60 protein-coding genes and 1 pseudogene (1 of these 61 cut by a window edge) are annotated in these 54,913 nt (G+C 66.5%); 24 read left to right on the forward strand and 37 right to left on the reverse strand.

The window, feature by feature from the left end; genetic code table 11:
* The first annotated feature begins 182 nt into the window (after positions 1-182).
* On the forward strand, positions 183-1,541 hold the full coding sequence (locus Q4G50_RS06345) for an HNH endonuclease signature motif containing protein (protein ID WP_303376813.1): 1,359 nt from the start codon (positions 183-185) through the stop codon (positions 1,539-1,541).
* On the opposite strand, the gene Q4G50_RS06350 is transcribed toward Q4G50_RS06345, so the two are convergent.
* The 5 genes from Q4G50_RS06350 to Q4G50_RS06370 form a co-directional block, all read right to left on the reverse strand.
* On the reverse strand, positions 1,531-2,490 hold the full coding sequence (locus tag Q4G50_RS06350; RefSeq protein WP_303376814.1) for a 4-(cytidine 5'-diphospho)-2-C-methyl-D-erythritol kinase: 960 nt from the start codon (positions 2,488-2,490) through the stop codon (positions 1,531-1,533). The genes Q4G50_RS06345 and Q4G50_RS06350 overlap by 11 nt on opposite strands.
* Positions 2,487-3,347 (reverse strand): 16S rRNA (adenine(1518)-N(6)/adenine(1519)-N(6))-dimethyltransferase RsmA, encoded by an 861-nt coding sequence (gene rsmA, locus Q4G50_RS06355; RefSeq protein WP_303376815.1) that lies wholly within the window; start codon positions 3,345-3,347, stop codon positions 2,487-2,489. Before rsmA ends, Q4G50_RS06350 begins: the two co-directional genes overlap by 4 nt.
* A gap of 24 nt (positions 3,348-3,371) precedes the next feature.
* Positions 3,372-3,905: a type 1 glutamine amidotransferase domain-containing protein gene (locus Q4G50_RS06360; protein WP_303376816.1), complete on the reverse strand. Its 534-nt coding sequence runs from the start codon at positions 3,903-3,905 to the stop codon at positions 3,372-3,374.
* Positions 3,906-3,965: 60 nt separating this feature from the next.
* Positions 3,966-5,108 (reverse strand): resuscitation-promoting factor, encoded by a 1,143-nt coding sequence (locus Q4G50_RS06365; RefSeq protein WP_303376817.1) that lies wholly within the window; start codon positions 5,106-5,108, stop codon positions 3,966-3,968.
* A 206-nt stretch (positions 5,109-5,314) separates the two neighbouring features.
* Positions 5,315-6,154, reverse strand: a complete 840-nt coding sequence (locus tag Q4G50_RS06370) for a TatD family hydrolase (protein WP_303376818.1) — start codon at positions 6,152-6,154, stop codon at positions 5,315-5,317.
* Positions 6,155-6,172: 18 nt separating this feature from the next.
* On the opposite strand from Q4G50_RS06370, the gene Q4G50_RS06375 reads away from it, so the two are divergent.
* Complete coding sequence (locus tag Q4G50_RS06375) at positions 6,173-6,805, forward strand: cyclase family protein (protein WP_303376819.1); 633 nt, start codon at positions 6,173-6,175, stop codon at positions 6,803-6,805.
* On the opposite strand, the gene Q4G50_RS06380 is transcribed toward Q4G50_RS06375, so the two are convergent.
* From Q4G50_RS06380 to rsmI, 6 genes and pseudogenes are all read right to left on the reverse strand, one after another.
* Positions 6,802-7,170, reverse strand: a complete 369-nt coding sequence (locus Q4G50_RS06380) for a hypothetical protein (RefSeq protein WP_303376820.1) — start codon at positions 7,168-7,170, stop codon at positions 6,802-6,804. The two genes, Q4G50_RS06375 and Q4G50_RS06380, sit on opposite strands and share 4 nt — an antisense overlap.
* Positions 7,171-7,219: 49 nt before the next feature.
* Positions 7,220-9,286: an ATP-dependent DNA helicase RecQ gene (locus Q4G50_RS06385; RefSeq protein WP_303376821.1), complete on the reverse strand. Its 2,067-nt coding sequence runs from the start codon at positions 9,284-9,286 to the stop codon at positions 7,220-7,222.
* A gap of 29 nt (positions 9,287-9,315) precedes the next feature.
* The gene (locus tag Q4G50_RS06390; protein WP_303376822.1) at positions 9,316-10,533 is read right to left on the reverse strand and encodes an MFS transporter; all 1,218 of its coding nucleotides are present in this window, start codon (positions 10,531-10,533) and stop codon (positions 9,316-9,318) included.
* Between the two features lie 22 nt (positions 10,534-10,555).
* Positions 10,556-12,385, reverse strand: coding sequence for a methionine--tRNA ligase (metG, locus tag Q4G50_RS06395; RefSeq protein ID WP_303376823.1), 1,830 nt, complete (start codon positions 12,383-12,385; stop codon positions 10,556-10,558).
* A 10-nt stretch (positions 12,386-12,395) separates the two neighbouring features.
* Positions 12,396-14,161: pseudogene (locus Q4G50_RS06400) on the reverse strand (BCCT family transporter).
* 162 nt (positions 14,162-14,323) lie between these two features.
* Complete coding sequence (gene rsmI, locus Q4G50_RS06405; RefSeq protein ID WP_303376824.1) at positions 14,324-15,172, reverse strand: 16S rRNA (cytidine(1402)-2'-O)-methyltransferase; 849 nt, start codon at positions 15,170-15,172, stop codon at positions 14,324-14,326.
* Positions 15,173-15,196: 24 nt separating this feature from the next.
* On the opposite strand from rsmI, the gene Q4G50_RS06410 reads away from it, so the two are divergent.
* Positions 15,197-16,765 (forward strand): dolichyl-phosphate-mannose--protein mannosyltransferase, encoded by a 1,569-nt coding sequence (locus Q4G50_RS06410; protein ID WP_303376825.1) that lies wholly within the window; start codon positions 15,197-15,199, stop codon positions 16,763-16,765.
* A 115-nt stretch (positions 16,766-16,880) separates the two neighbouring features.
* Here Q4G50_RS06410 and Q4G50_RS06415 read toward each other — a convergent pair whose 3' ends face one another.
* Positions 16,881-17,582 (reverse strand): zf-HC2 domain-containing protein, encoded by a 702-nt coding sequence (locus Q4G50_RS06415; protein ID WP_303376826.1) that lies wholly within the window; start codon positions 17,580-17,582, stop codon positions 16,881-16,883.
* A complete protein-coding gene (locus Q4G50_RS06420; protein WP_303376827.1) occupies positions 17,579-17,983 on the reverse strand; it encodes a DoxX family protein in 405 nt (134 codons plus the stop codon). The genes Q4G50_RS06415 and Q4G50_RS06420 overlap by 4 nt, the downstream gene beginning before the upstream one ends.
* A gap of 17 nt (positions 17,984-18,000) precedes the next feature.
* On the opposite strand from Q4G50_RS06420, the gene Q4G50_RS06425 reads away from it, so the two are divergent.
* On the forward strand, positions 18,001-18,447 hold the full coding sequence (locus tag Q4G50_RS06425; RefSeq protein ID WP_303376828.1) for a methylated-DNA--[protein]-cysteine S-methyltransferase: 447 nt from the start codon (positions 18,001-18,003) through the stop codon (positions 18,445-18,447).
* A gap of 24 nt (positions 18,448-18,471) precedes the next feature.
* The gene (locus tag Q4G50_RS06430) at positions 18,472-19,068 is read left to right on the forward strand and encodes a DNA-3-methyladenine glycosylase I (RefSeq protein WP_303376829.1); all 597 of its coding nucleotides are present in this window, start codon (positions 18,472-18,474) and stop codon (positions 19,066-19,068) included.
* Here Q4G50_RS06430 and Q4G50_RS06435 read toward each other — a convergent pair.
* Both Q4G50_RS06435 and Q4G50_RS06440 read right to left on the reverse strand, forming a co-directional pair.
* A complete protein-coding gene (locus Q4G50_RS06435; RefSeq protein ID WP_303376830.1) occupies positions 19,065-19,202 on the reverse strand; it encodes a hypothetical protein in 138 nt (45 codons plus the stop codon). The two genes, Q4G50_RS06430 and Q4G50_RS06435, sit on opposite strands and share 4 nt — an antisense overlap.
* 64 nt (positions 19,203-19,266) lie before the next feature.
* A complete protein-coding gene (locus Q4G50_RS06440; protein WP_303376831.1) occupies positions 19,267-19,569 on the reverse strand; it encodes a hypothetical protein in 303 nt (100 codons plus the stop codon).
* Between the two features lie 236 nt (positions 19,570-19,805).
* Here Q4G50_RS06440 and Q4G50_RS06450 point away from each other — a divergent pair, with 236 nt between their 5' ends.
* Positions 19,806-20,039: a hypothetical protein gene (locus Q4G50_RS06450; RefSeq protein WP_303376832.1), complete on the forward strand. Its 234-nt coding sequence runs from the start codon at positions 19,806-19,808 to the stop codon at positions 20,037-20,039.
* A gap of 85 nt (positions 20,040-20,124) precedes the next feature.
* Here the strand turns inward: Q4G50_RS06450 and glpR are convergent, their stop codons facing one another.
* The 4 genes from glpR to Q4G50_RS06470 form a co-directional block, all read right to left on the reverse strand.
* Entirely contained in the window at positions 20,125-21,222 is a 1,098-nt protein-coding gene (gene glpR / locus Q4G50_RS06455) for a gephyrin-like molybdotransferase receptor GlpR (protein WP_303376833.1), read from the reverse strand.
* A gap of 93 nt (positions 21,223-21,315) precedes the next feature.
* Entirely contained in the window at positions 21,316-22,008 is a 693-nt protein-coding gene (locus Q4G50_RS06460; RefSeq protein WP_303376834.1) for a GNAT family N-acetyltransferase, read from the reverse strand.
* A gap of 4 nt (positions 22,009-22,012) precedes the next feature.
* Positions 22,013-23,287, reverse strand: a complete 1,275-nt coding sequence (gene glp, locus Q4G50_RS06465; RefSeq protein ID WP_303376835.1) for a gephyrin-like molybdotransferase Glp — start codon at positions 23,285-23,287, stop codon at positions 22,013-22,015.
* 19 nt (positions 23,288-23,306) lie between these two features.
* Complete coding sequence (locus Q4G50_RS06470; RefSeq protein WP_303376836.1) at positions 23,307-24,257, reverse strand: UTP--glucose-1-phosphate uridylyltransferase; 951 nt, start codon at positions 24,255-24,257, stop codon at positions 23,307-23,309.
* Between the two features lie 38 nt (positions 24,258-24,295).
* On the opposite strand from Q4G50_RS06470, the gene Q4G50_RS06475 reads away from it, so the two are divergent.
* The 3 genes from Q4G50_RS06475 to mscL all read left to right on the forward strand — a co-directional run bounded on the left by Q4G50_RS06475 (position 24,296) and on the right by mscL (position 26,031).
* Positions 24,296-24,889 (forward strand): 5-formyltetrahydrofolate cyclo-ligase, encoded by a 594-nt coding sequence (locus Q4G50_RS06475; RefSeq protein WP_303376837.1) that lies wholly within the window; start codon positions 24,296-24,298, stop codon positions 24,887-24,889.
* 49 nt (positions 24,890-24,938) lie between these two features.
* Positions 24,939-25,571, forward strand: a complete 633-nt coding sequence (locus Q4G50_RS06480) for an SAF domain-containing protein (protein ID WP_303376838.1) — start codon at positions 24,939-24,941, stop codon at positions 25,569-25,571.
* A 64-nt stretch (positions 25,572-25,635) separates the two neighbouring features.
* Positions 25,636-26,031 carry a large conductance mechanosensitive channel protein MscL gene (mscL, locus tag Q4G50_RS06485; protein ID WP_303376839.1) on the forward strand — a complete coding sequence of 132 codons (396 nt, stop codon included), beginning with the start codon at positions 25,636-25,638 and terminating at the stop codon, positions 26,029-26,031.
* Here mscL and Q4G50_RS06490 read toward each other — a convergent pair.
* The 8 genes from Q4G50_RS06490 to Q4G50_RS06525 form a co-directional block, all read right to left on the reverse strand.
* Positions 26,028-26,228: a hypothetical protein gene (locus tag Q4G50_RS06490; RefSeq protein WP_303376840.1), complete on the reverse strand. Its 201-nt coding sequence runs from the start codon at positions 26,226-26,228 to the stop codon at positions 26,028-26,030. The genes mscL and Q4G50_RS06490 overlap by 4 nt on opposite strands.
* Positions 26,221-26,805 carry a molybdenum cofactor biosynthesis protein B gene (locus Q4G50_RS06495; protein WP_303376876.1) on the reverse strand — a complete coding sequence of 195 codons (585 nt, stop codon included), beginning with the start codon at positions 26,803-26,805 and terminating at the stop codon, positions 26,221-26,223. The genes Q4G50_RS06490 and Q4G50_RS06495 overlap by 8 nt, the downstream gene beginning before the upstream one ends.
* Before the next feature lie 35 nt (positions 26,806-26,840).
* Positions 26,841-28,043, reverse strand: a complete 1,203-nt coding sequence (locus Q4G50_RS06500) for a S1C family serine protease (RefSeq protein ID WP_303376841.1) — start codon at positions 28,041-28,043, stop codon at positions 26,841-26,843.
* Positions 28,044-28,095: 52 nt separating this feature from the next.
* Positions 28,096-29,550 carry a HAMP domain-containing sensor histidine kinase gene (locus Q4G50_RS06505; protein WP_303376842.1) on the reverse strand — a complete coding sequence of 485 codons (1,455 nt, stop codon included), beginning with the start codon at positions 29,548-29,550 and terminating at the stop codon, positions 28,096-28,098.
* Complete coding sequence (locus Q4G50_RS06510) at positions 29,547-30,242, reverse strand: response regulator transcription factor (protein ID WP_303376843.1); 696 nt, start codon at positions 30,240-30,242, stop codon at positions 29,547-29,549. Before Q4G50_RS06510 ends, Q4G50_RS06505 begins: the two co-directional genes overlap by 4 nt.
* Positions 30,243-30,335: 93 nt before the next feature.
* Positions 30,336-30,509, reverse strand: a complete 174-nt coding sequence (gene rpmF / locus Q4G50_RS06515; RefSeq protein ID WP_085550106.1) for a 50S ribosomal protein L32 — start codon at positions 30,507-30,509, stop codon at positions 30,336-30,338.
* 15 nt (positions 30,510-30,524) lie between these two features.
* Positions 30,525-30,791, reverse strand: coding sequence for a type B 50S ribosomal protein L31 (locus tag Q4G50_RS06520; RefSeq protein ID WP_085550107.1), 267 nt, complete (start codon positions 30,789-30,791; stop codon positions 30,525-30,527).
* A 128-nt stretch (positions 30,792-30,919) separates the two neighbouring features.
* On the reverse strand, positions 30,920-31,774 hold the full coding sequence (locus Q4G50_RS06525) for a CPBP family intramembrane glutamic endopeptidase (protein WP_303376844.1): 855 nt from the start codon (positions 31,772-31,774) through the stop codon (positions 30,920-30,922).
* Positions 31,775-31,886: 112 nt separating this feature from the next.
* Between Q4G50_RS06525 and Q4G50_RS06530 the strand changes: the two genes are divergently transcribed.
* From Q4G50_RS06530 to Q4G50_RS06565, 8 genes are all read left to right on the forward strand, one after another.
* Positions 31,887-32,981 (forward strand): sensor histidine kinase, encoded by a 1,095-nt coding sequence (locus Q4G50_RS06530; protein ID WP_303376845.1) that lies wholly within the window; start codon positions 31,887-31,889, stop codon positions 32,979-32,981.
* Positions 32,978-33,604, forward strand: a complete 627-nt coding sequence (locus Q4G50_RS06535) for a response regulator transcription factor (RefSeq protein ID WP_303376846.1) — start codon at positions 32,978-32,980, stop codon at positions 33,602-33,604. Before Q4G50_RS06530 ends, Q4G50_RS06535 begins: the two co-directional genes overlap by 4 nt.
* Before the next feature lie 195 nt (positions 33,605-33,799).
* Positions 33,800-34,036 (forward strand): 50S ribosomal protein L28, encoded by a 237-nt coding sequence (rpmB, locus tag Q4G50_RS06540; RefSeq protein ID WP_303376847.1) that lies wholly within the window; start codon positions 33,800-33,802, stop codon positions 34,034-34,036.
* Positions 34,037-34,039: 3 nt separating this feature from the next.
* Complete coding sequence (gene rpmG, locus Q4G50_RS06545; protein WP_040085297.1) at positions 34,040-34,204, forward strand: 50S ribosomal protein L33; 165 nt, start codon at positions 34,040-34,042, stop codon at positions 34,202-34,204.
* Between the two features lie 3 nt (positions 34,205-34,207).
* Positions 34,208-34,513, forward strand: coding sequence for a 30S ribosomal protein S14 (rpsN, locus tag Q4G50_RS06550; RefSeq protein WP_303376848.1), 306 nt, complete (start codon positions 34,208-34,210; stop codon positions 34,511-34,513).
* A 12-nt stretch (positions 34,514-34,525) separates the two neighbouring features.
* Complete coding sequence (rpsR, locus tag Q4G50_RS06555; RefSeq protein ID WP_303376849.1) at positions 34,526-34,774, forward strand: 30S ribosomal protein S18; 249 nt, start codon at positions 34,526-34,528, stop codon at positions 34,772-34,774.
* A gap of 141 nt (positions 34,775-34,915) precedes the next feature.
* A complete protein-coding gene (locus tag Q4G50_RS06560; protein WP_303376850.1) occupies positions 34,916-35,800 on the forward strand; it encodes a putative nucleotidyltransferase substrate binding domain-containing protein in 885 nt (294 codons plus the stop codon).
* A 47-nt stretch (positions 35,801-35,847) separates the two neighbouring features.
* Positions 35,848-36,507, forward strand: coding sequence for a TetR/AcrR family transcriptional regulator (locus Q4G50_RS06565; RefSeq protein ID WP_303376851.1), 660 nt, complete (start codon positions 35,848-35,850; stop codon positions 36,505-36,507).
* A gap of 71 nt (positions 36,508-36,578) precedes the next feature.
* Here the strand turns inward: Q4G50_RS06565 and Q4G50_RS06570 are convergent, their stop codons facing one another.
* Positions 36,579-37,379, reverse strand: a complete 801-nt coding sequence (locus tag Q4G50_RS06570; RefSeq protein WP_303376852.1) for a CoA ester lyase — start codon at positions 37,377-37,379, stop codon at positions 36,579-36,581.
* A gap of 75 nt (positions 37,380-37,454) precedes the next feature.
* On the opposite strand from Q4G50_RS06570, the gene Q4G50_RS06575 reads away from it, so the two are divergent.
* Positions 37,455-38,339 carry an RDD family protein gene (locus tag Q4G50_RS06575; RefSeq protein ID WP_303376853.1) on the forward strand — a complete coding sequence of 295 codons (885 nt, stop codon included), beginning with the start codon at positions 37,455-37,457 and terminating at the stop codon, positions 38,337-38,339.
* On the opposite strand, the gene Q4G50_RS06580 is transcribed toward Q4G50_RS06575, so the two are convergent.
* The 5 genes from Q4G50_RS06580 to Q4G50_RS06600 form a co-directional block, all read right to left on the reverse strand.
* The gene (locus Q4G50_RS06580; RefSeq protein WP_303376854.1) at positions 38,329-38,997 is read right to left on the reverse strand and encodes a hypothetical protein; all 669 of its coding nucleotides are present in this window, start codon (positions 38,995-38,997) and stop codon (positions 38,329-38,331) included. The two genes, Q4G50_RS06575 and Q4G50_RS06580, sit on opposite strands and share 11 nt — an antisense overlap.
* Before the next feature lie 30 nt (positions 38,998-39,027).
* Positions 39,028-40,491 (reverse strand): serine/threonine-protein kinase, encoded by a 1,464-nt coding sequence (locus tag Q4G50_RS06585; protein ID WP_303376855.1) that lies wholly within the window; start codon positions 40,489-40,491, stop codon positions 39,028-39,030.
* A gap of 102 nt (positions 40,492-40,593) precedes the next feature.
* Positions 40,594-41,250: a DNA-binding response regulator gene (locus Q4G50_RS06590; RefSeq protein WP_303376856.1), complete on the reverse strand. Its 657-nt coding sequence runs from the start codon at positions 41,248-41,250 to the stop codon at positions 40,594-40,596.
* 16 nt (positions 41,251-41,266) lie between these two features.
* On the reverse strand, positions 41,267-42,100 hold the full coding sequence (locus Q4G50_RS06595; protein WP_303376857.1) for a hypothetical protein: 834 nt from the start codon (positions 42,098-42,100) through the stop codon (positions 41,267-41,269).
* Positions 42,097-42,738 carry a hypothetical protein gene (locus tag Q4G50_RS06600; RefSeq protein ID WP_303376858.1) on the reverse strand — a complete coding sequence of 214 codons (642 nt, stop codon included), beginning with the start codon at positions 42,736-42,738 and terminating at the stop codon, positions 42,097-42,099. Before Q4G50_RS06600 ends, Q4G50_RS06595 begins: the two co-directional genes overlap by 4 nt.
* Positions 42,739-42,934: 196 nt before the next feature.
* Here Q4G50_RS06600 and Q4G50_RS06605 point away from each other — a divergent pair, with 196 nt between their 5' ends.
* Positions 42,935-43,540, forward strand: a complete 606-nt coding sequence (locus Q4G50_RS06605; protein WP_303376859.1) for a hypothetical protein — start codon at positions 42,935-42,937, stop codon at positions 43,538-43,540.
* A gap of 67 nt (positions 43,541-43,607) precedes the next feature.
* Here the strand turns inward: Q4G50_RS06605 and purH are convergent, their stop codons facing one another.
* The 3 genes from purH to Q4G50_RS06620 are packed head-to-tail and all read right to left on the reverse strand — an operon-like array spanning position 43,608 to position 47,233.
* Positions 43,608-45,179: a bifunctional phosphoribosylaminoimidazolecarboxamide formyltransferase/IMP cyclohydrolase gene (purH, locus tag Q4G50_RS06610; protein ID WP_303376860.1), complete on the reverse strand. Its 1,572-nt coding sequence runs from the start codon at positions 45,177-45,179 to the stop codon at positions 43,608-43,610.
* Positions 45,172-45,771, reverse strand: coding sequence for a phosphoribosylglycinamide formyltransferase (gene purN / locus Q4G50_RS06615; RefSeq protein WP_303376861.1), 600 nt, complete (start codon positions 45,769-45,771; stop codon positions 45,172-45,174). Before purN ends, purH begins: the two co-directional genes overlap by 8 nt.
* 10 nt (positions 45,772-45,781) lie before the next feature.
* A complete protein-coding gene (locus Q4G50_RS06620; protein ID WP_303376862.1) occupies positions 45,782-47,233 on the reverse strand; it encodes a DUF6350 family protein in 1,452 nt (483 codons plus the stop codon).
* Between the two features lie 229 nt (positions 47,234-47,462).
* On the opposite strand from Q4G50_RS06620, the gene Q4G50_RS06625 reads away from it, so the two are divergent.
* The 5 genes from Q4G50_RS06625 (at position 47,463) to Q4G50_RS06645 (ending at position 53,169) form a co-directional block, all read left to right on the forward strand.
* On the forward strand, positions 47,463-48,209 hold the full coding sequence (locus tag Q4G50_RS06625) for a M23 family metallopeptidase (RefSeq protein WP_303376863.1): 747 nt from the start codon (positions 47,463-47,465) through the stop codon (positions 48,207-48,209).
* A 143-nt stretch (positions 48,210-48,352) separates the two neighbouring features.
* Entirely contained in the window at positions 48,353-48,880 is a 528-nt protein-coding gene (locus Q4G50_RS06630) for a PadR family transcriptional regulator (protein WP_303376864.1), read from the forward strand.
* Position 48,881: 1 nt separating this feature from the next.
* Positions 48,882-49,583 carry an ABC transporter ATP-binding protein gene (locus Q4G50_RS06635; RefSeq protein ID WP_303376865.1) on the forward strand — a complete coding sequence of 234 codons (702 nt, stop codon included), beginning with the start codon at positions 48,882-48,884 and terminating at the stop codon, positions 49,581-49,583.
* Positions 49,580-52,177, forward strand: a complete 2,598-nt coding sequence (locus Q4G50_RS06640) for an FtsX-like permease family protein (protein WP_303376866.1) — start codon at positions 49,580-49,582, stop codon at positions 52,175-52,177. The genes Q4G50_RS06635 and Q4G50_RS06640 overlap by 4 nt, the downstream gene beginning before the upstream one ends.
* A 197-nt stretch (positions 52,178-52,374) precedes the next feature.
* Positions 52,375-53,169 carry a M23 family metallopeptidase gene (locus tag Q4G50_RS06645; protein ID WP_303376867.1) on the forward strand — a complete coding sequence of 265 codons (795 nt, stop codon included), beginning with the start codon at positions 52,375-52,377 and terminating at the stop codon, positions 53,167-53,169.
* Here the strand turns inward: Q4G50_RS06645 and pcrA are convergent.
* Positions 53,166-54,913: the 3' portion of a DNA helicase PcrA gene (gene pcrA, locus Q4G50_RS06650; protein ID WP_303376868.1), read on the reverse strand. The gene runs 553 nt beyond the window's last position; only the last 1,748 of its 2,301 coding nucleotides appear in the window; the start codon falls outside the window, past its right edge; it ends in the stop codon at positions 53,166-53,168. The two genes, Q4G50_RS06645 and pcrA, sit on opposite strands and share 4 nt — an antisense overlap.

The raw sequence follows: 54,913 nt of genomic DNA on the forward strand, positions 1-54,913 counted from the left end.
AGGGGCATGATCACTAGCTTCCCCTGAAGTCGAACACGAGTCTAGGATAGTCCGCAGCTGCGGACTATCCTTTACTTACTTTTAGGCCATTTTTGCAGCTCATCGCACATGTCGGGAGCGAGTGCTAGGGTGCGGTTAATCGAACATTCCAGCGACTCCTTGGGGGAGACATGCTCGCTACAATGACCGACCTGACCGATACCGCCCTGGCCGCCGACATCAACCAGTCCCATCTCAGCCTCACCCATTTCAAGGCCCGTTTCATTCTCGCCGTCACGGAGTTCGACGAACGCGATCTCGCGCGCGATCACGGGGCCCCGAGCACCGTTGTCTGGATGCAGCGGAAGTTCGGCCTCAAGCGATCCACTGGCTTCGAGTATCTGGGGGTCGGCCGTAAGCTGCGGAAGTTCCCGCGCCTGGCGCAGGCGTTTCTCGACGCCGAGTTCTCTTACTCCATTGTGCGGCTTCTGCTGCGCTATCTCACCGAGGACAACGAGGAAGAGCTGTTGGAGCTCGCCGCCGGCCACACCTACGCAGAGCTGGCGGCCAAGCTGGCGGGGCGCGATCAGCCGGATGCGAAACCGCGGCTGAACAAGATCTCGGTGGTCACCGACCCGGAGACTGGTGAGGTGCGGATTTGGGGCGTGCTGGATGCGCAGCGCGGCGCTGAGCTGAAGGCGGCCCTGAAGATCTCTGAGCTGGCCAACCTCATCGACATTGACAATGTGGATGAGGAGGTGCTCAATGATCCGGCAGCTGTTGAGAAGCTTATCGACGACGCCCGCACCCCGCAGGATCCCGAGACCCCGGCCCCGGCACAGAAGCGGCCCAACCGTACGCGTTTCGGTACCCACCTGTCGGTGACGGTGTTCACCGCCTTCATGGGGTTGGTACACATGGTGCGCAGCCACCCGATCCGGCGGGTGCGGGCCCCGGGTGCGGAGGTCAACGTGCTGTTCACGCAGGATGACCGGGCCTACATACCCGGGCATCACGGCGGGCTCCCCGGCCAGCTGATGAGACAGGTGCTCAACGGGGCGGTGCGCTATCACCTGCTGGACTCCCGGGGATTGACGTTGAAGGTGACGCGGGCAGCGCGCTTGGCCACGGAGGCACAGATCAAGGCGCTGTTGGCCGTCTGGGAGTACCGATGCGCGGGCCCGGGATGTGACCACTCGAGTTTCCTGGAGTTCCACCACATCCAGGACTACGCCAAGGGCGGCCTCACCGCCCTGTCCAATCTCATTCCCTTGTGCTCGGGGTGTCATGCCTTGGTCTCGGCGGGCCTGATGACCATCTTTGTGGACACTGACCCGGTGTTCCTGCGCTTCCGCTTGCCGGGCGGCGAGTCGTACACCTCCGAAAACCGCAGCCTGGTGATGAAGGACGTGGCGCTCGGCGAGTGGGCCGACAAGTACCTCAACGGTCCGGTGCCGCACGGCGACGAGGACCAGCTCCAGGTCTGGGAGCACGAGGACAGCTTCGCCGATCTGGAGGACGAGAAGTCCGCAGCTGCGGACTCCACCGAGGTCAACGGATGAGGTGCGCACCCTTCGCGGGACCGTGGGCGATGGTTCCGGAGTAAGCACCATCGGCAAGGAGGTCATCGAGGAGGTCCCGGGCGTGCAGCTCTGTCTCGCACAGGAAGGCCACGGTCGGACCCGAGCCGGACACCATCCCGGCCAGCGCACCGCCCGCCAATCCGTCCTGGCGCATGCGTTCCACGTCCGGGCGCAGCCGTCGGGCGGGAGCCTCCAGGTCATTGTGCAGGTGAGCAGCCAGCTCCCGCGGATTACCTGTCACCAATGCCTGGGACAAGCCTTCGGTGCCCATCACTGGGCCGTCAATGACGCCCTGCTCACGGAGGGTGTCGAGCTCCACGAAGACGCGGGGCGTCGATAAGCCTTCCTTAAAGAAGACGAGCACCCAGTGATACGTGCCGCGCGAGAGCATCGGGGCGAGTTGCTCGCCACGGCCGGTGCCGAGCATCGTCCCGCCCTGCAGCGTGAAGGGAACATCGGAACCGAGCTCCGCAGCCAGCTCCAGCAAAGTCTCCTGCGATGCGGCCAGGTACCGCTCCGAAAGTAGGGCGTGCGTGGCCACCAGCGCAGCCGCCGCATCCGCGGAACCGCCGGCCATGCCGCCCGCCGTGGGAATGCCCTTGTGGATGTGGATGTGCACCGGCGGGCACTCCCCCATGCCATGCTGCGTGCGGTAATGCTCCACGAGCTTATCGACGCCCCGCCAGGCCAAGTTCGTTGCATCCGTCGGGACGGATGTCGCGTCCATGCCTGTCGCGGTGAGGCCGGTGACGATGCTGCCTCCTGTGATCCAGTCGGCGTCGGTGTCCACCTCCAGGGTGACCGTGTCGGAGAGGTCGAGGGACTGGAAGACAGAGACCAGGTCATGGAAACCGTCGGGCCGCAGATCACCGACGCCCAGGTGCAGGTTGACTTTGGCGTGGGCGCGGGCAGCGATGCTGCGGCTCATGGTGTCACCCCCGCGAGGCGGACGAAATCGGTGACGTCGAGCTTTTCACCGCGCAGCTGCGGGTCAATGTCGGCGGCGCGCAGAGCCTCCTCGGCCGTTGCACCGGAACCGTAATGCCCGGAAAGTGCGGCGCGGAGGGTTTTGCGACGTTGGGCGAAGGCGGCGTCGATAAGCGGCCAAACCTTTGCGCGGGACTCATCGTTGATCGGCCATGGCTCGGTGCCGGGGGCGAAACGGTCAATGCGGACCAGGCCGGACTCGATGTTGGGCGCCGGCCAGAACACGTGCTTACCGATCGTGCCTGCCCGACGCACCTGGCCATAAAAGGAGGCTTTGACGCTGGGCACGCCGTAGATCTTCGAGCCCGGCTGCGCGGCCAGGCGATCGGCGACCTCCGCCTGCACCATGACGAGCACGCGGCGGATGGAAGGAAATGTGGCCAGCAGGTGCAACAGGACCGGAACGGAGACGTTATAGGGCAGGTTAGCGACCAGCGCGGTCGGCTCCCCCAGATCCGCCGGCTCCACCTTGAGGGCATCCTTGAGGATCACCTGCAGGCGATCGGCGTAAGGGGCAGCCCGCCATTCGACGGTGTGGGGCAGCTCGGCAGCCAGGCGCGGGTCAATCTCCACGGCGGTGACCTGCTCCACCGTGTCGAGCAGCCCCAAGGTCAACGACCCCAGGCCAGGGCCGACCTCGACGACGTGATCGTGCGGGTCGAGGTCGGCGGCGGAGATGATCATGCGCACCGTGTTGGGATCGTGGAGGAAATTCTGGCCGAGCTTTTTCGTCGGGGTGACGTCGAGTTTCTCCGCCAGGGTACGGATCTCCACGGGGCCGAGCAGTTGCGAGGTCATGCCACCAATCTAGACCACGAGTGTCTAGTGCTTGCCCTCGGCAAACTCCTCGACGATCTTGGCGTTGAAGGCGGGGAGATCGTCCGGGGTGCGGGAGGAGACGAGACCGTTGTCCACGTGAACCTCCTCGTCGACCCAGGTGGCACCAGCGTTGCGCAGGTCAGTCTTGATCGACTCGTAGGAAGTAAGGGTGCGGCCCTTGATCACGTCGGCGTCGGTGAGGATCCAGCCACCGTGGCAGATAACACCCACCGGCTTGTTCGCGGCGAAGTGCTTCTTGACGAAGTCGACGGCCGGGCCGTCCATGCGCAGCTTATCGGCATTCACGGTGCCGCCGGGGAGGATGAGGGCATCATAATCGGCCGGGTCGACCTCGCCAGTGGTGGCGTCGACGGAGACCTCGGTGCCGTTCTTGCCCTCGATGGTGCCGGACTCCGGCGCGATGATCGTGACGGTGGCGCCCGCCTCACGGACGGCCTCGACCGGCTGGGTCAGCTCGGAATCCTCGAAACCGTCGGTGGAGAGAACCGCGACCTTGACGTTGTTGAGTGCAGACATGTTCATTACCTCTCGGGTTGCGTACAGGTTGTATGGCTCGAGGGTAATGAATTGTGCGCGCTAGCGCAGGCCCATCTGGGCGGTGCAGGCGGGCCACGCGCCCCAGCCCTGGCCAGCCAGGGTCTTCTCGGCGATGGCGATCTGCTGCTCGCGGGTCGCCAAGTTGGCGGTCGGTGCGTACTGGGTGCCACCGTAAGCGGCCCAGGTGGACGGGGAGAACTGCAGGCCACCCTGGTAACCGTTGCCGGTGTTGATGGACCAGTTGCCACCGGACTCACACTGAGCGAGGGTGTCCCACACGGAGCCACCGGCCACCGACGGGGCGGAGGTAGAGGGAGCAGCCTTGGTGCCGCGGGAGATGCGGGCGGCGGTGGCCGGGGCGATCTCCTTCTCCGCGACCTGGTCGCGGGCGGACTCGATGCCGTTGACGGTGGTGATGCGGGTGGTCACCTCGCGGGTGCCGGGGGTGCCGGGCTCCAGGACAGTCTCGGTGCCCTCGTATGCCTCCGGATCATCGAGGTACTCGGCCGGAGCTTCGAAGGTCTCGGTGATGGTCTCCTCAGTGATCTCGACACGCTCGACGGTGACCTGGGCGTTGTTGCGCAGTGCGACATCCAGACCCGGGGTGACGCGGTCGTGCTCACCGAGCTCAATGCCGCGGGCGTCGAGAAGCTCGCGGACGTTAGCGGCGGCGACCTCGGTGTAGACAATGTTGCCGCCGTCGTTGAGCGCCACAATTTTCGGGGAGGTGACCTCCACGCGCATACCATCGGTGAGGCGGGTGTCGCCGGACTTGGCGATTTTCGCGGCGGGGCGGACGTCGGCAAGCTCTCCGATGAGATCCTGGACGGTCAGCGCGGTGGAGGTGACCTCGGTGGTCTGACCGTCAATGACCACGGCGACCGGCTTTGCAGTACGCACCGTGACGGTCGCACCCTTGGTAAGTGCCTCGCTGGGCGCCGGGTAGACGAGATCCTGGTCGTCAATGGTGACGCCGGCCGCTTCGAGAGCGCCCGCCACGTCACGGGAGAGGGTGGTCAGCTCGGTGGTCTCACCGTTGATGTCAAGGACGACATCCTTCTGGGCACCGGCGACGGCGACACCGCCGACAAGGACGGCGCCAAGGACACCGCCAGCAGCGAGGCGCTTGGTGGTGGAGGTGCCGGGGTTGTTGATCCGCGTGATTCGTGACGTCTTGTGCATGCCCATGGGGTAAAAGGTTCTCGATCTCATTCGGGGGAAGTGCCGGCACCTGGTGGGTGCCCGGCATTTCGGTCGTTGATCACAGTACGGTAACAGTTGCGTGACGTCTAGGGAACCTACGACGCGTTCATAACGTCCGGAACATACGCCACACGTGCCCCGCTGACCCCATCCGCCCTGCTAAAAGACCGTTGTGAGACTGCTCACTACCCCCGCTGGTACACCCGCTGAAACGTTTCCGTCAGTTCAAGCGCTAGATCTGCCACGTCCTGGCCACGGGCCTCGGCGACACACAACGCGGTGTGCCCGATGAGCGCCGGCTCATTGCGAGCCCCGCGGAAAGGCTCCGGGGTCATGTACGGCGCATCCGTCTCAATGAGCAGCTGCCCGCGCGGGGCAATACGCGCCGCTTCCCGCAGCTCCGCGTTGCGCTTGAACGTCACGTTGCCCGCGAAACTGAGCACATAACCACGCTCGAGGGCCTCCTCTGCCATCGCCAGCGGCGAGGAGAAGCAGTGCAGGATCGTCTCCTTTGGCTGTGGGGCATCAGCCAGCACCGCCATGAGCTCATCGTCGGCCTCCCGATTATGCAGCATGAGCGCCTTGCCCGAGCTGATCGCCAAATCGATGTGCCAGCGCAGCGCCTCTTCCTGCACCTCCAGCGGGGCGGTGCGCTCCGGCTCGTGGCGAATCCAGTAGGTGTCCAGGCCGGTCTCACCGATGGCCACACAGTTCGGGTCGGCGGCCATCTCGGTCAGACGCGCGCGAGCGGCATCATCCAGCTCGTGGGCGCGGGTCGGGTGGATGGCGCACGCCGCGAAGACATGGTCGTTGTGTTGCGCAGCGGCCAGTGCCAACTCGGCCTCGGCAAGTCCGTCGCCTACCGTGCAGATCCGCTCCACGCCGGCGTCCACGGCCCGGGAGACGATGGCGTCGACCTCCTCCGGGGTCCGCGCCCCGCACGACGCCAGATGCGTATGGGCATCCACGATCCCGGGAATCCGGTCGGCGGGCACGGGCGTGGGACGAGGCTTCTTCTTCGACATGGCTGACATTGTAGGGTTATGCCCCGCTTTCTCGACCTCACCCGCCCACTGCACCCGGACATGCCCCGCTTCCCCACCGATCCTCCACTGCAGGTCAGCGAGCTGGAGTCCGCAGCTGCGGACTCTTTCGAAGTGCTGGCCTACTCCTTCGTCGGCCCCTCCGGGACGCATATCGACGCCCCGTCGCACGTGCTGCCCGGCGGCCGCACGCTCGCCGACATTCCGGTTTCCGACATGATGCTGCCACTGATAGTTCTCACGCCTATCAGTGATCGTTCTGCCCCCTTCCTCACCACCGCCGACATCCTCGCGTGGGAGTCCCACCACGGCAGAGTGCCGTCGGGCAGCTTCGCCGCCCTCCACACCGGCGAGCCCCGCGCCGGGTGGTCGCTGGAGGCGGTTCAGCTCCTACACGCTCGGGAAGTGGTGGCCATCGGTCACGACACTCTCAACACCGACCCCGCAGAGCTCACCGAGCGTGGCGAGTACCCCGCGCAGCGCTGGTGGCTAGAGCACGACCACTGGCAGGTGGAACTGCTAGCCGGTCTGGAACAGGTGCCGGTGACCGGCGCGCACATGTGGGTGTCCTGGCCCGTGCCGGCCGGTGGATCATCGTTCCCGTGCCGGGCGGTGGCGGTGGTGCAGGATTAGGGGTCAAGAACCTGGCACGCCCAGAACGGTGGGATGGAACCACCCTCGCTGGCCGGTGGGCGCTCCCAGAAGAAGAAAACCCACACCTCACACGCACCGGATAGTACCGCGATGATGACGAAGAAGGCCGCGAAAGATGCCAGGGCAGCTAGGCCGAGCCAAAGCCTCCGGTTGAGGATCGCCACGAGGAGCGCAAAACCTGAGAGCACCACGGTGAGTAGCGGTCCGGTGACGTTGTTGATTTCCCACACGGTGGCACGGTCAATCTGCCCAGAAAGGAACCAGCGGACGTAGGTGAGCACAAAATTGAGGACGATCGCGGCCCAGGCGAAGCGGCGCGCGGTGGCTGAACGGATGGCCGACATGTTCCTCCCCGGGCGTTTGATTTCCCCGTCAACCGCAACCCTAGTGGCCTCAGCCCCGGCTGGCCAGCGCGAAGGGCAACACTGGCTGACCGGTGCGCTCGGCCAGGGCATGGCCTGCGACGGTGACCGACCAACCGGTGTCGATGAGGTCGGTGACCAGCAGGACTGGGCCGTCTGGTTCCCCGACGCCGCCGAAGTCCCAGTGGTCGAGTAGCGCCGTCACGCGGTAGGCGGAGTTCTGCGCTGTGACCTCCCCCGCCCCCGCGCGCACGGGCAGCACCCCGGCAAAGGACATCTGCCCCACCGCAGCGATCGCTTCCGCCAACGCCTCCACAAAAGCGGTGCGCTCTGGGTCGTGTGAACCCAGCGCCACCACCGTGGTGGGCCGCTGCGACCAGTCCCAGTCGGAGAGCACCGCGACGATGTGCGGCAACCAGGTGTCCTGCTGCCAGGGGGCGGTGGGGCGCCAGGAGGGATCGCCAAGAAGCTGGGTCAACGCCGGTCCGCGGGCGATGTCGTTGAGTCGACCCAGAGCACGCCCCGGCTCCACCCCGTGGATGCGGCCCCTGACGGCGATGCCGGTGGGCCACTGACGGCGCTGGGTGACGCGGACGCCGGGGGCGGTGAGTCGGGCGTCGACACGCTCGGCGACTTCCCGGTCCACGTCTACATCCCGACGGAAGCCGGTGCAGTTGTCACAGCGGCCGCAGGGACCCTGCGCGGTGGCGTCGTCGAGCTGGCCACGCAGGAAAAGCATGCGGCAGGCCTCGGTGGTCTCGTAGGCGACCATCGCGTCCTGCTCCGCCTGCCGGGCTTGGGCGAGGCCGGCGTAGCGGGCGGCGTCGTAGGCCCAGGGCTGGCCGGTGGACACCCAGCCACCTTTGACGCGGCGGACCGCACCGTCCACGTCGAGGACTTTGAGCACCTGGTCCAGCCGCGAGCGAGACAGGTCCACCTGGGCCTCGAGCTTCATCGTCGACTGCGCCTCATCCCCCAGCACACCGAGTAAGTGGCGCACCGTTTGCTCGTCGGGGAAGGAGACGGAGGCGAAGTACTCCCAGATATCGCGGTCCTCTGCCCCGGGCAGGAGAATGACGTCAGCGCGTTCGGTGCCACGGCCCGCGCGGCCGATCTGCTGGTAGTAACTCACCGGCGAACCCGGTGCGCCGACGTGGACGACGAAACCGAGATCGGGTTTATCGAAACCCATGCCGAGCGCCGAGGTGGCCACAAGCGCCTTGAGTTCGTTGTTGATCAGCGCCTGCTCCAGCCTTTCGCGTTCCGTCGCCTCGGTGCGGCCGGTGTAGGCGGCAACGTTCCACCCAGCCGCCTCCAGCGCCTCGGCTAGGTCCTCGGCGGCAGCGACGGTGAGGCAGTAGATGATGCCGGAGCCCTCGAGCTCCGCGAGGTGCGTGGCCAGCCAGGCCGGGCGCTGCGTGGTGTCGGGCAGGCGGACAACAGAGAGGCAGAGGGACTCGCGGTCAAGCCCGCCGCGCAGCAGCCCGGTGTCTGCCCCTAACTGCGCCTGCACATCGGCGACGACGCGGTCATTGGCAGTAGCGGTGGTGGCCAGCACGGGCACCCCTTCCCGCAGCCCAGCGAGCAGGTCGCGGATCCGGCGGTAGTCGGGGCGGAAGTCATGCCCCCAGTCGGAGATGCAGTGCGCCTCGTCGACGACGACCATCCCCACGGTCGCCGCCAGGGCAGGCAGCACCTCATCGCGGAAACCGGGGTTGTTCAGCCGCTCCGGGGAGACCAGCAGCACATCGATCTCTCCCGCGGCCACCTGCGCCTGGATCTCCTCCCATTCGGTCATGTTCGCCGAGTTGAGGGTGGCCGCGCGGATCCCGGCGCGCTGGGCGGCGGCGACCTGGTTGCGCATGAGCGCCAATAACGGGGAGATGATCAGCGAGGCCCCTGCCCCAGCGTCGCGAAGCAGCTTCGCCGCAATGAAGTACACCGCCGATTTCCCCCAGCCGGTTCGCTGCACGACGAGCATGCGGCGCCGATCGTTGACAAGCGCGTCGATCGCGGTCCACTGGTCATCGCGCAGCTGCGCGCCCGGCCCCGCGATGCCGGTGAGTAAGTCGTTGGCCTGATCCCTGGTTGCCTGCATGGCCCCCACGCTAGACCATGCCCCCGACATTACCTCTGAGCTGCTAGTTCATCATCGACGAAGCTGGCTTTTGCGGCCCGGAAACCGACCATTCCCATGAGCACGCACACACCGGCCAGGACGGGCAGGATGAGCGAGAAGTCCCCCATCGACTCGCGAACCACTCCCACCACCAGCGGGCCGAGCGCCGCGATGACATAGCCGACCGGTTGCACGAAACCGGACAGCCGCGCGGTGACCAGCGGCACGCGGGAGCGGGCGGGGATGAGTGCGATCGCCGTCGGGAAGCAGAAACCGCCGACACCCAGCAACGATGCCCACAGCATCGGGGAGGCGGCCGGCGCCATCCACAACCCCACATAGCCCGCCGCCATGAGCGCGGAGAAGAGCACCGGCAGCCACACGATGGAGCGCAGCCGGTCGATGATGACGGGCATGATGAGGCCGCCGACGATGTTGAAGCTGCCGGCCACCGCCAGCGCCAGGCTCGCCGTGGAAGCCGCGACGTCACTGTCAACAAGGATTTTCGGCAGCCAACCCATCTGGATGTACGCGTGCATGGACTGCAGGCCGAAGAACATCATGAGGAACACGGCCGTGGGTGAGCGCCACATGGAGACTTGCTTGTCGACGCCGCCGTCCACCCGCGGCGAGGTCGACGACGGTACGTCGCGCCCCACCCGCAGCACGACCACGAACCACACCACCGCCTGCACTGCGGCGGGAATGGCCCAGAGGAACAGGGCCCAGCGGAAGTCGTCGGAAAGCAGGGCGGTGAGCGGGCCGGCCGCGCCGGAGATCCCCAGCACCGAGCCGTAGACCGTCATGAGTGCAACAATGTGGCGGCCGCCATGGTTTTTGATCCACGCTGGTAGCAGAACATTCGCCAGGGCGATACCGACGGTGACGAACACGGTGAGCACGATGAACGCCCAGATGTCCCCCACCCAGGGCCGCGCCGCCAGGCCCACCAGGGACAGCATCATGCCGATGAACAGGGTACGCGAGAGCCCCAGGCGGGTGGCCAACGGCACGGCCAGCAGACCCAATACCGAGAAGAACAAGCCCGGGATGGCGGTGATGACACCTGCCAGGGAACCGCCGACGCCGAAGGCGGTGAGGGCGTCGGCAAGCACGGCGCCCAGCGAGGAAATGCCGGAACGCAGGTTGAATGCCGCGATGAATACGGCGGCAAAAAGAAGCAGCGCGGGGAGAACCCGCGCTGTCCGCCGTCGGGGTGTGCTCATGCACCCCATTACATCACACCAATTACTGAACCGGTGCCCATTCCGGGCCAGTCTCAGCCAGCTCCGGATCCAGCTTCTGGATCAGCGGCTGCGGCTTGCTCAAAGGGGTGCCCGGGACGACGTCGACACGCTCCCACACCGCCTGCTGGGAGGCGTAATCGCCGGTGATGACCGGGTAGGACGCGCCTTCCTCCGGCAGGCCGACGCCGACGAGATCGACCGGCATGTCGTCGGCGACCTCACGGATCTCGGGCGACGCCGCCCACACACCCTCCCGGCCGAGGGTCTCGTGGACCTGCTGCGCGATGTGCGGCAGGTACGGGGTGAGCAGGGTGTTGCAGTCGGAGACCACCTGCAGTGCGGTCCACAGGACGGTGGCCAGGCGCTCGCGCTGGGACTCATCCTTGGCCAGCTTCCACGGCTCCTGGTCGGCGATGTAGGCGTTGGCCTCGCCGACGACGTGCATGGCGGCGGTGATGCCGTTCTTGAAGCGCGAGGCCGCCAGGTTCTCCCCGGCGATGTCGAAAGTCTTCGCCGCCAGGTCGAGGATGGCGGTGTCGGCGTCGGTGAGCTCGCCCGGGGTGGGGACCTCGCCGAAGTTCTTGTGCGCCATGGACACGGTGCGGTTGACCAGGTTGCCCCAGCCGTTGGCCAGCTCGTTGTTCACGCGGCGGACGAACTCGTCCCAGGTGAAGTCGGTGTCGGTGTTCTCCGGGCCGGCGACGGCAATGAAATAGCGCAGCGGGTCGGGGCCGAACTCGGCGAGGAAGTCCTTGACGTAGATAACCACGCCCTTGGAGGAGGAGAACTTCGAGCCGGACATGGTGAGGAACTCCGAGGAGACCACCTCGGTCGGCAGGTTGAGCTCACCGTACTTGTGCTGCTCACCGCCCTTCGCGCCGTGGCCCGCATAACCGAGCAACTCGGCGGGCCAGATCTGGGAGTGGAAGGTGATGTTGTCCTTGCCCATGAAGTAGAAGCTCTTGGTGGCCGGATCCTGCCACCACTGCTTCCACGCGTCCGGGTTACCGGAGCGCCAGGCCCATTCGATGGAGGAAGAGAGGTAGCCGATGACGGCGTCGAACCAGACGTAGAGCTTCTTGGCGTTGTTGTCCTCCCAGCCCTCGACCGGGATCGGCACACCCCAGTCGATGTCGCGGGTCATGGCGCGAGGGCGCAGGTCCTCGAGCAGGTTGAGGGAGAACTTCAGCACGTTGGGGCGCCAGTCCTCCCGACCGCGCAGCCACTGACCCAGTGCCTCTGCCAGGGAGGGCAGGTCGAGGAGGAAGTGCTCGGTCTCGACGAACTTCGGGGTCTCGCCGTTGACCTTGGACACCGGGTTGATCAGGTCGGCCGGGTCGAGCTGGTTGCCGCAGTTGTCGCACTGGTCGCCGCGGGCGCCGTCGGCACCGCACAGCGGGCAGGTGCCCTCGATATAGCGGTCAGGCAGGGTGCGGCCGGTCGACGGGGAGACAGCACCCATGGTGGTCTCCTTGATCATGTAACCGTTGTCGTACAGGCCCTTGAACAGCTCCTGCACTACCGCATAGTGGTTACGGGTGGTGGTGCGGGTGAACAGATCGTAGGACAGGCCGAGGCCGGCGAGATCCTCGACGATCTGCCGGTTGTAGCGGTCAGCCAGTTCCTTGACGGTGACGTTCTCCTTGTCGGCCTGCACCAGCAGCGGGGTGCCGTGCTCGTCGGTGCCGGAGATCATCAGCACGTCATTGCCGATCATCCGCTGGTAGCGGGCGAAGACATCGGAGGGGACGCCGAAACCGGCGACGTGTCCGATGTGGCGGGGGCCGTTCGCATACGGCCAGGCGACGGAGACAAGCACAGACTGGGTCATGGGAACCACCTTATTTCATGGGCTGCGCCTTGTTGCGCTTGGCCAATCGCTTCGCGCGCTGCGCCTTGCGTTCCTCGGTGAGTCGGTGCTCGGCGTGGATGCGGCGTTCGCGGGCCAGGCGGGCACTGAACTCGCGCTGGGAGCGGTGGTCGAGATAGAGCGGATCGTTGCTCAGGTCCTTCCACAGCGCCACCATGAGCGCGATGATCACCACGAGGAATGGGCTGGCTGCGGCGATGGTGATGGCCTGCAGGTTGCCCAGGGAGTCCTCGGAGGAGGTGAGCATGACCATGCCGACAGCCGCGGTCATCAGACCCCACATCGCGGAGACCCACGGGGTGGCGTCGGTCCTCCCACCCTGCGACAACGTGCCCATGACGGTGGAGGCGGAGTCGGCGGAGGTGATGAAGAAGGTACCCAGCAGGAACATGGCCGCAAACCCGGCGATGGTGCCGCCCGGCAGCTGGTGCAAGAGATTGAACAGCTGGGACTCGGCCGAACCGTCGCCCCAGATGGAGTTGCCGTTCTGCTCGAAGATGATGGCGGTGCCGCCGAAGATGGAGAACCACACGAGCGAGACCAGCGAGGGCACGACGAGCACACCGATGGTGAATTCGCGGATGGTGCGGCCGCGGGAGATGCGCGCCAGGAACATGCCGACAAACGGCGACCAGGAGATCCACCACGCCCAGTAGAAGATGGTCCAGCCGGAGAGCCATTCGCCGGCGGTGCCGTCGGCGGACATGGCGGTACGTCCGGCCATCTCGAAGAACTGGGCGAAGTATGAGGACATCGCGGTGGGCATGAGGTTGAGCACCGAGACGGTCGGGCCCAGGATGAACACGAAGATCGCCAGGGCGGCGGCGATAAGCATATTGGCATTGGACAGGTACTGGATGCCCTTACCCACACCGGAAATCGCCGACAGGACGAAGGCGGGGTGAGCACGCCGATGATGCCGACGATGGTCCAGGTGCCGGGGGCGTCGATAAGCCCGGAGGCGGACAGTCCCGCGCGGATCTGCAGCGCGCCGACGCCGAGGGACGTGGCGGTGCCGAAGATGGTGGCGATAATCGCCAGGATGTCGACGAGTTTGCCCAGCGGGCCGCGCGCGCCCTTCTCCCCCAACAATGGTACGAACGCCGAGGAGATCAGCTGGCGGCGGCCGAGGCGGAAGGTGGAGTACGCGATGGCCAGGCCGACGATGGCGTAAATAGACCAGGGGTGCAGCGTCCAGTGGAACAGGGTGGAGGCCATCGCCGTGCCCACCTCCTGCGGCTGGCGCCCCGGCACACCATCGCGGTAGAAGGTGAGCGGTTCGGTGGCGCCGTAGAACATCAGGCCGATGCCCATGCCGGCGGCGAACATCATGGCGATCCACGAGACCGTGCGGAACTCCGGTTCCTCTTCATCCCCGCCGAGTTTGATCACGCCGAAGCGGGAGACGGCGACGACGATCATGAACGCCACGAAGATGGTGCCGAAGATGACGAATGCCCAGCCCAGGTTGTCCATGACGAAGCTCAGGGCGGCGGCGCCGAAGGCGGCGAAGCTGTCCGGGCCGAGCAGGCCCCACCCGACGGTGCCGAGCACGATCAGCGCCGCCACCCCGATGATCCACCAGTCGAATGTCGGATGCCCGGCGGTCGATTCGTGGACGATCGCGGTGTCCTCGGCGTCGACGCGGTCGCCGATGAGCTCGGCGTCGCCCATCATGGCCGCGAGCTCTTGAGTTGCGGTATGTGGTTGTCCCTGCGCAGGGTCAGGAGTAGTCATAGTGTTAATTTTGGTTATGCCCGGGCGGGTATCAAGCAGGATTTACTTATCGACGCCCGGTCAGACCACATTTCCCGCCCCCGTTATACCTTTGTTACTGCCCGTTTCGGCAGTACAAGCGGCCGAAGCGGGCATGACACCTCACAAAGCCATAACACTTGCTCAGCGTGCGGCCAGCACGGCCTCATAGAGCTCACGGTTGGACACCCCACGCCCGGCTGCCACCTCGCGGCAGGCGTCCTTCAGGCGGGTTCCTTCGGCGACCAGGGCCTCCACCACGGGGACCAGCGACTCCACGTCCGCCTCATCCGGGGCGCCACCCTCGATGACGACGGTGATCTCGCCCTTCACGCCTCCGGCCGCCCACTCCGCCAACTCCGGCAGCGTGCCGCGGCGGACCTCCTCGTATGTCTTCGTCAGCTCCCGGCACACCGCCGCCCGGCGCTCGGGCCCGAGGACCTCCGCAGCCACCTCGAGGGTCTCGGCCAGACGGTGCGGGGACTCGAAGAAACACGCCGCCCGCTCCTGCGTGCGCAAAGATTCCAACCACGTACGCCGCGGCCCGGGCTTGCGCGGCGCGAAACCATCAAAGAGGAACTTCCCCACCGGCAGCCCGGACAGCGCCAGGGCGGTCGGCACCGCGGAGGGGCCGGGCAGGCAGGTGACGGGGACACCGGCGGTGTGGGCGGCGTCGACAAGCGAAAAACCGGGATCCGACACCAACGGCATACCGGCATCGGTGACGACGAGGACGACGCCGGTGTGGGCGGCGTCGATAAGCTGGCGCGCCCGGCCCTCCTCATTGTGATCAAAATTCGACACCACCCGACCGGTGATCTCCACCCCGAGCGCCGCCGCCAGATTCCGCACCCGACGCGTGTCCTCCGCCGCCACGACGGATGCCTCAGCCAACGCAGCACGCAGCCGCGGGGAAGCATCGTGAATGTTGCCGAGTGGGGTGGCGGCGAGCACCACACCCCTCGCGGGCAGGAGCGGAGCATCGGAGACCATGCCCCGTATCCTAGACTCGTCCCCGTGAGCACCGCCCTCGACCAACCCCGACATGCCCGGCGTATCCGCCCCGTCACCCCGCGCCCGTGGGCGTGGACCCGCGCGGACACCTCCGCCACCCTCACCGTCGCGGTCCTGGCACTTCTCACCCGTTTCATCGGCCTGACCAGCGCCGTCTCCTCCGGTACCCCCGTTTTCGATGAAAAACACTACGTGCCGCAGGCATGGGACATGGTGCGTTCCTGGCAGAACGCGCTCATCGGCGGCATCGAATCCAACCCCGGCTATGGCCTGGTCGTTCACCCGCCATTGGGCAAACAGCTCATCGCCCTCGGCGAGTGGATGTTCGGGTACACGCCGCTGGGGTGGCGTTTCATGGTCGCACTGCTCGGCGCCGCCACCGTGATGATGACGATGCTGCTGGTCCGTCGACTCGCCGGAACCTGGCAGGTGGCCACCTTCGCCGGCGTACTCGCCGTGTTCGACGGTGTGCTGCTCGTGGCGTCCCGCTTCGGCATGCTGGATATCTTTCAGGTCTTCTTCATCGTCGTGGCCGCCTTCGCGCTGGTCTGCGACCACCAGCAGATGCGGGCCCGCCTCCATGCCGCGTGGGTGGACGGACGCCTGGGGGACTCACCGCTCGGGCCGCGCCTGGGTTTCCGGTGGTGGCGCTTTGCCGCCGGCGTCGCCCTCGGACTGGCGCTGAGCGTGAAATGGTCGGGCCTGTACTACATGGCGTTTTTCGGCCTGTTGGCCGTGGCCGTCGACGCCGCGTTGCGCCACCGTTACGGCATCCGCCGCCCGCTGCTCGGCGCACTGCTTCGCGACGCCCTCCCCGCCTTCGCCTCCCTCGTCATCGTCCCGGTACTGCTGTATTTCTGGAGCTGGCGCGCCTGGTTCGCCTCCGAAACCTCCGTCTACCGCCACGCCGCCGCGAACGGGGAAATGTCGGAGGGCTGGCTGCGGGACCTGTTGCCGGACTGGGCCGCCGGGTTCTGGCACTACCACCAGTCCGTGCTGTCCTTCCACGCCTCGCTGACCACCTCCGGCGGGCACTCCCACCCCTGGGACTCCAAACCCTGGTCCTGGCTGGTGGCCAGCCGTCCCATCCTCTACTTCTCCTCCACCGACATCGACTGCGCCACCGGCACCTGCCGCCGCATGATCTACCTCTTCGGCACCCCGGCGATCTGGTGGCTGACGGTCCCGGTCGTGGCGTGGGCGCTGTGGTGCCTGGTCATCCGCCGCGACTGGCGATTTTTGGTGCCGCTCGTGGCGTTCGCCGCCGGATTCATCCCCTGGCTCATCGGCTACGACCGCCAGATGTACTTCTTCTACGCCACCGCCCTCGTCCCTTTCACCATCGCCATGCTGGCGCTGACGTTGGGGCAATTGCACGCTAAGGGTGCGCCCGTGCGGTGGGGCTGGGTGCGTCGCCTGGCCGGCGGGGAGATCCGCTGGGGCACCGTGGCTGTCATCGCGTACCTATCGTTGGTGATCGCCTCGTTCCTCTACTGGCTGCCCATCCTCTACGGCTTCATGGTGCCGGAAGCCTGGTACCAGTCGCTGATGTGGCTGCCGAGCTGGCGCTGAGCCGGTCACCTTTTCCGAGTGAACGTCATTTTATAAGCCCAGGTCGCGGCCTTCTATAACTAATACGACTGTTGGCTTTTGCCGACAGTCGGAAAAGATGGCAGGGGGAGTCTGCCTACACCGGCCCCGAGCCCAGCTCCCGCAGCAGAGCCCGCACCGACACGTAGCCGTGATGCGAGAGCCACGCCCATGCCAGCGACACCAGCGTGAATAGCAGCAGTGCCAAACCCATGACCTGCCCCGCGCCGACGGTGTCCAGCACGAAATCACGCATGAGGAAGCCGAACAGGAAGGTCCACAGCGCGCCGAACACCACCAGCAACGGCGAGACCAGGCGCGGTTTCCAAGCGACGGTGAGCAGACCGAGGGCGAAGGAGAAGCGGACGGCGGCGGCGTCGATAAGCAGCGAAGCGGTCTCCGGATCGGCGTCCGGGGAGACGACGCCATCCACGGCGACGGGGGTGAGGCCGCCGGCCGTGCCGAGCAGTTGCACGCCCCACACGACCCACAGCACACCCGCCACCACGAGCAGCACCCGCGCGATCGCCAACCCGACGGTGCGGGCGTTGGCGGCGCGGCGCCACTCGGGTTCAACGCCGGCGATGATGACCTCGGACAGGTCGGCCGGCGGGGTCATACCGCCGTCTTCGGGTTCCACGAAACGCAGGCGGCGGCTCAGCACCAGGGCCTCATCGTGGAAACGCTGGCATTCCGCACACACGGCGAGATGCGAATCGACGATGTCCTCGTCCAGTGGTGAGGGTTCACCGTCGATACGCGCGGAGAGCGCGGCCTGCACCTTCTCGTGGTCGATCACTTGCTCAACACCCCGTCCAGGCTCACACGCCCAGAGCCGAACACCACGACCATGACCAGCGCCGCAGTGAGCACGATCGGGTACTCGAGGCCGCCGGTGGTGGTGAAGAAACCGGAGTCAAGGTGCACGAACCAGATCGCCGCCACCATGAGCAGCGCCAGCAGCCCGGCGACGAAGGTAGTGAGCAACCCGACCACCAGCAGGGCTCCGCCGAGCAGCTCGGAGCCGGTGACCAACCAGGCCGACAGCTTCGGTTGCGGGATCCCCCAGGCCGAGAATTGCCCGGTGGTTTCGGTGATGCCGGTGAAGACCAGCTTGTCCCAGCCGTGCGCGATGAACACGGTGCCGAGGACGATACGCAGAAGCAGCAGCGCAGCATCCCTCACGGCCGGTGTGTCCATGCCGTTAGACTACCCTCATGCTGCTTGAGACTCCCATCGGCCCGCTGTCCCTGCGCGCCAGCGACCGTGGCCTCACCGCGATCGACTTCGGCGGCGAGGCGGTCCCCGAGACCCCGTTGCTCATCGACGCCGCCACCCAGCTCACCGAGTACTTCTCCGGTGATCGTCTGCTTTTCGACGTCCCCCTCGACCTCCCCGACGCCGGATTCCGCGGGCAGGCCCAGGCCGCTTTGTGCGACATCCCCTTCGGGGAGACCATGTCCTATGCGCAGCTAGCTGCCCTGTGCGGCAACCCGCGGGCAGTGCGCGCCGCTGGTTCGGCATGCGCCAGTAATCCGGTGCCGATCATCCGCCCCTGCCACCGCGTGCTGCGTTCCGACGGCTCCCTCGGCGGCTACCGCGGCGGGCTGGACGTCAAGGAGTGGCTGCTAGAGCATGAAAAGCGGATCCGCGGGAACCTCTGAGCCTTTTTCGGAGTCCAATAAGACATGACCGAATCAGACCTCATCATCGGCTCGGACGGCCTGGCCCGTCCTCCGTGGGCCGCCACCACCGATCTGCTCCGCCACTACTACGACACCGAATGGGGCATGCCCGTCCGCGACGAGCAGGGCCTTTTCGAGCGCCTGTCCCTCGAGGCCTTCCAGGCCGGACTGTCCTGGGAGCTCGTCCTGCGCAAGCGGGAGGGCTTCCGCTCCGCCTTCGCAGGGTTCGATCCGGACACGGTGGCGGAGTTCGGGGAGGCGGACGTCGAAAAGCTCCTGGACAACCGGGAAATCATCCGCAACCCCCGCAAAATCGAGGCGGTGATCCGTAATGCGCGGGCGACGCTGGCGTTGCGGGAGGAGGGTGGGCTCGTCGACCTCATCTGGTCCCATCAGCCGGCCGAGAACCTCGCGCCTCGGACGCTGGCCGAGATCCCCAGCCGCACCCCCGAATCCGAATCCCTGTCGAAGGCCCTGAAGAAGGCCGGATTCACCTTCGTCGGGCCGGTGACCTGCTTCGCACTCATGGAGGCCATCGGCATGGTGGACACGCACCTGGTCGGCTCGCACAGGCGGGGGACGTCAGGGGTGTGGGACTAGCTGATGTCCAGCGAGCTCAGCCCGAGAACGAACCGGGTGTCGTCCTCCAGCAGGACCCACATGACCACCTGACGCCCCGCCGTCAACTGACCAAGCACCGACTGCGGGAGGAACATCCGCTTGGAGCGCCCCACCGGGTTCCCATACGGGTTGGCGAACCGGACTGTGACCTCCAGACCGGTGTAGCCGTGGCGGATCTCACCGGTGAGGGGACGCCAGCCCCAGCTGCACCTGTAGGCGGTTGAACATCTCCTGTGCCTCCGCCATTCGCTCATCGGGCACCGTAAGGAGTCGCTGCGGCTTGTCCGGCTCGTAGGCGACGGGCATGATCGTGCCCTCGGAGAAGCTGGCAAGCTCGGGCAGAGGAATCATCAGCTGCAGGTCACCGGTGAACTCCCGCATATCGGCCCCGCGCACCCGGAGGGTGATGCGGTACTGCGTGACGTCATTGACGGTCAGCCCAATCTCGGCGAGCTTCTCGACGGTACCGACCCCCAGCAATGCGTTCGGCGAAGCCTGAGGGGATCTGAGGCGACGGCTACCGCTCACAAGTCGCCGCTGCTCACCCTCCCCTAGGGTCCGTGCCAAGCATCCCGAACACGAGTGTGTCGGTCCACTCCCGCTTACTCCACCAGTCCTGCCGGAAGTGCGCCTCCTGCCGCATTCCCAGCCGCTGCGCGAGACGGGCAGAGGAGTCATTGCGGGGGCACCACCCCTGGACACCCCAGGTGATCGCCATGCGGGCGCCCCGCGAACCGAACTACCTGGCCCTCTCGGAGCGCATGTGCTGGCTGCTCGAGGAATCCGGGTCGACTGACCCCCTCAGCGACGCCTACGCACTGTCGAACTTCGTCATTGGCAGCGCGACCACGGCACCCATGGCGCGTCAGGAGCGGCAGGCACCTGTCGACAGATCCATCGCCCCCTCTATTCGTCACTCCACGAGCAGCACACGGTCGACCCCGAGGTGATCCTCACCCTTGGACTCCGTGCTCTGCTCAGGTCACCACACCGCGGGCACTGACCCGGGGACAGCGTGCTGTACGGAAGGTGACGCTAGCCGGCGCGGCGATCGTCGCTGAAGCGCGGCGGGCGGCGGAAGGTACGCACCGGGGCGGGCTCTTCTTCCTCAAAGTGGTAATCGACGACGGGGAGGTGATCGAAGTCGGGGGACTCATCGTCCCGCTCGAGGATGACGGCACCCGGGCGACGCAGGTGGCTGGGGATGGCCAGCTCCTCGTCGGCGGCGTTGAGCACACCGAGGCGGGCGCGGCGCAGCTGGCGGATGCGACGATGGCGCAGGGCCTGCTCCTCGCGCACCTGGGTACGCAGGGCGGCGAGGTAGACGACAGTTGCCGCGACGGCGATACCGGCCAGCGCCCACGTCCAGCCGCCCACGATGAAGGCCACAATAGCGGTGAGCACCACTGCTGCGGCCAGGACGATGAGGGTGCGCTGGCGGCGCTGGTAGCGGTCGACGGAATGCTCGGCGTCGGCGACCGGATCCCAACCACCGCGTGCGGCGCGGTGCTCGGCGAACTCGATCTCCTCCTCGGAAAGATCATCCTCGAGGGGCTCAGAGTCCGCAGCTGCGGACTCCGCCGTCTCGCTGACCTGGGAATTCTCTTCATCAGCGTCCTCGACGACCTCCACGATGCTGTCAACGGAATCCGGGTACATCATGTCGGAGGGGGAGGTGTAGGTGTCGTCGTAGGCGTAGGTGGTGTCCTCGTCCCAGTCGTCCCACTCGTCGTACTCGGCCTCAGAGGTCGCCGTGTCACCGGCCTCCAGCTCATGGACGATGCCGCCGTCGACGATCTCGGCCGGTGTTGCCTCATCCGCGGGCTCCTGGCGGGTGAACAGGCCGCGGAAGCGGGAGCGGGGGGCGGGCTCGTCATCGAGAAGCACATCGTCGACAAGCTCAAGATCAGCGTCGTCGATGTCGTAGTCGTCGGCGGGGCGACGCACGTCAGCGGCGCTGAGCCGGGGGCGGCGACGGACGGGGAGCTCCCCGGAACCGCCCTCGTGGATGACACGGGTGTCGTCAAAGCCTTCGCCGGCCTTGCGGATGAGCTTCTGCCCACGCATGAACAGCGGGGCGAGCACGAACAGCCACACCACGATGATCAGGGCGATGATCAGGCCATTGGACACGATTCGTGCACCTTTCCTTGTGCGAGGATACGTCTATTCTCATCCAGCGTATCGGCGCGAAAACCTGTCACCGCCCTCCCACGCCGAGGAAAATCACCGCAATCGACCGGCGCGACGCAGGCGTTCGACGCACGTCTCGCGGTGATCGCCGATGACCTGGGCGACGAAGTGGTGGTCCCGCCAGCGGCCGTCGATATGCAGATTGGCGCGCAGGTAACCCTCCTCCCGGAAGCCGTTGAGCTCCAGGACCCGGCCGGAGGCGGGGTTGTCCGGCAGGAAGGTGGCGGTGACGCGGTGGAGACCGAGGCGTCGAAATGCATGGTCGGTGCCCAGGGCGCAGGCGGCGGTGGCCACTCCCCTGCCCTGCTCGGCGGAGAACACCCAGTAGCCGATCCAGCAGTCGGAGACGCTGCCGTGCTGGATGGTGCCCAGGGTGACCTGGCCGACGAAGCGTCCGTCCAGCTCAATAACCAGGGGCACCACGTCTCCGCGGCGGGCCGCCGCCCGGATCCCGCCGAAGAAAGCTCGCCAGGCGGCCTGCGAATGCGCGGCCTCCCAGCCGTCGTGGGCGGTGGGCTCGACGGGGCGCAGATGCGCTTCGTCGAGAAGCCTCTGTTGGCACCAGTGGCGACCATCGCGGCTGGTCAAAGGGCGCAGGCGCAGGCGGCCGCCGTCGGGAAGCCGGACGTAGGGGGTGGATTCGGGCCACCCGGGGTGCAGGAGGTGCCGGGGGCCGCGGGCCGGCTCCCGGAACGATGCCGCCGCCCACCCGAAGGGGTCAAACACGGACTCAGCTGCCCTGGGCGAGGAACATGACGTCGACGATGTCACCCGGGCGGATCTCCGTGGCCTCCTCCGGCACCCGGATGAGCGCGTTGGCCTCCGCGAGGCCGGCCAGCAGGTGCGCGGGCGCACCCGTCGCGGCGCCGATGCCCTCCACGAGGTAGTCGAAAGTCTCCGAATCGCGCATGAGGCGGGCGCGGATATAACCACGCCGCCCCTCGCGGGAGGCGATGTGGTTGAGTGCCCGGGCACGGACCACCCGGCGCCCGGTGTTGCGCTTGCCCAGTGAGGTGCGGATCAGCGGGCGGACCAGCACCTCGAAGGTGACCAGCGCGGACACCGGGTTACTCGGCAGCAGGAACACTGGGATGCGTTCCTCGCCGAGTAGGCCGAAGCCCTGGACCGAACCGGGGTGCATCGCCACGCGTGAGGTGTCGATCTCCCCGAGCTCCTCCAGGACGGACCGGAACATCTCCGAGCTTTGGCCGCCGACGGCACCGGAGATGACGATGACCTCGCTGCGCTGGATCTGGCCCTCCACGATCTCCCGCAGGCGCCGCGGCTCACCGACCGCGATTCCGACGCGGTGTACCTCCGCGCCCGCCTCCCGGCCGGCGGCGGCCAAGGCGTAGGAGTTGACGTCGAAGATCTGCCCGAGCCCCGGCTCACGGTCAATGTCGACCAGCTCGCGGCCGACGGAGATCACCGACAGGCGCGGGCGCGGGTAGACCAGCACCTTGGAACGCCCCACCGCGGCGAGCAGACCGATCTGGGCGGGGCCGAGGATGGAACCGGCGCTGACGGCCACATCGCCGGGTTGGATATCATCGCCGGTGCGGCGGACGAACTCACCGGAACGCACCACCCGCTGGGCGGTGACGCGCCGCTTCCCGCGGTCGGTCCACTCGAGGGGGATCACGGCGTCGGCCAGCGCGGGCAGCGGGGCTCCGGTGTGCACGCGCACGGCCTGCTTCGGCTGCAGGCGTAGCGGCTGCTGGGAACCGGCGGCGACCTCACCCACCACGGGGAGGGAGCGCTCCACCGGCTCGACGGGGGCGTCCGGATCGGGCACAGGGGCGCCGAGACCCTTCTCCCCGCCGACGTCAACGGCGCGGACGGCGTAACCGTCGATCGCGGCCTGCGGGAAGCCCGGCAGCGCACGGGTCGCCTGGACCTCCTCGGCACACATGAGGCCGAGGGCGTCGGCGATGGCGATGCGGACCGGCTCCGGCGTCACCGCCGCGTCGGTGACCAGCGCCAATTGCTGCTCAACGGAACGCACTTCCGGGCTCCTTCCCGTCTTAGTCTTCGGTGACTGAGGAGGCCGCCTCATGTTCGGCGAGGATTTCGGTGATCACGCGCTTGAGCGCAGGGCCGTACTTGGGGTGTGCCAGACCGAAATCGACACACGCCGGGATGTAGCCGCCCGGGTTGCCCAGGTCGTGGCGCTTGCCCTGATGGACGACGATGTGGACAGGGTGGCCTTCGCGGATCATCAGCTCGATGGCGTCCGTGAGCTGGATTTCCCCGCCCTTACCTGGCTTGATGCGCTTGAGGGCGTCGAAAATACCGCGGTCCAGCAGGTAGCGGCCGGTGGCGACGAACGTCGACGGGGCGTCCTCCGGTTCGGGTTTTTCCACCATGCCGTTGACGCGCTTGACGGTCGCGGCATCCAGGCCACAATCGGCAGGAATTTCCTCGATGTCGAAGACGCCGTAGTTGAACACGTCTTCGCGCGGGACGTCGACCGCACACAGGACGGAGCCGCCGAGTTCAGCGCGTACGGCAGCCATCTTCTCTAGTACGCCCATGGGGAGAACAAGGTCGTCGGGAAGCATGACGGCGACGACATCTTCATCATCGTCGAGCACGCTTTCCGCCAGTCCGACGGCGTGGCCCAGGCCCAGCGGCTTGGCCTGCTCGACGGCGACGGGGCTCATCAGCTTCGCGGCACGCTGCACCTTCTCCACCTGCTCGGTCTTGCCGCGCTCGGACAGTGTCTCCACCAGGTTGGGGAACTGCTCGAAGTGGCGCAGCACCTCCTGCTTGTTGGGGGCGACGATGACAGCCAGCCGGGAGGCTCCGAGTGCGTTGGCCTCTTCCGCGATCAGCTCGATGCCGGGGGTGTCCACGACGGGGAGCAGCTCTTTGGGGACCGTCTTCGTCGCTGGTAGGAAACGGGTACCCATGCCGGCGGCGGGGACGATCACAGTTTTCACGCCGTGGGGGTGGGTCTCGGTTGACACGCTCATAACGCACCACCCTACCCCGGACGATTACCCTTGAGGGTATGGACATCCGGGAGAAGAAGGCAAAACTCCGCCGGGCGATGACTCAGGCGCGCAAAGACATGACGCAGGAAGAAATCCGCGGTGAGGATGCCGCGATCATCGCTCATGCGGCGGCCTTGTTACGCTCTCTGACCCCCGCGGAGACGGCCGTTGCCGCCTATGCCCCACTGGCCGGGGAACCTGGTGGGCCACTGCTTCTCGACGCCCTCCACGGCGAGGCCTCCTCCCTCCTCCTGCCGGTCTCGTTGCCGGGCGGACGCCTGGACTGGGCCCCCTACCAAGGTCGGCTGGCTTTGTCCCCGGGGGTGTTGGGGATTGCGGAGCCGACGGGGCCACGTCAGGGGCCGGATGCCATCACCACCTGCCGCCTCATTCTCGTGCCAGCGCTGGGCGTGTCCCCGGAGGGTGTGCGTCTGGGCAAGGGCGGCGGTTTCTACGACCGGGCGCTGGCCCGCTTCGACGGTGTGGAGAGTCCGCCCCGCACGGCCGTCCTCCTATATAACGGTGAGATTCGCGATGACATCCCCACCGAGGAGCACGATATGCCGGTCGACATGGCGATCACCCCCGCCGGGGTGCGCCACTTCCGATGATTTTGGCCCTGTCGGGAACCTCCCGGGTCTGCGCGCAGTCCAATACTGTATGACCCTTTCTTTTCTGTCCTCGTTCCGTTCCCCCGGGTGGCGCCGGGCTGTCATGTTGCGGCGTGTGTTGGCTGTGGTGCTGTTGGTGTGTGCGGCGGGGTTCGCGCTTCGCGACGCCGGCGTCGGTACCCCGCAAGCCCTGGTTTTTGCCCGCCCGGTCGCCGCGGGCGATGTCCTCACGCGGGAGGATGTCCACCTCCTTCCTGTTCCCGATCACCTGCGACCTGCCACCGCACTCACCGATCCGGAGGCGGCGGAAGGCCTCGTAGTGGCGGCATCGGCCGATGTCGGGGAGGTGGCGACAGCATCCCGTTTCGTCGGTTCCGCGCTTCTCGACGCCCCGTCGGAGGGCGATGTGGGCGAAATCACCGCGGTAGTGCCAGTGAGACTGGCGGAACCGGAATTACTTCCCCTGTTACATCACGGGGATACCGTCACGATCCTGCGCGCGGAGTCCGAACGGGCAGAACCGGACGTCATTGCCACAGGTGGGAGAGTGATTCTAGCGGATACTCGGACATCCCCCGGCACGCTCCTGGTCGGGCTGGGGGAAGATGCGGCGCATACCGTGGCTGCGGCCTCCCTGAACACCCCCCTGACCGTGGTGCTCACCCCAGGTCTCCCCAATTGAGCGTGAATAGTCTAGAGTTTGCACGTCCCTTAAAAACTCTCAGATTCCACCGGAAGGACCCACCATGTTCCAGGGCTTCAAGGAATTCATCATGCGCGGCAACGTCATCGACCTTGCCGTCGCCGTGGTCATCGGCGGTGCCTTCACCGCTATTGTCACTGCATTCTCCGACAACCTCATCAACCCGCTCATCGCCGCTCTCGGCGGTGCTGATGTGTCCGGCCTCGGCTTCCACATCATCTCCGGCAACGACGCCACCTTCCTCGACTTCGGCGCCGTCATCACCGCAGCCATCAACTTCCTGCTGATTGCCGCAGTCGTCTACTTCGTCATCGTCGCCCCGATGAACAAGCTCAACGAGATCGCCGCCGCCAAGCGTGGCATCAAGCAGGACGAGGAAGAGCCGCAGCCGACCGACGTCGAGCTCCTCACCGAGATCCGCGACCTGCTCAAGCGCTAGTAATGGGGAGGGCGCTGCTCGCGCCAGAACTCCTCCGCGGGAAGAGACTCCTCGGCCTCCGGGTCGAGGACAACTTCCCGCTCCTCATCCGCCGCCCGGACATTCCCGAACAGGGAGTCCGGGCGGTCGGCGTCTCGGTCGATGTCGGGAGCATCGGAGCGCCGCACCACGCGCCGCCGGGGCCTACGGTTACTCAACGCTGTACTTCTGCAGTTGGTCGATGACGTGGTGGACCAGCGGCGTCAACGTCGCCATGCCGTCGCGGACCGCCGCCCGGGAGGCCGCGAGGTTGACCACCACCGTGGAGCCGGATACCCCCGAGATACCCCGGGAGGTGCAGGCGTCGACCGCGCCGCACGCCAGGCCAGAGGAACGCAGCGCCTGGGCGATACCAGGCACCAGCTGGTCCAGCACCGCCCGCGTCGCCTCCGGTGTCTTGTCCCGGGGGCCGACCCCGGTGCCGCCGACCGTAAGGACCAGGTCCACTCCCCCGATCACGGCAGTCTCAATGGCCTGCCGGATCTGCGACTTCTTCGAACGCACCGACAGCACCCCGTCGACTGCGAAACCTGCCTCCACCAAAAGTTCGGTGACCAGCCGGTCGGTGTCCTCACCTGAGCCGAGAACGTGGTCTGCCACCAGCACCACGAGTGCCCGGCGGCGCGCTGGCGGGGTGTCCTCCCGTTCAGTGGCAATCAAAAATGCGGTGTCCGGTTCGGCCACATCCAGAAGCGCAGACGTGCGCGGGGACTCTTCGGTGGTGTGCACGATGATCTCCTGACATTCTTCGGATTTAATGTTTTTAGAATCTACTCTGTGGTCAGCGTAACCTCTACCTCTCGACTCTGCCCCGTATCCGGCTGGGAAATTTCCAGGGTGACGGTCTGCCCGAATTCCAGGGAGCGGATGGATGCGACAAGGGCATCAGAATTATCCACAATGCGCTCATCGACCCGTTTGATGACATCACCCGGCTGGATGCCCGCCTGCTCGGCAGGGCTCCCGGGCTCCACGGTGTTGACCAGCGCACCATGCTGATCGCTCCGCCCAGCCACTTGCACGCCGAGCATCGGGTGCGAGGCTTCACCAGTGGCGATAAGTTGCTCGGCCACGCGTTTGGCGAAGTTGGCCGGGATGGCAAACCCGAGGCCGATCGAACCGGCCTCCCCGGAGCTCATCGAGGCAATGACCGAATTCATGCCGACGATATTGCCCGCCATGTCGACGAGCGGTCCACCCGAGTTACCGGGGTTGATCGCAGCATCGGTCTGAATCGCGTCGATCAGCGAGGACTCCCCACCACCGTCGGAGGCCCGCACCGGGCGATTCAGTGCAGAGACGATGCCCGAGGTGACTGTGGCACTCAGGCCCAGCGGCGAGCCGATCGCCACGACTTCCTGCCCCACCCGCAGTACATCGGAATCACCGAAGGAGATGACCGGCAGGTCCGCGACATCACGGATCTTCACCACCGCGATATCAGTCGCCGCATCGGAGGCCACGTAGTCGGCGGGGAGGGTGCGGCCGTCGTTAAGCATGACCTCGATGAGCCCGTTGCCGCCCTCCGCCCCAGAGACGACATGGTGATTGGTCAGCACATAGCCATCCGAGGAAATGATCGAACCGGACCCCTCCCCTGCGCCCCGGCGGGTAGCCACCTGCAGAGACACGACGGTCGGCAGCACGTTGGCAGCCACGGCCTCGACGCCACCTTCCGGCGCCTCCGGGGCCGGGGCGCTGGATTCCTCCAGTGCGTTGACCGTCTCCCCGCCGGTGGCTCCGCTATCACCTGCATTCGAGGCCACGAGGCCGACGATCGACCCGGAGGCGACAGAACCGACGAGCATCAGCGCCAACGCGGTACCCAGGCCGACGCTGCGCTTAGTCCGCTGCGGCGGCTCGGGCGACTGGGGGTCCGGCGCCGGGCTGGTGGAGGTGGGCCACTGGTACGGCGAAGTCACGGGCTCGTATTGCGCGCCTGACCGCTGCCCCGGGGTGTTGTTCTCATGCATGCCCACCATTGTCTCCCTCTGCTCTGAACCATTCCTGGCTCATTTCTGAAGGTTACCTGGACGCCTTGACCTGCGGGCGCCCCGGCAGTTCCACGACAACCCGCGCGCCGCCGTCACTGGATTCCTCCACCCACGCTCGCCCACCGTGCCGCTGGATGGTCTGCTTCACGATGGCCAACCCCAGCCCCGAGCCCGGCTGGGAGCGCGACTCCGGCGAGCGGTAGAAACGTTCGAAGACCCGCTCCCGATCCTCCACCGGGACTCCGGGACCGGAATCGGCGATCGACAGGCGGACGCGGTCGTCGGCAAGCTGTTGCATCCGAACCCGCACGACACCGCCCGACGGCGACCACTTGGCGGCGTTGTCCAGCAGGTTGAGCGTGGCGCGGCCGAGGGAGAACTGGTCCCCCGACAGCTCCCAGCCGAAGGTCCGCAGATCGAAATCGATGTCCGCGCGACGCCGCCGCACGCGCTCCAGGGAGGTAGCCAGCACAACGTCGAGGTCGACCACCTCGACCGCAGGCTCCGTGGCGTCCTCGCGAGCCAGGTCAACGAGGTCACCGATAAGTGTCGACAGCTCCGTCATCTGCGCCAACACGTCGCGCTCCAGGTCCTGCCGGTCCTCCGCAGAAATGCGGTCCCCGGCACCCGGCTGGTGCAACATCATGAGCAGCTCAATGTTCGTCCGCATCGACGTCAAAGGCGTCTTCAATTCGTGGCCGGCGTCTGCCACCAGCTGGGACTGGCGGGTCCGCGATTCCTGCAGCGCCTCCAACATCGCGTTGAAGGATCGCGTCATCTGGGCCAACTCATCATTGCCGTGCACCTCGATGGGGCGCAGATCGTCGGTGCGGGCAACGTAGTCCACGGCCCGCTGCAAACGCTGCAGAGGCTTCAGGCCGGCGGCCGCCACGACAAGACCGGACACGATCGCCAGGAGGGTACCCAGGCCGGCGATTGCCAACAGGACCATGCCCAGCGTGGTGATGAGATCATGGGTGCCACTCATGTCCTGGGCGAGGACCACTGTCGCGCCGGTGGCATCCGACTTCGACAGAATCCGTTCCCCGCCAACCGTCCGGAACATGGTTTCCAGCTCCGTGGCGCGGAGATCACCACCCACCGGGATGACGTCCCCACGCGAGAACGACCATCCCGGCGGGGACACCGACACCCGCGTGTCCGGATTATAGGACTTGAACTGACGGATCTCCCGGTCAATGTTGGTCAGGTAGAAGGGGTCGATCGTCTTTTCCAGCAACGCGTTCGCCAGCCGGTCCAGGTTCCGGTCGACACCGGAGGTCAGCGCACGCGACACCGTCAGATACGCCAGGAAAGTCATCAGCCCGATGGCGAAGGACACCACGGCGAAAGTGAGCACCGCCAAGCGCCACCGCAGTGGGGTGCGCTGCGCCCAGGAATTCTCCGGCGACACCGTGACGGTGACCGGACGTTGCTCCGCGGCCGGTATATCGGCCGCTGCGGAGCTCCTGCGGCGCAGGATCACGGGGCGGTCTCCCGCAGGACGTAACCGACGCCACGGACCGTGTGGATGAGACGGGACTCGCCCTCAGCTTCGGTCTTGCGACGCAGGTAGCCGATGTAGACCTCGAGAGCGTTTCCGGAGGTGGGGAAATCATAGCCCCACACTTCCTCCAGGATGGTGGCGCGAGACAGCACCCGGCGCGGGTTCCGCATGAGCAGCTGCAGAAGGGCGAACTCGGTGCGGGTGAGGCTTATTTGACGGCCATCACGGACGACGTCGCGGGTCTCGGAGTTCAGGCGCAGATCCTCAAAGACCAGGTCCTGGTCGTCCTCCTGGTTGGCGGGGTTCTCCACCGCAGCGCGGCGCAGCAGGGAACGGACGCGGGCGAGCAATTCTTCCAGCGCGAAGGGTTTGGGCAGGTAGTCATCGGCGCCGGCATCGAGGCCGGAGACACGATCGGCGACGCCGTCGCGTGCGGTGAGGACGAGGATGGGGCGGTCGTAGCCGTCTCCGCGCAGGGTACGGCAGACTTCGAGCCCGTCCATGCGGGGCATCATCACGTCGAGAATGATGAGATCGGGTTGCTCCCGCTCGATTGCCTCCATTGCCTCGACCCCGTCTTCGGCGAGTACTACTTCGTACCCGTTGAAAAGGAGGGATCGTCGGAGGGATTCACGGACTGCCTGCTCGTCGTCCACCACAAGAAGTTTCATGTACTCCATTATGTACTAGGCGGAAAACAAAAACACCGCTCCCCTCCACAAAGTGGAGGGGAAGCGGTGTTGCGGTATCGCGCTCAGTCGATACTAGAACTGCTCGACCTCGACCAGGCCCAGCTGTGCGGCCTTGACCAGGCGACGCGGGATGCGGACGGTCTGGCCGTCCACCTTGACCTCCTGGAGGGCGACGTTGTCGGCCTTCCACTGGGAGCGGCGCATGCGCGTGTTAGCGCGGGACATCTTTCGCTTCGGAACTGCCATGGTTCTTCTACCTCCTTAGGCCTTCTTCTTGCGGCGGGCCATGCCGCCGAAACGCTTCTCGAACTTCTCGACGCGGCCAGCGGTGTCCATGACACGCTGTGCACCGGTCCAGAAGGGGTGGGACTCGCTGGTGACGTCAACGACGATCAACGGGTACTCATTACCGTCTTCCCACTCGACAGTGCGATCAGACTTGACGGTGGAACGGGTCAGGAACTTGAAGCCGGTACCGGCGTCCTGGAAGACCACCGGGTGGTAGTCGGGGTGGATATCATTCTTCATGAAGTCTCGATTCCCTCAGGATTGAACATCAGGTCGGTTCCAGGGCATGGCTCGCAGAGGCCCGGATCGTGCCTGAGTTGGGTTGGAGATTGACAACTCGGACCATCCTACTCCCCGAGTGCCGGATCTTAAAATTCCGTGCTATGGGGCGCGCGCCGGCGGTGCCACAACGCCAGGATCACCGCGCCTACCAGGAGCTGCGCCACCCCGAGCATCACCCAGGCCACCGTCCCGAGGTCGAGCGGATGCACCGCGGATGCCACCGCCAGCCAGATGTGCATGCCGCCGTGGGTTCCCACCGCCCACCACACCGACCCGCGCCACAACACCACCGCACCGCCGAGCACCGCCATACCGAAGGGCATGGCCAGGTACCAGACGTGATCGCTCAGGCTCTGCTGCCCGCCAGAAGACACCAGGTGGATGACGGTGAAGGCTAGCGTCGTCCACGCCAGGGTCAGCCACGGACGGTTCCGGGTGACGTGGAAGAACCAGCCACGGTAGATCAGTTCCTCCGGCAGGCCCTGCAGCAGGACCGCCCGCACGAAGAGCAGGATGAGGAGTAGCCCCAGCGGCACCTGCTCGACGTCGCGTCCGTCGAGATTCGGGATCTCCGCGGCGCCGGTCTGCAGAGCAGCCAACAGGACCCACGCGGGGATGATCGCCAGCGCGACGAGTGCCAGCCCGCCGACAAAGCCGGGCAGCAGGCTTCTCCACCGCGTCAGGCCCGTCACGGAAATCGACACCCCCTCCACCCACCGCATCCACGCCACCACTCCAGCGACGACGATGAGCGGGGTGATCAGGAAGATGAGGGATGCAGCCGCCAACTGAGCCTCCTCCTCTGTCCAGCGCCGCTCCGCCCAGTGGTGGAGCGGCACGCGGGCGAAGTTCGCAGCGGCCAGCCAGATGGTGCCGATGATCACGCGGATGAGCACGCCCCACCAGGTGAGGGGAAGCAGTGGTTTATTCTGTGTATCCATATCTGCAGACGCTATGCGCGCCCGGTCGCCTGCCAGAAGCCCCGGCGGTCACGGTTTTCGCGAGCGAAATTCATGACCCGGGTCATGGGTGTCTGCCGGTAGCGTCAACAGCATGGACCGACGGTTACTCACCTTCTTCTTCGGCGTCGCCTGGCTGTTGTTCCTGGGTGCGGTGTTAGCAGAGCACCGACCGGTGGAGCACCAGATCATCGGCGGGGTTACTGCGGTGGTGCTGCTCGGGTCGTGGTGCCTGTGGTTGTTGCGCCCGGGAACGCCGACGGCGCTTGCCTTCGCCGCCGTGGGACTGGCGTCTTTTCTTGTCGCCAACTCCCCGGTGAGTATCGGCATGCAGTGGATGACCCTCATCGTGTTGTTGTTGTCGCTGAGCGCCGGGGCCGCGCTGGCCTACGGCGCGGTGATCATCCTGGTGACGGCGGGGGTTCACCTGTTCACCGGCAGCCCGTGGACGCTTGTCCTGATAGAGGGTGGCAATGCGATCCTGCTGGTCGCCGCTGGGCTGGCTGTGGCTGGGCTGATCCGGGGGCGGCAGCGGGCCCTCGATGACCTGCAGACGGCCAACGCCCGTCTCCGCGCCAGCCTGCGGGATTCGCGGGAGCTGGCGCTGTCCCAGGAACGTGAGCGCATCGCAGCGTCCCTGCACGACGGTTTGGGCCACCGGCTGACCACTATCGGCCTGAGTCTCGATTACTCGGCGCGGATGATCGAGCGGGATCCAGATAAGGCCCGCGCGGAGATCCTGCGCGCCCGCGAGGCCACGACCGACTCCCTCAATGTCATGCGTTCCACCGTGCGGGCGATGCGTCCGATCACGCTTATCGACGATCACCTCACCGCCACACTCCACCAGTTCGCCGCCTCCTTCGACACCACAGGCCTACAAGTCACGGTAGACGCTGATCTCCCTCAGGAGCCGCCGCCGGAGCAGGCGCAGCTGATCCTCCGTTTCGTGCAGGAGGCCCTGACCAACGTCGTGCGTCACGCGGACGCCGACGAGGTCCACATCACGGTGCACGATCACCGGGTGTCGCTGGCCGACAACGGCCGCGGCAACGACGCGGAACCCTCCTTCGGCCTGCGCACCCTGCAACAGGCCGCAGCCGAGCTCGGCGGGCGCATGGACATCGACCCGCATGGCGGCCTCACCGGGGGCTGCCGACTCACGCTCACTCTCCCGGAGGCATCATGACCCTGCGCGTCCTACTCATCGACGACCACGACATGCTGCTGCGCGGCCTTACCCTGCTCTTTGAGACCATCGACGGCATCGACATCGTCGCCACCACCACCGATGGTTCCCGCGCGCTGCACCTGGCCCGCGAACACGACGTCGACGTCATCATCACCGATGCCGCCATGCCCGGCACCGACGGCCTGGCCGTGGTCCGAGCCTGCGCGCCACACCTGCCCACCCTGGTGCTCACCACTTTCGACGACGCCCGCTTGGTCGCCGAGCTCGTTGCCGCCGGCGCCTCCGGCTACCTGCTCAAGGACGTCTCACCGGACGACCTGGCGGCCGCGATCCGGGCCGCCGCCCAGGGCGGTATGATCCTGGATCCCCGGGTGGCGCGCTACGCGTGGGCGTCGACAAGCGATACCGGCGGTGACGACAGTGAGCTGGCGGTGCTGACGAGGACAGAACGCATCGTCGCCAAGCTGGTGGCGCAGGGCCGCAACAACCACGAGATCGCCGCGGAACTGGTGCTGGCGGAAGGCACCGTGAAAAACCACCTCTCAGCGCTGCTGCGCAAGCTGCACGCACGCGATCGGACGATGCTGGCCCTGCGGTTGGCGAAGGCCTTTGGGCTGTGAACTCGGGATTAGGTTTTCAGGGGCGCGGGCTGTAGAGTTGTCCCTTGCTGTTGTCGAAGTAAACGTCTACGCCCCGTCAGCTGGTGAAAGACTGCGCCCCGACCCGTACTCAGTCACGAGGGTACGCGGAACCCAATCGGTGCGGCGCGGTCCTTGCATGCTTTTCGACGTGGGCGGCTAGGAGAAAGAAAACCCATGTCGGCTATTTGCCAGGTCACGGGACGTACGCCGCAGTTCGGCAAGACCGTCTCGCACTCGCACCGACGTCACTCGCGCCGTTGGAACCCCAACGTGCAGCGTCGTCGGTTCTTCCTGCCCTCCGAGGGCCGTACCATCACCCTGAACGTTTCCACCAAGGGTCTCAAGATCATCGACCGTGACGGCATTGAGTCTGTCGTCGCCAAGATCCGTGCACGTGGGGAGAAGATCTAAGTAATGGCACGTAATGACATTCGTCCGATCATCAAGCTGAAGTCCACGGCTGGCACCGGTTACACCTATGTCACCCGTAAGAACAAGCGCAACAACCCCGATCGCATCTCGCTGATGAAGTTCGATCCGATCGCCCGCAAGCACGTCGAATTCCGCGAGGAGCGATAATCTATGGCTAAGAAGTCCAAGATCGCCAAGAACGAGCAGCGCAAGGAAATCGTCGCCCGCTACGCGGAGCGTCGCGCTGAGCTCAAGGCCATCATCTCTAACCCGAACACCTCTGACGAGGACCGTCTCGACGCACAGTTCGAGCTGAACCGTCAGCCGCGCGACGCCTCCCCGGTGCGCGTCCGCAACCGCGACTCCCACGATGGTCGCCCCCGCGGTTTCCTCCGCAAGTTCGGTCTGTCCCGTGTCCGCATGCGCGAGATGGCTCACCGCGGTGAGCTGCCGGGCGTCCGTAAGTCCAGCTGGTAAGGAGTGGCATCAATGAAGCGCACCAACCCCCGTAAGCAGCGGATGGAGCAGTCCCGCCGCCCCAAGAAGAACCCGCTCAAGGCCGAAGGCATTGAGAAGGTGGACTACAAGGACATCAAGACCCTTCGTCTGTTCATCTCTGACCGCCACAAGATCCGTTCCCGCCGCGTCACCGGCCTGACCCCGCAGCAGCAGCGTCAGGTCGCCACCGCCGTGAAGAACGCACGCGAGATGGCCCTCCTGCCGTTCACCAGCCGCTAAACCGGTTGACAGGACGCAGTCACAACAGCGCACTTTTGCCGCTGGCTGTGTGACACGGTAGAAGTACTTCAGGCACCGCCCGCCCCCCACTTCGGGGACGGGCGGTGCCTTTGTGTCGTGGCCGTTTGGTAGTTTTTCATCATGCATCCCTCCCTGTCGGAACTGAACACCGAAGCCCGTCGCGCCTCCTCCCCCACGATGGCCCGCGGCATCCTGGCGGAGGCGCAGGAGCTCATGCGCAATGCGCTCGATCACGGCGAGTCGGAGCCGGCGCTGGCGTTGTGGTTCTCGCACACGCTGCAGGAATGGGCGCTGAGTCCGGCGGTGGAGGAGATCACCGGCGGTTCGCGCCTTTTGTTCACCGGCCCGGTGGCGCGTTGCGACGCCATCCCCACCGACACCGTGACCTGGTTCATCATCGGTGAGGCCCCGGACGCGAACGAGCAGCTCCGGGAGCTTGTCGACGCCGCCGCTCTCCCCGTCGGCGACCTACCGGCACCAGCACCCCAGGCACACTGGGACGCTGCGGCGTCGGCAGCGGCGTCGCAGGGGGACGCAGATAAGCTCGCCTACTGGGTGGATGCTGGCTACCTCGACGGCCCGGCCGTGGCGGAAGCGCTACTCGCGCCGTCGCTGGCGCACCTGCCGCCGATGCTGCGCCTGGCGGAGGGACTGCCCGACTATGACACCCCGGTGGATGTCCGCGGCTCCCTCATGGACCCGGTCGTGGCGGTCGCCCGCTGGGCAGGGCTTCTGGCCGGCGCCCGCGGCGGCAATGCCCCGCACCGCCTGGGCACGGCGCAGCACCAGGGAATCCTCACCGAGGATGAGGCGGAGGCGCTCACCCAGGCCTGGTCCACCGGCCTGAGCATGGAGCTACGCGCCTGGCGGCACGGTACCTGGGGGCAGGAGGAGACGATGCGCTCCCTGCCGTCGCTGGACCGCAGTGCCTACGGGGCGGCTGCGCGGCTGGTGAGCGTGGCGCTGCGTTCAATCGCGGGACGTCACGGCATTGCCCTGCCTTAACGCTGGTATCTTTAGTCGAACAGAAAACCTGAGGAAGGAGTGGCTCGATGGCACGTGCAGTCGGTCGTCCCCGCAAGCACAGTCCGCGGCGCCGTGGTTCCACGGCCCGGGAAGAGATTCTCGATGCCTCCGCCGAGTTGTTCACCACCCAGGGCTTCGCGTCGACGTCGACCCACCAGATCGCCGATGCGGTGGGCATCCGCCAGGCGTCCCTGTACTACCACTTCCCGTCGAAGACGGAGATCTTCCTCACGCTGCTGAAATCGACGATTGAGCCGTCCACCGAGCTGGCCGATGTCCTCGGCGAGTCGGATGCCTCCCCGGCGTTACGGCTGTGGGCGCTCGTGGCTGCGGAGGCCCGGCTGCTTCTGTCCACCCGCTGGAACATCGGGCGTCTCTACCAGCTGCCGGTGGCGGCGTCGGAGGAGTTCGCGGAGTACCACACGCAGCGCACCCAGCTGCGGGAGTTGTTCCGCGTGCTGGCCGCCGCCCTAGTCGGGGAGGATGACCCGCGGGCAGATCTGCCCTTCCACATTGCGTTGTCCGTCATTGAGATGCGGGATAACGACGGCACGATTCCGGCCGAGTTGTCAGATTCTGTGTTGCCGCCGATCGCCGTCATGCTTGCCGACGCCGCCCTCGACGTCCTCCACGCCCCGCTCCCCGAAGATCGCGTCGAACGCACCCTGGCCTTGATCAGTGAGTAGCTGTCTGGCGCGCCGTCTCATCGCCTTTCTTATCGACGTCGCCCTCGCCGACCGGACTGCCCGCACTGTGGTCATTCAGCGCGGGCCAGGATGCGCTCTGCCTGGCTGATCAGCGGGGCGTCGATCATCATGCCGTCCACCTGGAAGGCACCACCATGGGTGGCAGCCTGGGCGAGCACCTTCCGCGCCCACTCCACCTGCTCGGCCTCCGGGCGGTAGGCGCGGCGGACGGTCTCCACCTGCGCCGGATGGATACACGCGGTACCAAGGAAACCGGAACGCGCGGCGTCGAGAGCCTCCGCGAACTGGCCGCCTTCATCGCGGAAATCCGCGTGGATCGCATCGATGGCGAACTTGCCTGCGGCCGCCGCATGGAGGAGCACCTGGGAGCGGGCATGCCGGATGACGTCCCGGTACTCCCCGGCCGCTGATTCATCCGACTGGCGCCGGGAATGCGTGCCGCCGAGCAGGGTGATCAGGTCCTCGGCTCCCCAGAACAGGCCGATCACCTCCTGGCGCGCCACAATTCCGGCGATGTTGACCACCGCCTGCGGAGTCTCGATCATGGCGATGACATCGAGGCCGTCGAGCCCCGCGGGCAGCGAGGACTCGACCTTGGGGACCATGACGGAGTTCAGGCCCAGCTCCCGGGCGAGGGCGACGTCGTCAAGAAAAGACGGTGACAGAGGGCCGACGGTGCGCAGGATGGTGCGGGTGGGATCCAGCTCGGCTTGCTTAAGCGCCGCGTGATGATCACCTGTGCCGGCGCCATCCTCCAGATCCACGATGACAGTATCCGCCCGCTCATACGCCTTCGGGATCAACTCCGGGCGGTGCACGGGGGCAAAAAGAAACGCGGGTCCAAAGTTCATGAGAACCAGTATGGACTACTGAGCGAAAGTGGCGCCCGCCACAGGCCAACACCTTCCGCGGGTAGCATCGGCCCCATGAACGGCACCGCCCACCCAGCGCCGCCGGAGCACCTGGCCCCCGCCCCGGCGGGACTGCTCACGCGCGGGGCCGCCACCGGTGGTGAAGTCCTCGCCGTCATCCTCACCGGACTGGCGCTGCAGGCGCTGACCCGGCAACCACTCGGGTGGGACGTGGTGGCCTCCACCATGCTCATCGCCGCGGCGCTGCGGATTGTCACTGAGACCGGCTGGGGTGCCAGCCCGGGTAAGTGGCTGGCCGGGATCCGGGTGAAATTCCCCGGGGAGGCCCGCTGGATGCGCCTGCCACAGTCCCTGTTACGCAACACGTGGCTGTGGCTGCCGCCGTTGACCGTGCTGTTTCGGCCGCAGGAGGAAGAATTGTGGGTGATGGCGACGGCGGTCGGCATCTCCATCGTCCTGGGCCCGGACCGCCGTTCGGTCACGGACCTGTTGGCCGGGGCATTCGTCATCGACCCTTCCGCGCCCCGCCGGGTTGCCGACCCGGTGGATCATGTCTCCCCACGCCGGGCTCTGGCGTGGGCGGTGGATATGGCACTGGCAACACTCGCTGGCCTGGCGCTGGCGCCGGTGCTGGACTGGTCGTGGTGGGCGCGCGGCCTGGTGGTTCTGGCCGTGATCCGGCTGCTCAGCGAAACCCTGGGTGTGCCCTCCCCCGGCAAGGCCCTGTTGCGGGTGCGGGTGGACTACCCCGCCGGCCTGCGCGTGGTGCGGGCGATAGCACGCAACCTGTGGCTGCTGCCCGCCATCCTCATCGCCGCGACCGTCGGGCACTCCGTGTTGCTGGTGGAGGGTTTCATCGCCTTGACGTTCATCTACATCCCTGCCCAGCGCAGTGTCACGGACCTGCTCGCGCAGGCGAAGGTGCGGGTCAGCGGGTAGCCACGTCGTAGAGCGGGACGGAGTTGGCGAGGGTGCCGTTGGTGTAGATGTCAACGACGTCATAGTCCACGACAATCCGATTCGGTGTCACATCGACAACAAAGCGACCGGGGTTGGTCTGGGTGGCCGGTTCGTTGAGGTGGCCGTCGAAAACCCAGGAACGGTAGGTCAGCCCGCCCGCGCCGTCACAGATCGTGATCCAGGCGTTGTCGCCGCGACCGGCGTACACGAGGCTCTCGCCACCGCCACAGCGGGTGATGGTGTTGTCGTCCCAGCCATCGGCACGCAAGCCCGGCACGGAGGATTCGGGTGCCTCCCGCTGGGTGGTGGCCGTGGTCGTCCGCGTCGTGGTCGTGCGGTGAGTAGTGGTCTCTTCCTCGGGCTCCGGCTGAGGTTCCTGCGTCTCCACGACCGTTGACTGCACCACCACCGTGCCCCCGGCCGGGGCCGAACTGGTGGAGGAGCCGAACACGCCGGAGGTGTAGAGCAGCCAGCCGAGGAGGCTGACCGCGGCAATGGCCAGGACCGCCACCACGGCAATAAGCACCCCGACCATCGCCCCACCACGCTTGGGTTGGGCCTGGGAGTACTGCGGCGGGTACTGCTGGTACTCCGGCGTCGGCTGGGTTTGCGGGTTGTGGTCCCAGGGGTTGCTCATGGTCTCTCCTGTGTCTTCCTAGGGCCTATTTCAGCACACCGGGATCTGGGTGGTGGTGTCAGCCGCATTCGGGCCGGAGTAGAACAAAGCGAAGCGGTGCGCAGTATTGGTGGGGACAATCGCGTGGCGGGCATCCCCCGCGGGCCAGCTGGCGATCTCGCAGTTGTTGTACAGCCAGTGGGTGGCCTCGTGCGGGGTCAGCGCCTCATCGCGCTGGGAACCGGAACCGTAGTCCACGATGTGCAGGGTACGTTCCGCATCACTGCAGGTCACCGCGCCGCGTTGCCCTTCCTCACGGGACCCGGCGGCACACGACAGGCCATCCCAGCCGCTGAGGTTCTGGAAGCGGGGCACCAGCTGCGGGAAGGCGGAGACGATCGGCGCTTCCTCGTTCTCCCACGAGGGGTAGGCCCGCATGAACCACGCCACCCCGCCGAGCACGCCGCCAAGCAGGAGGATAAGCACCAGCAACAGGCTGATGAGCCCGGTGGAGGATCCGCGTTGCGGGGCGGGCGGCAGGGGCGGGGCGATCATCGTCGGGGCGTAGGTCTCCGACTGCGGGGCGGGGGCCGGCGGGCGGTCGATGGAGCGGGAACCGCCGGCCTGGCTCAATGCCTGGATGAACTCAACGGCAGTCTGGTAGCGGTACGCCGGTGCCGGGGCCAGGGCCTTGCGCAGGACTTTTTCCACGCCCTCGAGGTTGCCCTGGTCAGCCTGATGGATGCCCAGTTCGCGCAAGTGCGGGAGGGGGCGATCGGGGTTGGCCCATTCGTCGACGCTCATGGTGTCCTTGTAGGAGGCCAAGGTAAGCATCTCGAAGGCGATGAGGGTGAGCGCGTAGTTGTCGGAGGCGGCCGTCGGGGTGTTGTGGACAGTGCCCTGGGCGCCGTGGGTACCACCGGGGAAAAGTTCGGGGGCGTAGTAGCGTTCGGTGCCGATCATCACGGACAGGCTGGTGATGCGGGTGTCATCGGCGGCGAGGCTGATGCCGAAGTCGGTGAGCAGGGAACGCACCTCGGTGTTACCGCGGCGAGGCACGAGGATGTTGCCGGGTTTGACGTCGCGGTGGATGACGGCGGGCTGCATCCGCAGGTGCAGGTGATCAAGCGCAGCGGCGATGGGGCGGAGCAGCTCGACGGTCTCCTCGATGGTGAAACGGTTGCCCCATTCCCGCCGGGTGCGGATCAGGGAAGCGAGATCGTCGCCGTCGATGTAGTCCATGACGAAGTACGCGCGATCGTCGTCAAGCGTATCCGCCGAATGGATCGTGACCACCGCGGAATGCTTGATTTTCGCCAGCGTGCGCATCTCGGATTCGAAGCGGGCGAGGCTGGCCGCGGCGTCGAGAAGCTCTGTCGACAGCAACTTAATGGCGACCCGGCGGTCAAGTTTCGGATCCCTCGCCCGGTAGACGACGCCCATGCCGCCGCGCCCGATCTCCTCAATGTCGGTGAAGTCGTGGCGCTCCCGCAGGACCTCGAAGAATTCCGCCATGACTGTCACCGCCCTTCCCGTTCGTTGTTACCTCACTGATAGTCGCACACCGCACCGGATTACCCCCGGCTGGCGGGGAGCACTCCCCCCCCGCAATGATGCTTATCGACGCTTCCTCGCCGCCGCATACCGCGCCAGCGACACCCGATACGGGGTGGTGATCGGCTCCCCGTCCTGCATCAGCCGCTTGCACAACCGCTCGATACGGTGGTTGGTAGCCTTTTCCGTCCACCCGAGCCGCTCCGCGACTTCCCGGACGGTAGGAATGTCATGGTCACCGGCCCCCGGGTGGCGCAGCAACGGATCGGCGAGCGCGTCCATGAGGCGACGCTGCTCCTCGGTCGGGGTGTGCCGGGCGTAGGTCTCATCGGTGTCGGCGTCCGGGGTCACCGGCCCCGGGCGGGCGAGATCCCGGTTGGGAATGTCAATGTGCAGCTCGTAGAGGCGCTCCGGGGTGGAGAAGGTGATGACAGTCGGCCCCACCGGCACCGGCATCACTGCACCGGGACCGAGGGTGAGACGGGAGAAGGTACGCGCCCCGCGGGGTTCGATATCGACGGTGATGTGCGAACCCTTGTTGACGATCATCCACCCCTGCCCCGCGTACCAGATCTGCAGGAGAATGCGATGTAGATAGCGGTCATCGGTGCCGACGGGAAAGCTCCCGGCGCGCCCGATCGTCGTTTCCTCGCCTGGCTGCAGCATGATGCGACTGCCGATGAGATCGTTGATAATCAGCGGCGGTGGTCCCTCAGTCACGTCCTGATCCTCCTGGTTAACAGCGTGCGACTGGTAATTCTGCCATGTCACCGAGAATTTCGGTGATGATCGTCGTCATCGCCTGGGCGTCGGCGAAGCTTCCCGACGCCGGGGTCGCCGCCACAGCCACCGCCCGCTTACCGTCTGCGGCGGGCACCAGCCCCAGCTGGCGTGCCGTGTACACACCGTTGAAGTCCGGGCCCCAGCCGCCTTTGAAACGAGCACCGGGGATAATTCCCAGCCCCCACGCCTGGGACGGATCGACGGCGGCCATATCCGCAAGCACCGTCTCCGCCCCCGCGATGCACGGCAGATGCGCGGCGAATCGGGCCTGGTCAGCGGGTGACCAGGGGGTCTGTCCGAAGATACTGAACTCCGGTCGCAGTACCTCCTGGTTCACGGCTGTCCCGGCCTGGCCTTCGGCGAGAACCGCGTCCACCCCCGCCGGGCCCGCCACCTGCCACAAGGTTTCGGCGGCAGCGTTGTCGGAGATGCGGATCGCCGCTGACACGCTCGGGGCCAGCTCGGGGTTGATGCGCAGCGCCGCAATCGCCAGCGGCACCTTGACCGTCGACCACGCCGGGGTGGCGGACATCTCACCCGCCTGCCAGGTGTCGACGCCATCGGAGACCGCCACCCCAGCGCTCCCCCCGTACTGCGTGATCGCCGCGGTGACCGCCTGTTCCAGTACCGCGGCGTCGACCGACTCCTGCGCCGGGACCGGGGCCGGAACCGGATCGGTGGTCTCCGTCTCTGTCACGGTGACCACCACATCAGGCTCCTCCTCATCGACCGGGATGGTGCAGCCGGTGAGCGCTACGGCTAGAAGGAGAGTCCAGGCCCTCCTCATGAGATATGCACGACAGCATTATTGCCGCCGGTGCAGGTGACGTAGGAGCCATTGTCACGGCAGGTCATGGTGTATGTCTGCCCCGTGACTGAGCTAAAGACCCGCAAGGTGGCGTCGGTGTCGCCGGTGTCGAGGTAATTGCGCACGAACGCATCACGCACGGCATTGGCGAAAGGCTCACTGGTCACCGTGGTGCCACGCCACACGCTGTTGAAATCACCCGTCGGGGCGTTATCGCGGGCAGCGGAGTTCGCCGGAATGGAACCCGAAGGCACCGCCTGCTCACCGCGCTCCCGTTCCCGCTCGCGGGGTTCGGTGGTGGGTGTCTGCGCCTGCTCCCCCGGCGCGACCTGCACGGTGCTGGTGAAAGTGGAGGTCACCGGCCCACTGGCCTGCGACCCACTGCCCCCGAACCACCCGAACAACCAGCCTGCGACACCCACCGTCGCAATGATCACCGCCAGCGCGATGGCCAGCAGAATCCACAGCCAGCCCTTCGACTGCGTCGGCTGCTGATACTGCTGGTACTGGGGTTGCGGCGGCTGCTGGGCCCACTGATTGGTCGGCGGTGCCTGCTGCCACCCCTGTCCACCCGAGCTTGAGTTCTGCTCCCACGGATTCTGCGGATGATCATTCATCGGGGCGGGCCTTTCTCAGCACACTCTGGATATAACCTGTGCACTCATCGTCCCACATCGAGTGGCCTCACGTGCCAATACCCCACCCGACCGGGGAGTGCTCCCCGACGGCTCCTCGAAGGGGCGGACACCGTTTTACGGTGAGGTCACATCCGCAGAGAGCGGATCTCCCTCCCCCAAAGACAAGGACCCCGTCATGACCCGCTTCGCCCGCCGCGCCGCCGTCACTGTCACCGCCCTCGCGGTCGCTCTCGCCCCAGTAAACGCCGCCCATGCCAACGACCTCCGCGACAGCCTCAACACAGCCAACCAGGGACTGCAGGTGGCCCAGCAAGGCGTCAACCTGCTGAACCAGGCCTCCCCTGCCCTCAGCTCCGGATCTTCCGCCTCCTCTCCGCGCCCGGGTGGCGGCGGTAGCCCGTCCGCCGCCATTGGCGGCGAGTACCTCAACAACTACAACCTAACCGCCACCATGGGTGGTCGGGAGTACCAGTTTTCGAACTACAAGCACGGGTCCAAGGCTTCCCAGTACTGGAACCTCGACAAGCCCTACTCCCGCCTGACTGCGACCCTCGGCTTCGATGACAAGCACCTGGTCACGGGCTACAAGGCCAAGGTTGTGGTCCGCGCCGACGGGGTCATCCTCGACGAGTACGAGGTCCACTCCGGTAGCCAGCGTCATATCGACCTGAAGCTGAACAGCCCGGCCATGCTCCGCTTCGACTGGACGATCACCAACCACGCGGACCAGCCCGGTACCCAGTCGCGCTTCATCATCGGCTCCCCGAAGGTCTACCGCTAGGGCCCCTACAACATAAAGCGCCGTGACGGATCATCCCCGTCACGGCGCTGTTGCCTACCCGCGCAGCTTAGTGCGCGAAGTGGCGTGCCCCGGTGAAGTACATGGTCACGCCAGCCTTTTCGGCGGCGGCGATGACCTCGTCGTCACGGATGGACCCACCCGGGGAGACGACGGCCTTCACGCCGGCATCAGCAAGCACCTCGAAACCGTCCGCGAAGGGGAAGAACGCATCGGACGCGGCGACGGCACCCTGGGTGCGCTTCGCACCCTGGCCGAGAGTGTTGGCGCGCTCGACGGCCAGCTTGGCGGAGTCCACGCGGTTGACCTGTCCCATGCCGACGCCGACGGTGGCGGAATCGCGGGAGATGAGGATCGCGTTGGACTTGACCGAACGCACGGCGGTCCAGGCGAACTGCAGATCGGCGAGGACCTGCTCGCTGACGGCCTGGCCGGCGGCCAGGGTCCAGTTGGCTGCCGTGTCGCCCTCGGCCTGGAGGGTGTCGCGCTCCTGGACGAGGACGCCACCGGAGATCTCCTTGACTTCCAGCCCGGCGCGCTTGAGCGGCTCCGCCTGGAGGACGCGGATGTTCTTCTTGCGGGCCAGCACGTCGATGGCGCCGGAAGCGTAGGACGGGGCGATGATGACCTCGGTGAAGATGTCGGCGACCTGCTCGGCCATGGCGACGGTGATCTCCCGGTTGGCGGCGATGACGCCACCGAAGGCGGACATCGGGTCGCAGGCATGTGCCCGGCGGTGGGCGTCGGCGATAGAGGTGTCGGACACGGCGATGCCGCAGGGGTTGGCGTGCTTGATGATGGCCACGCAGGCGCGCTCATGGTCCCAGGCGGCGCGCCAGGCTGCCTCGGCGTCCTGGTAGTTGTTGTAGCTCATCTCCTTGCCGTGCAGCTGCTCGGCGTTGGCCAGCCCACCGGCACCCTTGTCGGCGTAGAGGGCGGCGGCCTGGTGCGGGTTCTCGCCGTAGCGCAGGGTGGCGGTCAGCTCGTGGGAGGAACCGATCCAGGTGGGGAACTCGCCCTCTTCTGCAGCCTGCTCGCCGAGCCAGGTGGCCACGGCAACGTCGTAGGCGGCGGTGTGGCGGAAGGCGTCGAGTGCCAGGCGGGTGCGCTCGGCGCGGGTGAAACCACCGCCGGTGAGGGCGGCGGCAACATCGTCGTAGCGGGCCGGGTCGACGACGACGGCGACAGAGGGGTGGTTCTTGGCGGAGGCGCGCACCATGGACGGCCCACCGATGTCGATCTGCTCGACGCAGGCATCAAAGTCCGCGCCCGAGGCGACGGTCTCGGTGAAGGGGTAGAGGTTGACCACCACCAGCTGGAATGGCTCGACGCCCAGGTCGTCGAGCTGGTTGAGGTGGTCGTCCTTGCGGGTGTCGGCGAGGATGCCGGCGTGGACCTTCGGGTGCAGGGTCTTCACGCGACCCTCGAGGCATTCGGGGAAGCCGGTGAGATTCTCGACGGGGGTGACCGGGATGCCCTGGTCAGCGATCTTCGCGGCGGTCGAGCCGGTGGAGACGATCTCCACGCCGGCGTCGTGCAGCGACTTCGCCAGGCCCTCCAGCCCAGTCTTGTCGTACACGCTGATCAGCGCGCGCTTGATTACCTTCCGATCATCACTCATGGATGAACTCAACCTTCCTGGTGGTCTCGTCAATGGTTGCTTCTCGAAGCACCGACACAATCAGCTGGCGCTCGATCTTCTTGATCCGCTCGTGGAGGGAGCTTTCGGTGTCATCCGGTTCCACGTCGACCGCCTGCTGGGCGATGATCGGGCCCGTGTCCACGCCCGCGTCGATGTAATGGACTGTGGAACCGGTGACCTTCACGCCGTAGGCGAGTGCGTCGCGGACGGCATGGGCGCCCGGGAACGACGGCAGCAGCGCCGGGTGGGTGTTGATGATGCGACCACCGAAGCGGTCAAGGACGCCGGCGCCGAGAATCTTCATGAACCCGGCGGATACGACGATCCCCGGGTTCCCTTCAGCGATGACGTCTGCGAGAGTGACGTTCCAGGCGGCCCGGTCGGATCCCAATTCCACGACCCGCGTATCGACGCCCGCCCCTTCCGCACGCTCCAGCGCCGCACACGGTACATCGGCGATGACGAGAGACACGCGGTAGTGATCGTCCTGGTTGTCCAGGATCGACTGCAGCAAAGTGCCGCTACCGGACACGAGCACAACGACGTTGAGGGGATCGAGGGTGGAAGTCACCCGATTGATCTTAGTCCCTGGGAGCCTCTTCTTCGCCCTTCTCGTCGACTTCCTCCCCGGGCTCCCCCGATTCCGTGGGAGCCGGAGGCTCTTCGTCCACCGCGGGCTCTTCATCCGACTCGGGCTCCGGCTCTGGATCTTCCTCAACGACTTCACCGTCGACGATCTCTTCCGGCTCTTCTTCCACCTCAGGTTCCGGTTCCGGAGCTTCCTCTGGTTCTGCTTCCGGTTCTTCCTTTGCTTCGCGACGCTCTGCCAGCTTCCCGATCAACGCCGCCGCCACACCGATACCGGCGGTCCAGGCGAAGGCGAGACCCGCGGTCAGCCAGTGCATGGGGCCGACCCCACCGATCTCCCCGAGACGCCCGGAGATGAGGTAGCCGGCAAGGAGGGTGAACAGGGCGACGAATGCGGCGGTGACCAGTGTCTGCACGATACTGAACCGCACCCCACCGAGGGCATAGGCCACGGCCATGGACGTAATGAGCAGCAGCAGGATCGACCACTGGTGCGCCCATCCCGGGATGATGGCCAGCAGCGGCAGCGGGGGCAGGGCGGTGAGGTCAATGGCATACAGCGAGATGGATGCCGCGCCGATATGGAACTCGGAGCCGAAGAGCACCCCTACCGCGGCGATCACCGCGTTGGGGATATAGAGGAGGCTGATCAACGCCACCGCCAGCACACCGAGCCCACTGTTATATAGGGACGCCACCTCTACCTGGCGCTGCCAGCCGATCGCCGCCAGGGCGACGAGGATCACCAGGGCACCCGCGGACAGGTACATGAGGATGCGGGCGGCGATGGAGGCGGCGTCGATAAGCCATTCGGGGGCGTTGTAGCGTCGCAACAACGCGCGCCACAGGCGGCCGCCCATGCCGATACCCAGGGCCAGCGCGTGCAGGATGAGAGTGCGCGCGATGGCGTGGCCGAGTGGGGGCGGGCCGACGTCGAAGACGCGGCCAGCGTCCCACATCATGGCGGCGGCGATGAGCGTGAGGAGCAGGGGAATGCCGATGACGCCGGCGGCGAGGACCAACAGGTCGGCGATGCTCACCCGCTCGCGGACGGCGACGCGCACGCGGCGGGCGATGAGCGCCACCAGCCCCATGGCGGGCAGTAGGGGCAGGACACCAAGCACTGTGCCGTCCGCCACGACTGGGGAAAGGTTAAGAATCAGCCACATTTGGGCGATGGTGGCGGGCAGAGCCGCCAACGTGGTGCGTGTCACAAGCAGCCCCGCCAGGGCCACCGCGATGATCGCCAGCACCACCACGCCGTGGGGGATGGCTGCCACCGGGAGATAACGACGCAGCCGCCCCTTCACACCGGTCAGCGGCGTGGGGTCGGTGGCGCGGGTGCTGCCGTGGCGAACCGCCGCGTCACCTGCGGAAGTTCCACCGGTGCGGATCTTTCGCGGGCGCCGGACGGGCCGGGACTGGGGGCTGGTTTTCTTGCTCATCACCTCCCCACTGTGCCACGATGGACCCCTCGTGAGGGGGCGGCGCGACCCGTGTCACGCGGGGTGTGTGCGGGGGATGTAACGCTTGCCGCCCACACTGCGATTAAGGGCGAATCTGATTAATCGGTTGCCTCATCTAAATCGAGACGCTATTGTTACCGACCGTAGGTAACAAAGCGGTCACAAACTCGTAACCCCGGGATTGTGGCAGACGACGGAAGAAGGCTTCATGCGCATGACGACTGAGCGGTCGACCCGAGGAAAGCACCGCAAGATCACCACCTCGCAGACCGCCAAGGGTCGTATCGCACTGGTGGCGGTTGCCACCGGCGCCGTCTCCACCGCAGGTGTCGGCGGCGCTGCTGCCGCTCAGCTGCAGGCCACCAACATAGCTGACACCGCTGTCACCACCCCGGATGTCGCCCTCGCGGCAAACACCTCCGATATCGCGGCGCAGGTCACTGAAGCCGCCCCGCAGATCCTGGCTATCGCCGAGCACAAGCCGGCTGATTACATCCAGGCCCAGTTCGACAAGGCCGTGGAGTTCGCCGACGTCCGCGCCCAGCTGGATCAGGCGCTGCGTGCTCCGTCCGTCGCCAAGCCGGCCGAGGGTGTGTTCACCTCCGGCTACGGCCCGCGCTGGGGCACCCTCCACGCCGGCATCGACATCGCCAACGCCGTGGGCACCCCGATCCTCGCCGTCATGGATGGCGTCGTGGTCGACTCCGGCCCGGCCTCCGGCTACGGCAACTGGATCCGCATCCAGCACGAGGACGGCACCATCTCCCTCTACGGTCACATGGAGACCCTGGACGTCGCCGTCGGCCAGACCGTGACCGCCGGCCAGAAGATCGCCGGCATGGGCAACCGCGGTTTCTCCACCGGTTCCCACCTGCACTTCGAGATCCACCCGGGCGGCCACGGCGCCGTCGATCCGGTTCCGTGGTTCGCGGAGCGCGGCATCACCATCGCCTAACCTGTCACGCTTTAACACCCCGGCCAGTTCCGTCGCTGGCCGGGGTTTGCTGATTCTCTGGGATCCTTGCCACCGCACAGGTTACCGGGTAACCTTCAAGTTACCGGGTAACCTACCCGCCCTTCCACAGCAAGGATCAGCCCATGTCTATCAAGCATTCCCTGCTTGCGTTGCTGGTTGACGGGCCCCGTTCCGCCAGTCAACTCCAACAGCAGTTCAGCGAGCGGACCCAGTCCGTATGGCCGCTCAACATCGGCCAGGTCACCCAGACCCTCGCCCGTCTGGAACGCGACAGCCTCATCACCGTCGCCGGCACCATCACGGGCGCCAACAATCGCCCCGCCGACACCTACCAACTCACCGACGCAGGCCACGCCCTTATCCAAACCTGGTGGGCAGAGCCCGTGCACCGGCCGGCCACCGAGCGCGATGAGCTCGTGATCAAGATCTCGCTTGCCGCACACCACCCCGGCATCGACCTCATCGCCCTGCTTGACCGCCAACGCCGCGCCACCATCGACCAGCTGCGCACGTTGAACCGGGCATCGCGTTCCCTCGATGACACCCGCACCGCCGAGCGTCTCCAGGTGGAGCGCCGCATCTTCGATCTCGAGGCCGAGGCCCGCTGGCTCGACCGCGTCGAGGCCCTCACCAACCCGAAGGAGTTCTGACATGTCCCCCACTTCTCCCGCTCCCCTGGAGCTGCAGAACGTCACCTGCGTGTTCGGGGACGGCCCGCGCCGCGTCGTCGCCCTCGAAGACATCTCCCTCACCCTGGAACCAGGCGAACTCGTCGCCGTGATGGGACCCTCCGGTTCCGGCAAGTCGACGCTGCTCAATGTTGCGGGCCTCCTACAGGCGCCGACCTCCGGTCGGGTGCTTATCGACGGCGCCGACGCCGCCGACCTCTCCCCCTCCCGCGCCGCTCTTTTGCGTCGTTCGCGGATCGGTTTGGTTTTCCAGCACTACAACCTCGTTCCCACCTTGAGCGTCGGGGAGAACGTGTCCCTGCCCCTGGAGTTGGGCGGACTCAGCCCGGCGCAGTGCCGGGAGGCGGCGCGGATCGCGCTGCAGGAGGTCGGCCTCGAGGGACTCGACGATCGTTTCCCGGAGGAGATCTCCGGCGGCCAGGCCCAGCGCGCGGCCATCGCCCGTGCGCTCATTGGTGAACGCTCCGTCCTGCTGGCCGATGAGCCGACCGGCGCCCTGGACACCTCCACCGGTGACGCTGTGCTGCGTATTCTCCGCGAGCGCGTCGACGAAGGTGCCGCCGGCATGATCGTCACCCACGAGCCGCGCTTTGCCGGCTGGGCGGACCGCGTCATCGTGGTCCGCGACGGCCGCCTCGTCGACGATGGTGGTGAGCTGTCATGAGCACACTGCTCGCCGCCACCCGCCCCACCCGGCGCGATATCCTGCGCCACCCGTGGCGCATCCTGGCCGCCGTCCTGCTTATCGCGCTGCCCGTGTTCGCCGGTTCGTGGATCCTTGCCACTGAGCATTCCGCCTCCACGGTGATGACCGGCCCCACCATCCGCACGTCCGCAGAACTCGGTGGGGATACCTGCCGGCAGTCCATCGACCGCTCGCGTCATGACTGTGAAGGTGACGTCCGGCCTGGGAGCGCGCTCGATCTACTCGAAGCACACCTGCCGGAAGGGTTCGAGGCGGAACTGCACTACACCTCCTGGGGTTCGGCCTCCACCGAGCATCGCCAGAGCACTCTCAACATCCGGCAGCGCCCCACCGGCGCACTCCCGCCCGCAGACGAGATCTATCTTCCCTCCTCCGCTGCAGCGGCCCTGCAGGTGGAAGCCGGAGATACCTTCACCTACACGCCCGATAGCTCGGAATTGGCCAGCGTCGAGCTGACCGTGGCCGGCATCTCGCCCGGTTTCGACGCCCTCGTTTCCGAGCCCACGCTGCTGGCCCCTACCGACTCTCCCGAATCCGCCGAGGAAACCTACCGCTCGACGTGGGTGATCACCGGACCCCGGGAGTTCACCTGGGATGATGTTCTGGCGCTCAACGCGGTGGGCTTTACCGTGCGCGCGGAGGATGTCATCGACAATCCACCGCCGGCTGATGCGGTCCCGGAGGGATACCGCACGGTCCACCATCCGGCGACGGTCACCTCCGATGCCATGACCCTGTTCCTCATGATGGTCGCAGCCCTTGTCGTCGGCGTGCTGTTCCTCCTGGTCATCTCCCCGGTGTTCACCATCGCCACCACCCGCATGTCGCGAATTTTCGCGCTCATGAGCTCCCAGGGAGCCACCCCCGGACACATCCGCCTCGCGGTCCTCGCCTACGGACTGCTGGCCGGTGTCATCGGAGCGACGATCGGTGCCGTCCTCGGCGTCGGTGCCCACGCTATCTGGTGGATGTTCACCTACCCGGGGTGGCCACAGGCCGTCCCCTGGGGATACGTGGCTCTTCTCTGGCTGCTGGCCGTGGTGGCGTCGACGGCGGCGGCGATGCTGCCGGCCTGGGTAGTGTCGCGGGCGTCGATAAGCGCGGGAGTCCAGGGTGCCGCCCCGGATCGCCTGCTGCAGTGGCGCCCGTGGATGGCCATTGGCCCCGTGGGGCTGGCCCTGCTGGCGGGAGGCATGTTGGTGGCCTGGCTGACTGTCGATCATGATGTGCTCACCTATTACGGGCCGCTGCCCGCGCTGGCCATGGTTGTGTTGCTGGCGGCGAGCGCACCCGCCCTGGTGTGGGTGATGGGCCGGGCCGGTCGAAAGGCGCCTGTGGCGTGGCGTCTGGCCCTGCGGGATGCGGGACGGCAGTCGCTGCGCAGTGTGCCCGCGCTGGCTGCGCTCATGGCGGTGCTGGCGGTATCCGTGGGCATCATCACCGGGGCGCAGGCTGCCCGCGAGCGTTCGCAGGACCTCTTTGAGTCTGTGTACGAGAACGAGGCGATCCTCATCACCCCGGAAGGGCGGGGCGAGCACCGCCCACAGGAAGAGGACGTGAAGGATGTGATCACCCATATCCAAAGCATCACCGGGCCTGCGGAACGCACCACCCTGCGCGGGGTGCACCCCAACTGGCACGGGGACAACTTCTATGAGATCAACTACGGGCAGCTATGTGGCCCCGGAAACCAGTCTGAACAGTGCGCTCTGCTGGAGCGTTCGGATCGGGTGAGTGGGCCGCTGGAATGGGCGAGTGGGTCCTATCTTGAGGCCTCCCCCGAGATGCTCGATCTCCTCCGGATTGACGAGCCCGTCGACCTTTCCACCCCGGCGGTCCTGGTGCCCCGGGATTTCACCGTCGATGAGCTGACGCTGCAGCACAATGCCTATTCCGAGGGTCAGGACCCGGAGGTTCTCGACGAAGTGACCCTGCCCACCCTGCCCGTACTTCCGGAGCTGATGGTGGCGACCCTGATCACGCCCGCCGGGCTTGCGGAGCTCGGTGCGCCCGTCGACTACGTCGGCACCATTCTCACCCCCGCCGAGAAGATCACTTTCACCGAGCGCCGCGACATTGCCGCGTGGGTGAAAGAGGAGACAGTGGGCACGAGCGTCAACGTCCTGCCGCCGAACAACCGCCCCGACTGGTGGACTGCTGCCGCCGCCGGGATCCTCGGGCTCGGCGTGCTCGTGGTGGTCACCCTGGTGTTGGCATTGTCCTGGCAGGGTTCGCGTCGCCAGTTCGCGCTTATCGACGCCATCGGCGCACCGCCCTCACTTCCCTCCCGCGTTTCCGGTGCTTTCGCCGCCCTGCTCGCCCTGGCGGGCTCGCTGGCCGGCGTGGTGTCCGGATACCTGGCCGCGTGGTTCATGTCCACCCGGACGGTAGTGCACCCCACCGGTGTGGTGATGGAGACCGGGGCTGCTGGCTACCTGGCGCCTGACTGGTGGCTGTTGCTCGTCCTGCTCGTGCTCACCCCGGTGGCAGCGTGGGCGGTGGGCTCGCTGTTCCACCGCCGACTCGGCGAATTGGAGTATCGGGAGACCTAAATTACCCCCGCAGCTCTCACCCCATAAAATTACTTGAGCCACTCTATTCACACCAGTAACAGGGGTCTGAGCTGCAGGGATGCCAGGTTCCTTATCGTTTCATGCCCGCGACCTGCGGTTTTCCACGTTGCCGCTGCGCGCTGCCCCCGGTACTTTTGACTCGACTCAATAAACACCACAGACCGAAGGCAGGACGCATGCTCTCTCGCGCCGGAATCACGGCCACGCTCCTCACGACCGCACTGGCCGCCGGAGCCTTCACCCCCGCCGTTCAGGCACAGGAAGCCAACTTCCAGATCACCGACGAAGGCGTGACGGGTGCTGATCTCGACGACATCATCACCGCCCTCAATGCCCTCGGCAAGGTGGCGGAAACCGTCAACAACGCTGAGAGCACCGATGAGGAGTCCGAGGGCAGCTCCGACTCCGACCTCCAGGTCATCCTCGACCCGCTGACCGCCCTGCTCAGCTCCATCTCCGTGGTCTCCCCCGAGGACCAGTCCATCCTGAGCGAACTCGAGGAGCTTGACGTTCTCAGCGACCTCACCGATATCGCCCCGGTCAGCCGCATGTCCCCGGTCCGTGGTGAGACCGCCGACGGCCGCACCGTCGTGTTCCCCACCTCCGGACGCTTCACCTCCGGCTACGGGGCCCGCTGGGGTGCCATGCACCAGGGCATCGACATTGCCGACCCCATCGGCACCCCGGTCCTCGCTGTCATGGACGGCAATGTCATCTCTGCGGGCCCGGCCCAGGGCTTCGGCAAGTGGGTGCGCGTGCAGCACGACGACGGCTCGATCTCCGTCTACGGCCACGTCCACACGATCGACGTCTCGCTCGGCCAGCGCGTCACCGCGGGCGACCAGATCGCCACCATCGGCAACGAGGGCCGCTCCACCGGCCCGCACTTGCACTTCGAGATCCGCCCCGACGGCAACAACCCGGTCGACCCCGTCACCTGGTTCGCCCAGCAGGGGATCACCGTCTCCTAGATCTTCTCCATCGGTACCCCGCCGATGAGCATGAGCCGCACCTTGCCGGAAGATCCGAAGTCAATGGTGACGGTGGCGCGCGCACCGGAACCGTCGGAGGCGATGACCGTGCCCAACCCGTACTTGTCGTGGTTGACGCGATCCCCCACCGCCAGCTGCAAGTTGTTGTTCTTCGGCCGGGCCTTCGGCAGGCTCGGCTTCTGCGGTGTGCTGCGATGCATGGGGCGTTCCCAGGAGCTGTCACCACCCCAGGAGGACTCGGGCTCTTCTCGCCGCCAGTCCACCAGCTCACCGGGCACCTCCGCCAGGAAGCGGCTCGGCGGGTTGGTCATCGGGTTACCCCAGGAGGAACGCAGCATCGCACGAGTGAGGTAGAGCTGTTCCCGGGCGCGGGTGATGCCCACGTACGCCAGGCGGCGTTCCTCCGCCAACTCATTCGGATCCCCGAGCGCGCGCAGGTGCGGGAACTGGCCGTCCTCCCAGCCGGTGAGGAAGACCACCGGGAACTCCAGGCCCTTGGCCGTGTGCAGTGTCATGAGCGTGACCACGCCCTGCTCGTTGTCGGGGATCTGGTCAGCGTCTGCGACCAGGGAGACCTTCTCCAGGAACGCCTGCAGCGACCCTGGCTCCGGCTCCCCCTCGTCGAGGGAGAACTCGCCGCCGTCCATCTCCGCGTAGGCCACCTGCATCGCCGCCTCCGATGCGAACTCCCGCGCCACCGACACCAGCTCGTTGAGGTTGTCCAGGCGCGCTCCATCCTGCGGATCGTTGCTCAGCTCCAGCTGCTCCCGATAGCCCGTCACGTCGAGGATCCGGGAGATCAGCTCGCCGATGTCCAGCTGGGGCATCTCAGTGCGCAGGCCGCCCATCATCTCGTTGAACTTCACGATGGCGTTGCGCCCCCGGGAACCGAGGAGGGAGACCTTGTCCTCCGCGGCGTCGATAAGCGCCTGCCCGAAGGACATCCCGTTACCTTCCGCATGGACGGCGACCATCGCCTGCGCGCGATCGCCGATACCGCGGCGCGGGGTGTTGATGATGCGGCGCAGGCTGACCGTGTCATCCGAATTCGACAGCACACGCAGGTAGGCGACCATATCGCGGATCTCAGCGCGCTCATAAAAGCGGGTGCCGCCGACCACCTTGTAAGGGATGCCGGCGCGGATGAACACCTCCTCCAGCGCGCGGGAGGCGTTGTTCGTGCGGTACATCACCGCGATATCGCTGTAAGTGCGGCCGCGATCGGCGAGGGCGTCGATCTCCCCGGCGATGAAACGGGCTTCATCGTGCTCATTGTCGGAGACGTAGCCGATGATCTGCTGCCCCTCCCCCAGCGCCGTCCACAGCTTCTTCTCCCGGCGACCATCGTTGCGCGAGATGACCGCGTTGGCGGCGCTGAGGATGGTCTGCGTCGAGCGGTAATTCTGCTCCAGCAGAATGGTGCGCGCCTGCGGGTAGTCGCGCTCGAACTCCTCGATGTTGCGGATCGTCGCCCCACGGAAAGCGTAGATCGACTGATCCGAGTCACCCACCACGCACAGCTCGGGGGCGTTCGGGCCAGAGCCGACCAGGGTGGCCACCAGCATGTACTGGGCGTGGTTGGTGTCCTGGTACTCGTCGATGAGCACGTGGCGGAAACGACGGCGATAATGGTCCACCACCTGCGGATGCTGCTGGAAGATCCGCACTACCTCACCAATGAGATCATCGAAATCGAGGGCATTCGCCGCACGCAGGCGGCGCT

Origin of the sequence: Corynebacterium sp. (assembly GCF_030538285.1) — a bacterium.
GTDB lineage: Bacteria > Actinomycetota > Actinomycetes > Mycobacteriales > Mycobacteriaceae > Corynebacterium.

Excerpts from the sequence above, each read along its gene's own strand:
- Q4G50_RS06345 (WP_303376813.1), top strand. The coding sequence starts at position 183 with ATGACCGACCTGACCGATACCGCCCTGGCCGCCGACATCAACCAGTCC.
- Q4G50_RS06350 (WP_303376814.1), bottom strand. The coding sequence starts at position 2,490 with ATGAGCCGCAGCATCGCTGCCCGCGCCCACGCCAAAGTCAACCTGCAC.
- rsmA (WP_303376815.1), bottom strand. The coding sequence starts at position 3,347 with ATGACCTCGCAACTGCTCGGCCCCGTGGAGATCCGTACCCTGGCGGAG.
- Q4G50_RS06360 (WP_303376816.1), bottom strand. The coding sequence starts at position 3,905 with ATGTCTGCACTCAACAACGTCAAGGTCGCGGTTCTCTCCACCGACGGT.
- Q4G50_RS06365 (WP_303376817.1), bottom strand. The coding sequence starts at position 5,108 with ATGCACAAGACGTCACGAATCACGCGGATCAACAACCCCGGCACCTCC.
- Q4G50_RS06370 (WP_303376818.1), bottom strand. The coding sequence starts at position 6,154 with ATGTCGAAGAAGAAGCCTCGTCCCACGCCCGTGCCCGCCGACCGGATT.
- Q4G50_RS06375 (WP_303376819.1), top strand. The coding sequence starts at position 6,173 with ATGCCCCGCTTTCTCGACCTCACCCGCCCACTGCACCCGGACATGCCC.
- Q4G50_RS06380 (WP_303376820.1), bottom strand. The coding sequence starts at position 7,170 with ATGTCGGCCATCCGTTCAGCCACCGCGCGCCGCTTCGCCTGGGCCGCG.
- Q4G50_RS06385 (WP_303376821.1), bottom strand. The coding sequence starts at position 9,286 with ATGCAGGCAACCAGGGATCAGGCCAACGACTTACTCACCGGCATCGCG.
- Q4G50_RS06390 (WP_303376822.1), bottom strand. The coding sequence starts at position 10,533 with ATGAGCACACCCCGACGGCGGACAGCGCGGGTTCTCCCCGCGCTGCTT.
- metG (WP_303376823.1), bottom strand. The coding sequence starts at position 12,385 with ATGACCCAGTCTGTGCTTGTCTCCGTCGCCTGGCCGTATGCGAACGGC.
- rsmI (WP_303376824.1), bottom strand. The coding sequence starts at position 15,172 with ATGGTCTCCGATGCTCCGCTCCTGCCCGCGAGGGGTGTGGTGCTCGCC.
- Q4G50_RS06420 (WP_303376827.1), bottom strand. The coding sequence starts at position 17,983 with ATGGACACACCGGCCGTGAGGGATGCTGCGCTGCTGCTTCTGCGTATC.
- Q4G50_RS06425 (WP_303376828.1), top strand. The coding sequence starts at position 18,001 with ATGCTGCTTGAGACTCCCATCGGCCCGCTGTCCCTGCGCGCCAGCGAC.
- Q4G50_RS06430 (WP_303376829.1), top strand. The coding sequence starts at position 18,472 with ATGACCGAATCAGACCTCATCATCGGCTCGGACGGCCTGGCCCGTCCT.
- Q4G50_RS06450 (WP_303376832.1), top strand. The coding sequence starts at position 19,806 with ATGCGGGCGCCCCGCGAACCGAACTACCTGGCCCTCTCGGAGCGCATG.
- Q4G50_RS06470 (WP_303376836.1), bottom strand. The coding sequence starts at position 24,257 with ATGAGCGTGTCAACCGAGACCCACCCCCACGGCGTGAAAACTGTGATC.
- Q4G50_RS06475 (WP_303376837.1), top strand. The coding sequence starts at position 24,296 with ATGGACATCCGGGAGAAGAAGGCAAAACTCCGCCGGGCGATGACTCAG.
- Q4G50_RS06480 (WP_303376838.1), top strand. The coding sequence starts at position 24,939 with ATGACCCTTTCTTTTCTGTCCTCGTTCCGTTCCCCCGGGTGGCGCCGG.
- mscL (WP_303376839.1), top strand. The coding sequence starts at position 25,636 with ATGTTCCAGGGCTTCAAGGAATTCATCATGCGCGGCAACGTCATCGAC.
- Q4G50_RS06500 (WP_303376841.1), bottom strand. The coding sequence starts at position 28,043 with ATGCATGAGAACAACACCCCGGGGCAGCGGTCAGGCGCGCAATACGAG.
- Q4G50_RS06510 (WP_303376843.1), bottom strand. The coding sequence starts at position 30,242 with ATGAAACTTCTTGTGGTGGACGACGAGCAGGCAGTCCGTGAATCCCTC.
- rpmF (WP_085550106.1), bottom strand. The coding sequence starts at position 30,509 with ATGGCAGTTCCGAAGCGAAAGATGTCCCGCGCTAACACGCGCATGCGC.
- Q4G50_RS06520 (WP_085550107.1), bottom strand. The coding sequence starts at position 30,791 with ATGAAGAATGATATCCACCCCGACTACCACCCGGTGGTCTTCCAGGAC.
- Q4G50_RS06525 (WP_303376844.1), bottom strand. The coding sequence starts at position 31,774 with ATGGATACACAGAATAAACCACTGCTTCCCCTCACCTGGTGGGGCGTG.
- Q4G50_RS06530 (WP_303376845.1), top strand. The coding sequence starts at position 31,887 with ATGGACCGACGGTTACTCACCTTCTTCTTCGGCGTCGCCTGGCTGTTG.
- Q4G50_RS06535 (WP_303376846.1), top strand. The coding sequence starts at position 32,978 with ATGACCCTGCGCGTCCTACTCATCGACGACCACGACATGCTGCTGCGC.
- rpmB (WP_303376847.1), top strand. The coding sequence starts at position 33,800 with ATGTCGGCTATTTGCCAGGTCACGGGACGTACGCCGCAGTTCGGCAAG.
- rpmG (WP_040085297.1), top strand. The coding sequence starts at position 34,040 with ATGGCACGTAATGACATTCGTCCGATCATCAAGCTGAAGTCCACGGCT.
- rpsN (WP_303376848.1), top strand. The coding sequence starts at position 34,208 with ATGGCTAAGAAGTCCAAGATCGCCAAGAACGAGCAGCGCAAGGAAATC.
- rpsR (WP_303376849.1), top strand. The coding sequence starts at position 34,526 with ATGAAGCGCACCAACCCCCGTAAGCAGCGGATGGAGCAGTCCCGCCGC.
- Q4G50_RS06560 (WP_303376850.1), top strand. The coding sequence starts at position 34,916 with ATGCATCCCTCCCTGTCGGAACTGAACACCGAAGCCCGTCGCGCCTCC.
- Q4G50_RS06565 (WP_303376851.1), top strand. The coding sequence starts at position 35,848 with ATGGCACGTGCAGTCGGTCGTCCCCGCAAGCACAGTCCGCGGCGCCGT.
- Q4G50_RS06570 (WP_303376852.1), bottom strand. The coding sequence starts at position 37,379 with ATGAACTTTGGACCCGCGTTTCTTTTTGCCCCCGTGCACCGCCCGGAG.
- Q4G50_RS06575 (WP_303376853.1), top strand. The coding sequence starts at position 37,455 with ATGAACGGCACCGCCCACCCAGCGCCGCCGGAGCACCTGGCCCCCGCC.
- Q4G50_RS06580 (WP_303376854.1), bottom strand. The coding sequence starts at position 38,997 with ATGAGCAACCCCTGGGACCACAACCCGCAAACCCAGCCGACGCCGGAG.
- Q4G50_RS06585 (WP_303376855.1), bottom strand. The coding sequence starts at position 40,491 with ATGGCGGAATTCTTCGAGGTCCTGCGGGAGCGCCACGACTTCACCGAC.
- Q4G50_RS06595 (WP_303376857.1), bottom strand. The coding sequence starts at position 42,100 with ATGAGGAGGGCCTGGACTCTCCTTCTAGCCGTAGCGCTCACCGGCTGC.
- Q4G50_RS06600 (WP_303376858.1), bottom strand. The coding sequence starts at position 42,738 with ATGAATGATCATCCGCAGAATCCGTGGGAGCAGAACTCAAGCTCGGGT.
- Q4G50_RS06605 (WP_303376859.1), top strand. The coding sequence starts at position 42,935 with ATGACCCGCTTCGCCCGCCGCGCCGCCGTCACTGTCACCGCCCTCGCG.
- purH (WP_303376860.1), bottom strand. The coding sequence starts at position 45,179 with ATGAGTGATGATCGGAAGGTAATCAAGCGCGCGCTGATCAGCGTGTAC.
- Q4G50_RS06620 (WP_303376862.1), bottom strand. The coding sequence starts at position 47,233 with ATGAGCAAGAAAACCAGCCCCCAGTCCCGGCCCGTCCGGCGCCCGCGA.
- Q4G50_RS06625 (WP_303376863.1), top strand. The coding sequence starts at position 47,463 with ATGCGCATGACGACTGAGCGGTCGACCCGAGGAAAGCACCGCAAGATC.
- Q4G50_RS06630 (WP_303376864.1), top strand. The coding sequence starts at position 48,353 with ATGTCTATCAAGCATTCCCTGCTTGCGTTGCTGGTTGACGGGCCCCGT.
- Q4G50_RS06635 (WP_303376865.1), top strand. The coding sequence starts at position 48,882 with ATGTCCCCCACTTCTCCCGCTCCCCTGGAGCTGCAGAACGTCACCTGC.
- Q4G50_RS06640 (WP_303376866.1), top strand. The coding sequence starts at position 49,580 with ATGAGCACACTGCTCGCCGCCACCCGCCCCACCCGGCGCGATATCCTG.
- Q4G50_RS06645 (WP_303376867.1), top strand. The coding sequence starts at position 52,375 with ATGCTCTCTCGCGCCGGAATCACGGCCACGCTCCTCACGACCGCACTG.